The 57,671-nt window shown below is 59.8% G+C and carries 43 protein-coding genes and 5 pseudogenes (2 of these 48 cut by a window edge); 17 read left to right on the forward strand and 31 right to left on the reverse strand.

Translation table 11 applies throughout. The features are described from left to right. Nucleotides 1–2,214, forward strand: partial view of a CoA-binding protein gene (locus B0G80_RS23585; RefSeq protein WP_116123683.1) — the 3' portion only. 486 nt of this gene lie to the left of the window's left edge; only the last 2,214 of its 2,700 coding nucleotides appear in the window; its start codon lies beyond the left edge, outside the window; its stop codon occupies nucleotides 2,212–2,214. A gap of 87 nt (nucleotides 2,215–2,301) precedes the next feature. Here B0G80_RS23585 and B0G80_RS47105 read toward each other — a convergent pair. Beyond that, nucleotides 2,302–2,495, reverse strand: a pseudogene (locus B0G80_RS47105) (LysR family transcriptional regulator); the annotation flags it as partial. A 757-nt stretch (nucleotides 2,496–3,252) separates the two neighbouring features. On the opposite strand from B0G80_RS47105, the pseudogene B0G80_RS23595 reads away from it, so the two are divergent. Both B0G80_RS23595 and B0G80_RS23600 read left to right on the forward strand, forming a co-directional pair. Continuing rightward, nucleotides 3,253–3,513 (forward strand): annotated as a pseudogene (locus tag B0G80_RS23595) (integrase); the annotation flags it as partial. A 37-nt stretch (nucleotides 3,514–3,550) separates the two neighbouring features. Then, the gene (locus B0G80_RS23600) at nucleotides 3,551–4,819 is read left to right on the forward strand and encodes an IS256 family transposase (protein WP_220377484.1); all 1,269 of its coding nucleotides are present in this window, start codon (nucleotides 3,551–3,553) and stop codon (nucleotides 4,817–4,819) included. A 93-nt stretch (nucleotides 4,820–4,912) separates the two neighbouring features. Here the strand turns inward: B0G80_RS23600 and B0G80_RS23605 are convergent, their stop codons facing one another. The 8 genes from B0G80_RS23605 to B0G80_RS23640 form a co-directional block, all read right to left on the reverse strand. Beyond that, on the reverse strand, nucleotides 4,913–6,616 hold the full coding sequence (locus B0G80_RS23605; RefSeq protein WP_116120128.1) for a GMC family oxidoreductase: 1,704 nt from the start codon (nucleotides 6,614–6,616) through the stop codon (nucleotides 4,913–4,915). 88 nt (nucleotides 6,617–6,704) lie between these two features. After that, on the reverse strand, nucleotides 6,705–7,544 hold the full coding sequence (locus B0G80_RS23610) for an ABC transporter permease (RefSeq protein ID WP_116120130.1): 840 nt from the start codon (nucleotides 7,542–7,544) through the stop codon (nucleotides 6,705–6,707). 4 nt (nucleotides 7,545–7,548) lie between these two features. Continuing rightward, nucleotides 7,549–8,811 (reverse strand): ABC transporter permease, encoded by a 1,263-nt coding sequence (locus tag B0G80_RS23615; RefSeq protein ID WP_116120132.1) that lies wholly within the window; start codon nucleotides 8,809–8,811, stop codon nucleotides 7,549–7,551. A 16-nt stretch (nucleotides 8,812–8,827) separates the two neighbouring features. After that, nucleotides 8,828–9,847: an ABC transporter substrate-binding protein gene (locus B0G80_RS23620; RefSeq protein ID WP_258879214.1), complete on the reverse strand. Its 1,020-nt coding sequence runs from the start codon at nucleotides 9,845–9,847 to the stop codon at nucleotides 8,828–8,830. Between the two features lie 53 nt (nucleotides 9,848–9,900). Further along, the gene (locus B0G80_RS23625) at nucleotides 9,901–10,992 is read right to left on the reverse strand and encodes an ABC transporter ATP-binding protein (protein ID WP_116120136.1); all 1,092 of its coding nucleotides are present in this window, start codon (nucleotides 10,990–10,992) and stop codon (nucleotides 9,901–9,903) included. Between the two features lie 181 nt (nucleotides 10,993–11,173). Further along, nucleotides 11,174–13,672, reverse strand: a complete 2,499-nt coding sequence (locus tag B0G80_RS23630) for a CoA transferase (protein ID WP_116120138.1) — start codon at nucleotides 13,670–13,672, stop codon at nucleotides 11,174–11,176. A 272-nt stretch (nucleotides 13,673–13,944) separates the two neighbouring features. Continuing rightward, complete coding sequence (locus tag B0G80_RS23635; protein ID WP_116120140.1) at nucleotides 13,945–14,850, reverse strand: LysR substrate-binding domain-containing protein; 906 nt, start codon at nucleotides 14,848–14,850, stop codon at nucleotides 13,945–13,947. Between the two features lie 550 nt (nucleotides 14,851–15,400). Then, complete coding sequence (locus B0G80_RS23640; RefSeq protein WP_116120142.1) at nucleotides 15,401–16,921, reverse strand: CoA-acylating methylmalonate-semialdehyde dehydrogenase; 1,521 nt, start codon at nucleotides 16,919–16,921, stop codon at nucleotides 15,401–15,403. A gap of 64 nt (nucleotides 16,922–16,985) precedes the next feature. On the opposite strand from B0G80_RS23640, the gene B0G80_RS23645 reads away from it, so the two are divergent. Continuing rightward, entirely contained in the window at nucleotides 16,986–17,951 is a 966-nt protein-coding gene (locus B0G80_RS23645) for a LysR family transcriptional regulator (RefSeq protein ID WP_258879000.1), read from the forward strand. Between the two features lie 362 nt (nucleotides 17,952–18,313). Further along, nucleotides 18,314–19,510 (forward strand): tyrosine-type recombinase/integrase, encoded by a 1,197-nt coding sequence (locus B0G80_RS23650; protein ID WP_116120144.1) that lies wholly within the window; start codon nucleotides 18,314–18,316, stop codon nucleotides 19,508–19,510. Between the two features lie 359 nt (nucleotides 19,511–19,869). Here B0G80_RS23650 and B0G80_RS23660 read toward each other — a convergent pair whose 3' ends face one another. From B0G80_RS23660 to B0G80_RS23670, 3 genes are all read right to left on the reverse strand, one after another. Continuing rightward, nucleotides 19,870–23,160: a tetratricopeptide repeat protein gene (locus B0G80_RS23660; protein ID WP_181920041.1), complete on the reverse strand. Its 3,291-nt coding sequence runs from the start codon at nucleotides 23,158–23,160 to the stop codon at nucleotides 19,870–19,872. Between the two features lie 43 nt (nucleotides 23,161–23,203). After that, nucleotides 23,204–26,236 carry a FecR domain-containing protein gene (locus tag B0G80_RS23665; RefSeq protein ID WP_181920042.1) on the reverse strand — a complete coding sequence of 1,011 codons (3,033 nt, stop codon included), beginning with the start codon at nucleotides 26,234–26,236 and terminating at the stop codon, nucleotides 23,204–23,206. A 144-nt stretch (nucleotides 26,237–26,380) separates the two neighbouring features. Further along, the gene (locus B0G80_RS23670) at nucleotides 26,381–27,802 is read right to left on the reverse strand and encodes a tetratricopeptide repeat protein (protein WP_116120152.1); all 1,422 of its coding nucleotides are present in this window, start codon (nucleotides 27,800–27,802) and stop codon (nucleotides 26,381–26,383) included. 821 nt (nucleotides 27,803–28,623) lie between these two features. Between B0G80_RS23670 and B0G80_RS23675 the strand changes: the two genes are divergently transcribed. Then, on the forward strand, nucleotides 28,624–29,145 hold the full coding sequence (locus B0G80_RS23675) for a hypothetical protein (RefSeq protein WP_116120154.1): 522 nt from the start codon (nucleotides 28,624–28,626) through the stop codon (nucleotides 29,143–29,145). 847 nt (nucleotides 29,146–29,992) lie between these two features. On the opposite strand, the gene B0G80_RS23680 is transcribed toward B0G80_RS23675, so the two are convergent. Genes B0G80_RS23680 through B0G80_RS23695 form a run of 4 tightly spaced genes read right to left on the reverse strand, consistent with a single transcriptional unit; the run spans nucleotide 29,993 to nucleotide 31,806 of the window. Beyond that, entirely contained in the window at nucleotides 29,993–30,631 is a 639-nt protein-coding gene (locus tag B0G80_RS23680) for a hypothetical protein (RefSeq protein WP_147309896.1), read from the reverse strand. A 7-nt stretch (nucleotides 30,632–30,638) separates the two neighbouring features. Further along, nucleotides 30,639–31,199 (reverse strand): papain-like cysteine protease family protein, encoded by a 561-nt coding sequence (locus tag B0G80_RS23685; RefSeq protein WP_181920043.1) that lies wholly within the window; start codon nucleotides 31,197–31,199, stop codon nucleotides 30,639–30,641. 43 nt (nucleotides 31,200–31,242) lie between these two features. Then, nucleotides 31,243–31,470, reverse strand: a complete 228-nt coding sequence (locus B0G80_RS23690) for a hypothetical protein (protein ID WP_116120161.1) — start codon at nucleotides 31,468–31,470, stop codon at nucleotides 31,243–31,245. A 48-nt stretch (nucleotides 31,471–31,518) separates the two neighbouring features. Further along, complete coding sequence (locus B0G80_RS23695; RefSeq protein WP_116120162.1) at nucleotides 31,519–31,806, reverse strand: hypothetical protein; 288 nt, start codon at nucleotides 31,804–31,806, stop codon at nucleotides 31,519–31,521. 184 nt (nucleotides 31,807–31,990) lie between these two features. Between B0G80_RS23695 and B0G80_RS23700 the strand changes: the two are divergent. Both B0G80_RS23700 and B0G80_RS23705 read left to right on the forward strand, forming a co-directional pair. After that, nucleotides 31,991–32,497: pseudogene (locus B0G80_RS23700) on the forward strand (helix-turn-helix domain-containing protein); the annotation flags it as partial. Nucleotides 32,498–33,114: 617 nt separating this feature from the next. Beyond that, nucleotides 33,115–33,891: an SDR family NAD(P)-dependent oxidoreductase gene (locus B0G80_RS23705; RefSeq protein ID WP_116120164.1), complete on the forward strand. Its 777-nt coding sequence runs from the start codon at nucleotides 33,115–33,117 to the stop codon at nucleotides 33,889–33,891. 72 nt (nucleotides 33,892–33,963) lie between these two features. Here B0G80_RS23705 and B0G80_RS23710 read toward each other — a convergent pair. After that, nucleotides 33,964–34,275 (reverse strand): annotated as a pseudogene (locus tag B0G80_RS23710) (cysteine hydrolase family protein); the annotation flags it as partial. Nucleotides 34,276–34,384: 109 nt separating this feature from the next. After that, nucleotides 34,385–35,290 (reverse strand): LysR family transcriptional regulator, encoded by a 906-nt coding sequence (locus B0G80_RS23715; RefSeq protein WP_116120166.1) that lies wholly within the window; start codon nucleotides 35,288–35,290, stop codon nucleotides 34,385–34,387. A 173-nt stretch (nucleotides 35,291–35,463) separates the two neighbouring features. On the opposite strand from B0G80_RS23715, the gene B0G80_RS23720 reads away from it, so the two are divergent. From B0G80_RS23720 to B0G80_RS23735, 4 genes are all read left to right on the forward strand, one after another. Then, complete coding sequence (locus B0G80_RS23720; RefSeq protein ID WP_116120167.1) at nucleotides 35,464–36,654, forward strand: MFS transporter; 1,191 nt, start codon at nucleotides 35,464–35,466, stop codon at nucleotides 36,652–36,654. Beyond that, nucleotides 36,651–37,649: a zinc-binding dehydrogenase gene (locus B0G80_RS23725; protein WP_116120168.1), complete on the forward strand. Its 999-nt coding sequence runs from the start codon at nucleotides 36,651–36,653 to the stop codon at nucleotides 37,647–37,649. Before B0G80_RS23720 ends, B0G80_RS23725 begins: the two co-directional genes overlap by 4 nt. A gap of 93 nt (nucleotides 37,650–37,742) precedes the next feature. Beyond that, nucleotides 37,743–38,282, forward strand: coding sequence for a hypothetical protein (locus B0G80_RS23730; RefSeq protein ID WP_116120170.1), 540 nt, complete (start codon nucleotides 37,743–37,745; stop codon nucleotides 38,280–38,282). Nucleotides 38,283–38,663: 381 nt separating this feature from the next. Beyond that, a complete protein-coding gene (locus B0G80_RS23735; RefSeq protein WP_116120172.1) occupies nucleotides 38,664–39,233 on the forward strand; it encodes a TetR/AcrR family transcriptional regulator in 570 nt (189 codons plus the stop codon). 139 nt (nucleotides 39,234–39,372) lie between these two features. Here B0G80_RS23735 and B0G80_RS23740 read toward each other — a convergent pair whose 3' ends face one another. The 4 genes from B0G80_RS23740 to B0G80_RS23755 all read right to left on the reverse strand — a co-directional run bounded on the left by B0G80_RS23740 (nucleotide 39,373) and on the right by B0G80_RS23755 (nucleotide 46,367). Then, nucleotides 39,373–40,368 (reverse strand): LysR family transcriptional regulator, encoded by a 996-nt coding sequence (locus B0G80_RS23740; protein WP_116120174.1) that lies wholly within the window; start codon nucleotides 40,366–40,368, stop codon nucleotides 39,373–39,375. A 154-nt stretch (nucleotides 40,369–40,522) separates the two neighbouring features. Next, the gene (locus tag B0G80_RS23745; protein WP_116120176.1) at nucleotides 40,523–42,064 is read right to left on the reverse strand and encodes an efflux transporter outer membrane subunit; all 1,542 of its coding nucleotides are present in this window, start codon (nucleotides 42,062–42,064) and stop codon (nucleotides 40,523–40,525) included. Next, complete coding sequence (locus B0G80_RS23750) at nucleotides 42,061–45,198, reverse strand: efflux RND transporter permease subunit (RefSeq protein WP_116120177.1); 3,138 nt, start codon at nucleotides 45,196–45,198, stop codon at nucleotides 42,061–42,063. The genes B0G80_RS23745 and B0G80_RS23750 overlap by 4 nt, the downstream gene beginning before the upstream one ends. A gap of 14 nt (nucleotides 45,199–45,212) precedes the next feature. Then, nucleotides 45,213–46,367, reverse strand: a complete 1,155-nt coding sequence (locus tag B0G80_RS23755) for an efflux RND transporter periplasmic adaptor subunit (RefSeq protein WP_408968152.1) — start codon at nucleotides 46,365–46,367, stop codon at nucleotides 45,213–45,215. Between the two features lie 238 nt (nucleotides 46,368–46,605). On the opposite strand from B0G80_RS23755, the gene B0G80_RS23760 reads away from it, so the two are divergent. Both B0G80_RS23760 and B0G80_RS23765 read left to right on the forward strand, forming a co-directional pair. Then, a complete protein-coding gene (locus B0G80_RS23760; protein ID WP_147309897.1) occupies nucleotides 46,606–46,926 on the forward strand; it encodes a hypothetical protein in 321 nt (106 codons plus the stop codon). Further along, entirely contained in the window at nucleotides 46,923–47,888 is a 966-nt protein-coding gene (locus B0G80_RS23765; protein WP_116120181.1) for an AraC family transcriptional regulator, read from the forward strand. Before B0G80_RS23760 ends, B0G80_RS23765 begins: the two co-directional genes overlap by 4 nt. A 21-nt stretch (nucleotides 47,889–47,909) precedes the next feature. On the opposite strand, the gene B0G80_RS23770 is transcribed toward B0G80_RS23765, so the two are convergent. From B0G80_RS23770 to B0G80_RS23790, 5 genes are all read right to left on the reverse strand, one after another. After that, nucleotides 47,910–48,230 (reverse strand): glutathione S-transferase family protein, encoded by a 321-nt coding sequence (locus tag B0G80_RS23770; RefSeq protein WP_220377485.1) that lies wholly within the window; start codon nucleotides 48,228–48,230, stop codon nucleotides 47,910–47,912. Nucleotides 48,231–48,293: 63 nt separating this feature from the next. Beyond that, complete coding sequence (locus B0G80_RS23775; RefSeq protein ID WP_116120186.1) at nucleotides 48,294–48,530, reverse strand: glutathione S-transferase N-terminal domain-containing protein; 237 nt, start codon at nucleotides 48,528–48,530, stop codon at nucleotides 48,294–48,296. Nucleotides 48,531–48,532: 2 nt separating this feature from the next. Further along, complete coding sequence (locus B0G80_RS23780; RefSeq protein ID WP_116120188.1) at nucleotides 48,533–49,579, reverse strand: aldo/keto reductase; 1,047 nt, start codon at nucleotides 49,577–49,579, stop codon at nucleotides 48,533–48,535. Nucleotides 49,580–49,581: 2 nt separating this feature from the next. Next, nucleotides 49,582–50,130, reverse strand: a complete 549-nt coding sequence (locus tag B0G80_RS23785) for a nuclear transport factor 2 family protein (RefSeq protein WP_116120189.1) — start codon at nucleotides 50,128–50,130, stop codon at nucleotides 49,582–49,584. 79 nt (nucleotides 50,131–50,209) lie between these two features. Then, entirely contained in the window at nucleotides 50,210–50,572 is a 363-nt protein-coding gene (locus tag B0G80_RS23790; RefSeq protein WP_258879001.1) for a MarR family winged helix-turn-helix transcriptional regulator, read from the reverse strand. A gap of 399 nt (nucleotides 50,573–50,971) precedes the next feature. On the opposite strand from B0G80_RS23790, the gene B0G80_RS23795 reads away from it, so the two are divergent. Together B0G80_RS23795 and B0G80_RS23800 are read left to right on the forward strand one after the other, a co-directional pair. Next, the gene (locus B0G80_RS23795) at nucleotides 50,972–51,763 is read left to right on the forward strand and encodes an alpha/beta fold hydrolase (RefSeq protein ID WP_116120193.1); all 792 of its coding nucleotides are present in this window, start codon (nucleotides 50,972–50,974) and stop codon (nucleotides 51,761–51,763) included. A gap of 708 nt (nucleotides 51,764–52,471) precedes the next feature. Beyond that, nucleotides 52,472–53,005, forward strand: coding sequence for an EF-hand domain-containing protein (locus B0G80_RS23800; RefSeq protein WP_116120195.1), 534 nt, complete (start codon nucleotides 52,472–52,474; stop codon nucleotides 53,003–53,005). Nucleotides 53,006–53,472: 467 nt separating this feature from the next. On the opposite strand, the pseudogene B0G80_RS23805 reads toward B0G80_RS23800, so the two are convergent. From B0G80_RS23805 to B0G80_RS23815, 3 genes and pseudogenes are all read right to left on the reverse strand, one after another. Continuing rightward, nucleotides 53,473–54,159, reverse strand: a pseudogene (locus tag B0G80_RS23805) (dienelactone hydrolase family protein). 252 nt (nucleotides 54,160–54,411) lie between these two features. Then, entirely contained in the window at nucleotides 54,412–55,377 is a 966-nt protein-coding gene (locus B0G80_RS23810) for an alpha/beta fold hydrolase (RefSeq protein ID WP_258879002.1), read from the reverse strand. Nucleotides 55,378–55,458: 81 nt separating this feature from the next. Beyond that, the gene (locus tag B0G80_RS23815; protein WP_116120197.1) at nucleotides 55,459–56,103 is read right to left on the reverse strand and encodes a glutathione S-transferase; all 645 of its coding nucleotides are present in this window, start codon (nucleotides 56,101–56,103) and stop codon (nucleotides 55,459–55,461) included. A gap of 122 nt (nucleotides 56,104–56,225) precedes the next feature. Here B0G80_RS23815 and B0G80_RS23820 point away from each other — a divergent pair, with 122 nt between their 5' ends. Continuing rightward, nucleotides 56,226–56,789, forward strand: a complete 564-nt coding sequence (locus tag B0G80_RS23820) for a TetR/AcrR family transcriptional regulator (RefSeq protein ID WP_181920044.1) — start codon at nucleotides 56,226–56,228, stop codon at nucleotides 56,787–56,789. Nucleotides 56,790–57,319: 530 nt separating this feature from the next. Here the strand turns inward: B0G80_RS23820 and istB are convergent. Further along, on the reverse strand, nucleotides 57,320–57,671 hold the 3' portion of the coding sequence (gene istB / locus B0G80_RS23830; RefSeq protein WP_006397378.1) for an IS21-like element helper ATPase IstB. Its footprint extends 419 nt past the window's final position; only the last 352 of its 771 coding nucleotides appear in the window; its start codon lies off the right edge, out of view; it ends in the stop codon at nucleotides 57,320–57,322.

Below are 57,671 nucleotides of genomic sequence, written 5' to 3' on the forward strand. Positions count from 1 at the left end.
GGAGCGCTCGGCGGTGACAATCCTGACGATTCGTTGCGCAAGGGCTCGATCGCGATCTTCTCCAACTCCGGTGGCTTCAGCACGACGATTGCGCAGTACCTGCGCATGGGTGGCTGGGGCACGTCAACGGTCATCTCGAGCGGCAAGGACGTCTATATCCACTATGCCGCGCCGGAATTCGCGTTCGCGCTCGGCAACGATGCGCGCAGCAAGGCTGCTGTGCTTTACTGCGAACCGGGTGGCTACTACGAGGCCGATGCGGTCTTCACGAAGCCGGTCGTCGCGTGCGTCGTGGGACGGTGGAAGAGCCGCCTCACGCGGGCAGTCGGCCACGCCGGCGCGATGGCCGGCGGCAACGACGATGCGCAAGCCAAGGAACGCTGGTTCATGCAGAAGTTCGGCGTCGAGCGCCTCTTCACGCCGGATGATCCATGCTGCTCGACGAAGGGTGCCGTGGTGACGAACATCGCGCACATCCCGGCCGCGCTGAGCGCCGTGATGCGTGCCAACGCGACGATGCCCGATTTCGAGTCGGAGGGCAGTCTCGCACTCAAGCCGTGGTTCGGCTCCGATCAGGGCATCACGCTGCCGGACGGCCTCGCGATTCCGGTCGTGGAAGCTGTTGCGCCGTATAACGAGCAGGTCCATCAGGTCAATCGACAGATCGGCGTGATCGCTCCGCGCCAGGCGCTCAAGGACGCATCGGGCGCGTCGCAGATGGACGCGAAGACGCAGGTGAGCAGCCTGCACGGCGCGTCGATGCTGGAGGCGGCGACGCGTTCGCTCGAAGCGAACGTCGGCCTTGCCCTGCTGCACGAATTCGGCGGCGAGAATGACGAAAAACTCATCGATGTGGCGATCGCCGCATTCGTCAATCTGCACGGCAGGCCGGAACTCGCGGCGGCGCAGGCAGCACGCGAAGCGGAGAACGCCCCGAATGCAATTCTCGCGGCTGCGGCGTCGATCGTCGGGCCGAAACGTCAGCGCGCGGCGCGGGACGTCACCAGGTGGCTGATCGATCGTTTTGCGGCCGCTGGTCTTGCCGACGCGCTGAATGAAACCTTCGACGTCGCACGCATCGACGCAAGCGGCTGTGAACAGTTCTTCGCCGACTCTCACGATCCGCTCGCCGAAGCAATGCTCGCGGGACTCGCCGCGCGCGGCGCGAAATCGGCGTTCGTCCGCTGGCTGACGTCGCAGCCCGCTCACCCGACCGGCGACGCGGTGCTCGCCGCGATCACGACGACGCTGGCGTGGGGCCCGCTCATGCGCAAGCGTATCTCGCGCGTGACCGCCGAAAGCCTGCCCTGGTGGAGCATGCTATTTGGGACGCTCATCGGTGCATCGGCCGATGCGTCCCGGCATGGCCCGGACGGTTTCTGCGGCTTCTCCACCAACGAATTGCTGAACGAGCGCAGTCTCACCGAAATCAGCTTCGCCGCGCTGCTCAGCCTGAAGCCCGGCCCCGACGACCTGTTCGCCTTCAAAACGCTCGTCGGCCTGCTGCTCACCAACGGTCCGGGTGCGATCTCGGCGCAGGGGGCGAAGGGCGCGGTATCCGCCGACGGTCCGGAAGGCCCCGAGCGCGTGCAGCTCAACAAGGCGCTTGTCGGCTTTCTCTCGCATACCGGCTACACGCACGGCGGGAACGGGTACGAGGGCATCGCGTTCCTGATTGATGCTTTCAAGGAAACAGCGCTGGACAATCCGTCGAAGCCCGGCCACGGCGTGGACCTGCGCTCGCTCGCCGAGCGCTCCGTCGAGCGATACGCGCAGTACAAGGCGCGGCAGAAGCATGCGGGCAGCCTCGACAGCGCGAAGCTTCCGGGCGTGAATCATCCGGTGTTCAAGGACAGACCGGTCAACCACGACCCGCGCGAAGTGTTCATCGCCGACCTGAGCGAGAAGCGCGGTGAATACAACGTGTTCCATGCGTACTACCGCGAGCTGGTGCAGGCGTTGTTCGAGGCAGGCGTCTCGCGCAACGTCTATTGCGTCAATGTCGATGCGGTGATCGCCGCATTGCTGCTGAAGATGCTGTGGCAGCCGCTGCGACGCGGTGAATTCGGCGAGTCCGATCTGGAGACTGCCGCGTTCACGATCTTCCTTTATCCGCGCATGCTCGGCTGCGCGGCGGAAATCGACGATCACCTCAACCGCGGACGCAACATGGACACGCGCACGCCCGCGTCCCAGTGCCGCTTCGTGGCCTGAGCGCGAGTCTTACCGGCGCGGGGCAAGGCAAACACGTGGCTGCTGTGCTTTAGGGCAGTTGCGGGCTTTCTCCCGCGTCCATTAATAACCAGCGGACATCGATCGTTCCGAAAACGACGTTCGCTCGAAATGCCGCACGCGGATTGCCTGCTCGAGCTTGTCGATGGGGCGGCTCAGAGCCGACCACAAGATGTTGACCGCATCGGCGGCCTTCCGGAAGCCACCCAACTATACGACGGCTCGAAACGCCTGCAAATCATCCGGTCGAAGTTGACGCCCACAGGCCATCCTCTGCGTAGTACAGCGGCTATTGTGCATGGTGCAGGCCAAAGCGCCCATCGGACCGACGTTGGAGAGCGCCGACAATTGCTGCTGGACCGAATTGGGAACGTCCGTATTCGGCGCCTATGTATAGAATTCAGTATAGTTTGTTGGCTGCGGATTCGCGTAATGTAGGTGCAGCGCGGACGGCGGCGGGCTGGTTAGCGATCTTCTAGACATAGTTTCGGCATCGGAGTCCAGTGGTGGTCCTACTTCAGGAGACCGCCATGAAAAACGTCCGACTTCCTCAACGCTGCGTCACCAACTGGCTCAACGAGCGGCCCTTGGCGCCTCATGTCGATGCGTTCGTGCAGTACCTGGCGGACTGCGGTTACGCCAATAACAGCTTTGCCCCCTACATACGCAGCATCGATCATTTTGCGCAATGGATTCATCGCCGTCGTGTGGACGTTTGTCGCATCGACGAATCAGTGCTTGCCGAGTTTCTGAGCGAGCACCTTCCATCCTGCCGTTGCGACGGTGTCGTTCCACGCCATCGACCTAGTCTGAGCGCTGCACTAGCGAGGGGCCGATGTGGACCGTTCACGCGACCGTCGAGGTGCAAACGTCCGGAAAGGGGCGTATTGCCGCCTGACCAGAGCCGGTACCTGAATGACGGCAAAGGCCGACTTGGGCAAAGAGACTGCTCCGACCGGTGATGGCGAAAAAGAATGGTGGAAGACAATGTAACTCCCATCAACTCAATGGGAGTCTCTCATGGGAAGCAATCAAAGCCGGGAGCTCTGGAACAAAGGCAAGTTGGTTGGTCAGAAGCCGCCGCTGAAGCCGAAAGACGTCTGGGCAATCCGGATTCACCTCCAGCACGCGCACGCGGTTCGTGATCTAGCGCTATTCAACCTTGCGATCGAAAGCAAGCTGCGCGGGTGCGACCTCGTCAACCTGCATGTCCGCGACGTAACCCACGGCAATCAGATACTGCCGCGCGCGATGATAATGGAGCCTGTCAGATTTTCTGTGTGCCGAGGTCATGAGACGATAACGGAAATAACGTCCTATGACCGAAGCAACCGTGACAAAGAAGAACAGGACCCCGAAGGCACCGAAGCTGTTTCCCGATGAGTTGATCGACCAATTGCTTGCCCAGGTGCAGGGCAAGGATGCTGAGTCGGTCCTGGGCGAATCAGGTCTGGCCGGCCAGCTCAAGAAACGGCTGGCTGAGCGCATGCTCGCGGCCGAGTTGAGCCACCATCTGGAAGCCGAGACCGGGCAAGGCAAGTCCGGCAACCACCGCAACGGCACCAGCCCCAAGACGGTCATCACGCCCAATGGTGAACTGAATCTGGACATTCCGCGTGACCGGCAGGCGACATTCGAGCCGCAGTTGGTGGGCAAGTATCAGCGCCGGCTGCCGGGCTTTGACGATCACGTCATCAGCATGTACGCGCGCGGCATGAGCGTGCGCGAGATTCAGGGCCATTTGCTGGAGCTATATGGCCTACAGGTGTCGCCCGATCTGATTTCGACCGTCACCGACGAGGTGCTGGCCGAAGTCGAACAGTGGCAGCAACGCCCGCTCGAGGCGATGTATCCGATCGTGTATTTCGACGCACTTCGACTGAAGATCCGCGACGAAGGCACGGTCAGGAACAAGGCGGTGTACCTCGCGCTGGGCATTCGGGCCGACGGGCGCAAGGAAGTGCTGGGTTTGTGGATCGAGCAAACCGAAGGTGCCAAGTTCTGGCTGAAGGTCTTCAACGAACTGAAGAACCGCGGCTTGCATGACATTCTGATCGCCGTCGTCGACGGCCTGCGAGGCTTCCCCGAGGCGATCGAAGCGGTGTACCCGGTCGCCCAGATCCAGACCTGCATCGTGCATCTGATCCGCAACTCGCTGAATCTGGCGAACTGGAAGGACCGTAAGCCGTTGGCTGCGGCGCTCAAGCCGATCTATCAGGCCGCCACCGCCGAAGCCGCTGAGGCGGCCCTGCAAGCCTTCTCGCAAAGCGAATGGGGCAAGAAATTCCCAACGGTCGCCGCGATGTGGCAGCGCCAATGGGAACAGGTCATTCCGTTCTTCGCCTATCCGCCGGAGGTACGCAGAATCATATACACGACAAACGCGATCGAAAGCATGCACATGCAGCTTCGCAAGATCGTCAAGAACCGCGGTCACTTCCCCAGCGACGAAGCCGCCAGCAAATTGCTATACCTGGCCTTGCGCAACATCGAAAAGGACTGGAAGATGCCACCTATCACCTGGCGGCAAGCAGTCAATCAGTTCGCCATTCTGTTCGGCGAGCGGTTCACCAGCGCCATCAACTGAGATTTCTAACCGGCCTCAGCACACAAGATTTCTGACACGTCCCTTCTCTGACCAGCGCTCATCAATTGCGGCCCTGCAACCAGCCCGTGGACCTCATTGACAGGTCGAGGTCAGTCCCGGGACGCATCCCGCCTTAGCTTCCCGCTTTCTATCCATGCGAATCATTTCACTCGCTCGCTCTGCGATCATCAATGTTGGCGAGTTGGTGTTGCCCGATGTGATCGTCGGCATGATCGAAGCGTCGACCACCCGTAAGCCGTTCACACCATGCACGCGAAGACGGGAATCGACCACGGAGTCCGGATCGTCCGCCATACCCATTCGGCAGGTTCCGACCGGGTGAAAGATGGTTGTTCCCACGTCGCCGGCCGCATGCCGCAACTCATCTTCGGTCTGGAATTGGATTCCAGGGAGAATTTCCTGTGGCCGAAACCGCTCAAGCGCGGGCGCCGACACAATGCGCCGGGTCAGCCGCAGGGCGTTTGCCGCGACATGACGGTCCTCCTCGGTCGACAGGTAGTTGGGCGCAATTCTCGGTGCCATCGCCGGATCACTCGACGTGATGTGCACGCTGCCCCGTGAGGACGGCCGCAACTGACAAACGGACGCGGTGAACGCGTCGAACGGATGCAACGGTTCTCCAAACCGTTCGAGTGACAGCGGCTGTACATGGTACTGAACGTCAGGTCGCTGGAGCGTTCCATCATTCGGATCCGACTTTGCAAACACGCCGAGCTGCGACGGCGCCATCGCCATCGGCCCACTTCTGAACACTCCATATTCGAGGCCGATCTTGAGTTTGCCCCACCAGTGAGCGCTGAGGGTGTTCAATGTTCGGACGCCCTCCACCTTGAATGCCATGCGCAATTGCAAATGGTCCTGCAGATTCTCGCCGACACCCCGGAGATCCTTGATCACCTCGATGCCGTGCTTTGCCAGCCGATCGGAATTTCCGATTCCAGATAGTTCCAGCAATTGGGGAGAATTGACGGCCCCCGCACAGAGAATCACTTCACGTCGGGCCTTGGCCACGCGCTGCTCGTCTCCGAGACAGAACTCGATTCCTGTGCAGTGACTGTTCTCGAACGTCAGTCGCCGTGTCTGCGCATTCGTGAGAACCGTCAGGTTCCCGCGCTTTGCTGCAGGTCGAAGATAAGCTTTCGACGCATTCCACCGGATGCCGTGTTTTTGATTAACGTCGAAATACCCGACTCCTGTGTTGTCGCCTCTATTGAAATCGTCCGTCGCTGGTATACCTGTCTGTTGCGCGGCTTGGGAAAATGTTTCGAGAATGTCCCATTTCAATCGCTGCTTCTCCACACGCCACGGGCCGCCAGCACCGTGAGCACCACTTGCACCACCATGGAAGTCCTCGCTCTTCCTGAACGTCTCGAGGACAGACTCCCACCGCCATGACGAATCGCCGGCTATGCGCGCCCATTCGTCGTAATCCGCACTCTGACCGCGCATGTAGATCATGCCGTTAATCGACGAGCAGCCGCCAAGGACCCGGCCCCGCGGATAGGCTAACGCCCTGCCGTTCAGCCCTGCCTCAACGCACGTCTTGTAGCGCCAATCGGTCCGCGAATTTCCAATGCAGTAGAGATAGCCGACCGGGATATGAATCCAATGGTAGTCATCCTTTCCACCTGCCTCGATCAGCAGTACCGAGACGTCTCCATCTTCGCTCAAACGGCTTGCGACCACGCACCCCGCCGTACCTGCGCCAATCACGATATAGTCGAATTCACCCACTGACTGCTTCGAACTGGTTCCTTTAATTTTTGCTCCCGACATCTTGCCTCCTTGTATCTGTGCATATCGACCATTGGCCGTTTTGACACCCTGTCGCTCTGACAACTCCGATGCGCGGGTGCCGACAACGTCAGGACGACGCCTGCTTTGCTACGGATCTGGACCGCAACCATTCCATGGTGATAAGCAGCAGACTTGAAAAGACGATAAAAATCGATGCAAGCGCAGCGACCGTGGGCGTGATGTTTTCACGAATCCCGATGAACATCTGAAGCGGGAGCGTTCCCTGCGTCGGGCCGGCGATGAACATGGTGATCACGACGTCGTCCAGCGAGGTAGCAAACGCAAACAGCGCTCCGGAAATCACACCGGGCGCGATGATCGGCAAAGTAACCCGGAAGAACGTTCGGACCGGCGACGCGCCCAGACTCAGGCTGGCCCGTACGTAGTTCTGGTTGAAGCCGGCAAGCGTTGCGTTTACCGTGATCACGACAAACGGCGCGGCGATCACGACATGCCCGAAAATCAGGCCGGCATAGGTCCCGGCCAATCCCCAGCGAGCGAACAACAGATACATCCCCACTCCTGTGACGATCACCGGGACGATCATCGGCGAAATCAGGACGGCGACCAGCAACCCTTTGCCCTTGAAAGACGCCCTGTTCAATCCTAGCGCGGCCAGCGTTCCGAGTATGGTCGCGGCTATCGTAGCGATCGGCGTCACAATGAGGCTGTTGGCTCCGGCGCGTGCCCAGTCCGTCGACGTGAACAGGTCGTGATACCACCTGAACGAAAACCCATGGATCGGATAGACGAGAAACGAGTTCTCGTTAAGCGAAAGCGGGATGATCGCCAGAATAGGCAGAATCAGAAACACAAGAATCAGGACGTTCGCCGATCGCAAGGCGTAATGCCAAACGATTTCCGGCGTCGACACGTAGGGCGCGAAACGCGGCATGCTGGTTTTCATGATGCTAGGCCACCTTTATTTCTGTTCCGACGATCTTTCGATAGAGCGCAAAGAGAATCAGCGTCACGAGAAGGAGAACTGCACCGAGCGCGCACGCCATCCCCCAATTCAGCGCCACGTTGGTGAAATATGCGATGTAGTAGCTGACCATCTGATCACCTGCCCCGCCGAGCAGCGCGGGGGTGATGTAGTAGCCCAGTGCGGTAATGAACACCAGCAGACCACCCGCCCCCACGCCAGGAAGCGTCTGCGGCACGTAGATTTTCCAGAATGCTCCGAAGGGGTGACTCCCCAGCGAAATCGCGGCCTTTGTATAGCTTGCCGGGACAGATTTCATCACGCTGTAGAGCGGCAAAATCATGAATGGCAAGAGGATGTGGGTCATTGCGATCAGCACCCCCGTCCTGTTGAACAGGAGCGGCAACGGTTTCGAAATTACGTGCAACGCCATCAACGCCTTGTTGACGAGGCCCTCGCCCTGCAGAATCACGATCCATGCAGAAATGCGAACGAGGATCGATGTCCAGAACGGCAGAAGCACCAGGATCATCACGAGATTTGCCCTGCGAGCTGGCAGAATTGAGATCCAGTAGGCGAGCGGATAACCCAGCAAAAGCGCCGCGAGCGTCACGAATCCGCTGATCTCAAAGGTCCGCATGAACACGGAGCGATATGCCGATGCGCCGTTATCGACCGGCACGATCCGACCATCGGAACTTTCCCGATAGTCGATCGTGGCAAGGAGATACTGGCTTGTGTAACGGGACGACTCGCTGGCTATCGCCCGCCAGTAACTCGCGTCACCCCAGCGTGGATCGATTTCGATCAGGCGCTTCTTCATCTCCTGCTCGGAAATCGCTGCATCGTTATCGCCGAAGGGCAGCGCGCTGGTCGTCCTGTAAAACAACGAGCGGAAACCATCCTTCTGGCCGTTGAGGCGACCGGCCGCGGTGCCCGCATCGTTATTTCCTCCGTTGCTTTCCACGTCGAGCACCAACGCACGGTAAGCGTCATCGGGAACGGCCGACTTGCCATCCCAATGTCTCAATGCCGAGGTCGTTTTCGGCAATGCATCGACCACCTCGGGATTTTGAACCGATCGCGAGATCATCGACGCAACCGGCATCACAAACACCAGCAGAATAAAGATAGCAAGCGGGGCTACCAGCGCAAACGCTACAATTTCCTTGCGGAATTGCACGACTCGCAGCGACCTCTTGAGCTTACGCGTGTCCCAGCTCTGTTGCTGAGAAGTGATGGTACTCATACATCCTCCCTTTCCGTTACCTGGCGGCCCACGCAGTAAAGCGTTGCTCAAGCGCATCGCCATGGTCGGTCCAAAATTCGACGCTATTAGGAATAGCTGTGTTACCGTTCTGAGCTGAATTAGGGAGCGCTGCCAGAGTCGCGGCGTCAATCAGTTTAAGCGCCGCTTTGTTGGTTGGGCCATACGGGATTTGCTGCGCGAACGCGGCTTGCGGCTGAGGCTTCAGTACATACGAAATGTATTTTTGGGCCGTATCCTTGTTCTTCGAACCTTTCGGAATAACAAAAAAATCCAGTTCGTAGATACTTTGATCCCAGGCAATGGCGAGATTTTTATTCCCTTCACGTTCTGCTGCGTCGATGCGCCCGTTATAAGCAGTCGACATGGCAACATCTCCCGCAATCAGGAACTGCGGAGGCTGAGCGCCAGCTTCCCACCACTGAATATGGGGTTTGAGTTCGTCCATTTTCCTGAACGCCCGCTCGACGCCTGTGGGTGTGCTGAGTACGGTGTAGACATTCTTCGGTGCCACCCCATCCGCCATTAACGCGAACTCCAGGTTATAGCGGGCCTCCTTCTTCATTCCCCGCTTTCCCGGGAATTTCTTCACATCCCAGAAGTCCTTCCAGCCGTGCGGCGTGCTCCTGCTCAGCGCGGGGTTGTACGCGAGTACGGTCGACCAGACAAACGTTCCTGCTGCGCACGGTGTCGCAGCCCCGGCCATCAGGTCACCCTTGCTGGCGATCTTCGACCAGTCGAGCTTCTCGAAGAGACCATCCTGGCAACCACGACCGACGTCTGCCGACTCGACCTCTACGACATCCCACGTGACATTCCTGGCCTCGACCATTGCTTTTACCTTCGCCATCTCGCCCGTGTACTGAATGGCGTTAGTCGCAATGCCGCTCTCCTTCGAGAACGGGTCCACCCATGCCGCCTTTTGAGCATTACCGTCCGCCCCGCCGTAGTTGACGGTCGTGAGCGCTCCGGCAAAAGCCGCAGTTGACAAGCACGCCAGCACCGCGGTGCAGATCATTTTCGAGTTCGATTTCATTGTCTCCTCCAACTGTGTAATGGAAATTGAAAACTTCAGTTCAAGATCTTCAGGTGGTCTTCCCGGAACGAAAGGGAAATCCGGTTCCCCGAATGAACATAGGATTGCCAATCGTTCTCAAGCGGGACTTTCACAAAACACTCTGCTTCTCCGGGACCGCGGCAACGCAGGCGGACGTGGTCACCAAAATAGATTGCGTCGAGTGTTTCAATATGTATGGTATTCGCCCCAGGTGTCAGAGGAGATTCAACGGATAGCCGTTCCGGGCGGATAACTGCCGTCGCCAGGTGTCCGACGTCAGCACTCGCCACATTCAGAGCGCGCACCGTCGTCCCATCGGCGAGGCGCAGGTGGCAGTAGCCACCGTCCCTCGTGACGACAGTGCCCTTCATCCGATTGTTGTCGCCGATGAAATTCGCGACAAAGAGATTTCTGGGCGATTCGTACAGACGATCCACGGTATCGAGCTGCTGAATCACCCCCTGGTCGAACACGGCGACACGGTCGGACATCGTGAGTGCTTCGCTCTGGTCATGCGTGACGTAGACGAACGTCAGTCCGAGCGTCTCATGCAGCGCCTTCAACTCCAGTTGCATGTGTTCGCGCAACTGTTTGTCGAGCGCACCGAGAGGTTCATCCATCAGCACGAGCTGAGGATTGAAAACCAGCGCGCGCGCAAGGGCGACGCGCTGCTGCTGGCCACCTGAGAGCTGGCTGGGCATCCGTTTGCCCAGCTTCTCCATGCCCACCATTTCCAGCGCCCGCTTTACCTTTGCGCCTCTTTCGTCGGCCGGTATTTTCCGAACCTTGAGGGGATATTCCAGATTCTGTGCGACCGTGAGATGGGGAAAGAGTGCATAGTTCTGGAACACCATCCCGATATTGCGTTTATGTGGCGGGACCCGGTTCAGCAGCTGACCATCGAGCCAGATTTCGCCGCCGGTCGGGTACTCGAATCCTGCGAGCATCATCAGGCAAGTCGTTTTCCCCGATCCGGATGGGCCGAGCAAGGTCAGAAACTCGCCTTTCTGGATGTCGAGATTCAGATCTTTGACAACTAGCGTTTCACCATCGTAGGTTTTTTTAACGTGACGGAAGCTCACGAGAGCTTTGGTCTGATCCTGCATGGCTGTCTCCAATATAAAATATTTGTATCCCGCCAAAGCCTCGTACGCTGGGTGTGCTCGCATCGAACAACCCGACGAAACGTCGGCACAACCTTCTCATCACGTGTTGCACACGCTCCTCTGGCACCACGCTTCACGCCGGCATGCTCGGTTCGCCGCACTGCCCGACATAGAAGCCCGTCTAGCTGGGCAGGTACTCTTCAGACCAGCTATCGCCGACCGCATGTTGAGCCAAGAGCATCTCGATCTCCGCATCGCTATACCCGAACTCGCGCAGAACGGCGTGCGTCGACGCACCGAATTTCTCGGCCGGTGGCAATGCACGAATCCGCGCGTGACGTGGACGAATCGCAAAGGGATCGAGCTGCGTGACACATCGGCCACTCGGATGGTCCGCATAGACGCTGAACGAGTAGCTGCCGTTGTCGATACCGGAACGATCGTCGCAAGGCCTGCTGTGGTGCCGGCGCAGATTGACGATGTTGTCCGGGACCGCCGCGGCAATGTTGGCGGCCTGCAATCGGGTCTGCCATATCTCTGCGGAGGCGGTGTCGAGCGCACACGCGAGAAACGCAGCCGGATCCTCGGCGACGGCGATCCCGTTCAGACCGTCCACCCGATCCAGCTTATCCAGCTCACTTTCGCTGGTATCCACATAAACCCAGTTGTCCGCGGCGCGGAAGAAGCGGGACATCGCGCCAGAGCCGCGCACGTCACGACCGGATGGTTCGTCGAACGGGCCGCGGTCCGCATAGTCGTACGCGAACGGAATCTGCACCAGATTGCCAAGCGCAGCGAGAGAGGTTCTGGCTCGCCCGACTTCACCCGTTCTGGCCTTGCGATACAGCGCGGCCGCGACACCCAGTGCAGCCGCGAATCCGCACATGACGTCGATTGTTCCGACGTGAGCATGTTCCTCCGGTGTCTGCATGCCACCGCCAAATCGCACCATGATCCCGGTACATGCCTGGATCAGATCGTCGTAGCCGAGATAGTCGGTCCGCGGCCCGCGTTGCGGACCGCCAAAGCAGTCGAGTTGACAGAAGATCACGCCGGGATTGACGGAACGAAGGCTTGCTTCGTCCAGCCCAAGCGGTGCCAGTTGACGATCAGGAGCGTTCATCACGATCACGTCAACAGACCGCGCAACGCGATTGAACACCTCGCGTCCATCCGGGTGATTCAGATCGACGAGCACGCTGCGTTTTCCACGGGCCGAAGACATCCCGAAGACAACCGTATTCCACGGGTCGTAATTCGGCGCGACAGGGTCGAGTTTGATGACATCGGCGCCGAACCGGCCGAGAAACGATGTCGAATGCGGCCCTGCAATCACGTTGGTCAGATCGAGGACGCGCACCCCGTCGAGCCAGCCCTGCGCGCCTGTCTCCGACGGAGGCGGCAGTTCGGCGCCCTGCTGCTCATCGAGAATGGCCACCGCGTCCTGAAAAGTCACCGGACAGCGGGACTTCGGCGAAAGCATCGATTCGGCACAGTCTTCGAGCCACGAAACCGGTCCGGGTTGCTTCATCGTGCCGTACTCAAGGTCGTCGACATTCACGACCAGACCGGCAGCATTGGCATGAGCATCGTGCAGCCACTCCTGCATGGTACGGTGTGCTGCTCCGGGAAAGCCGCCTTCGCCAAAGATCTTTTCCCACTCGGCTGCGGTTTTCGTACGGAAGACTTCCGTCATGCGCGCCGAAATGCGCTTTGCCCAATGCTCGGGCAACGGATATACCCCTAACGACGCGTCCCCTTCCCATTCGGAAATCGGCAAGTACGGGTCATCAATCCTCGGCAAACCAGCCGCCAGCATTTCGTCATAGAGTCCCATCGCCTGCAGGCAACGCCGCGCGTGCGACCGATGCGATGGGCACACTGCGTAAAACCTCCGACCGTCAGCACACTCGTATGTCCGGTAGAACGGATCGAGATACTCCTGAAGAGCTTCGTACGACAGATCCATCGGAAGATCATTCGAACGACGTCGCTCAATTTCCTTTTCACGCAGAGTCTTGTAGCGCTCGGGATAGTTCTCAATATGAATCGAATTGTAGGAGAGCCCCTCCATCACCGCCGAAGCCAGAGGAACTTCAATTTCGTCCCCCACTCCGGTGTGCTGCCGCGCCTGCAATGCCAGCGCGACTGCCGAGACTGCCAGCATGGTGCCGTAGGCGGACGCAAGCGGCAAGGGCGAGAAACTTGGATTGATTCCCATCAGTACGCGGTTCTGCCCCATGTCCGAGAACACGCCCGAAGCGGAAGCGATAATCGGCTCGAAGGCCCGCCATTCGCGACGCAACTGGTCGTTACTGGCGAAACCCGGCATTGAAAGTGTGATCAACTGCGGGCGTTCTTCACGCAGCTTCGCGAAATCGAGGCCCAGCCGCGTCAGCACGCCAGGCCGGAAATTTTCAATAACGATGTCCGCACGTCGGACGAGACCCTTGGCTTCTTCCAGCCCCTTCCCGGCCTTCAGGTCGAGCCGCATGCAATACTTGTTGCGGTTCAGTACCGCATTCGCCGGGCTATCCCAGAGCGGCCCAGCAGGCGGGTCGACATGAATAACGGTGGCGCCAAGGTCCGCGAGGATCATCGCGACAGCGGGACCTGCAATGTACTGGCCGAAATCGATAACTTTCACGCCGCTAAACGGCAATTGCTTGTTCTTTCCCATAATCTAGCGAGTCGCCTCCAAACTGGTCGCATCGCGCGACCTTCCATCATCGTGTTGTGGGTAAACCCCGTGACTGCCAACCGTACGCGTTGAGATGCGTGTTGGACGGCGATCAGACTGGATGGAGGCAACTTTCTGCCAGAAGCAATAGTGGGTAAAGCAATAAAAATAATGATGGTGGGTCTATTTTTTTTATGGCTGATGCAATCGTGGAGGACGACTGCGGGCCGCGGCATCGCGCTCTGCCCCGGACACGCGAGGCCGCCCCGAAGTCAGTGTCGCGCGTGCGCTTCCTGCGCCTGTGCGCTTAACCATGCGACGAACGCAGCCGCGTGAGGGTTAACGATGCTGTGCTGGGAGTAGACCAGGTAGAACGCCTCACTGGTAGGAAGGCGGGGTTTTAGCGGCGCGATCAGTTGTCCGGAAACCAGCATGTGCTCAACGAGAGATGACCGGGCGAGTGCAACGCCCTGGCCGAGTTCAGCGAACTTGAGCGCAGAAATCAGCGTATCGAACTGCATCCCCTTCGACGAGTCGATTTTCGATGCACCGGCTCTCTTGAGCCAGTATCCCCACCCCTCCTCGTAGCCCAGCACGTGGAGAAGTTCGTGATGCGCGAGATCCTTCGGCGAGGAGAGAGGCGCTTTGGGAGAAGGTAACCCGGGAGCACACACGGGCAGCAGCGCGTCCCAGGTCAGTCGCTCGGCACGCAGGCCGGTCCATTTCCCATGGCCGTAGCGGATCTCCAGATCGGCCTCGACATCGGTGACACTGCTATCGCCTCCCCAGATATTGCTCGTGATGCGCAGATTGACATTCGGATACCGCTCGCGGAAATCCGGCAGTCGCCATGAGAGCCAGTGCGTGAAAAACACGAGGCTGACACGCACGGTCAATATTTTCAGGTGGCCTTGCCCGAAAATTTCGTCTGTGGCGGCAGCGAGGCGCTCGATCGCTTCGTGGACGACCGGCAGATATGCGAGTCCCGCCTCGGTCAATTCGATGCCGCGCGGCAGGCGCTTGAACAATGCCGTGCCAAGCTGGGATTCGAGTCCCTTCACCTGCTGGCTCACGGCCGCCTGGGTGAGATTCAACTCGGTCGCAGCGTGAGTGAAGCTTAGGTGTCGGGCCGACGACTCAAACGCACGCAGCCAATTGAGCGGTGGAAGTCGTTTCATCTTGCGAATCGCGATAGCGGAGCGAGAGGCGACCGGAAATGTCGGTATTCTATTGCGCCGGTGCTCTCCGGGTCGCGCGGTGGACGAACTTGCATGTGACAACATGAGTATCGATAGGTCACATACCTGCTGTACCTGCGGCCCCGATTATGGCACGTCCATGGCATGACACGGAGTTTGATATAACGAATGGTCGGGTCGATGGCGATCAAGATCTGTTTGCGCGAACGAAACGCGACCGATACAAATCCGATGCAGAGTTCGAGTGTGAACGGCAGAACCGGACCTCCAAATGGAAGCCAGACTCCAACCGCGGTCGTGTATGGCCGGCAGAGACCCAAACCATCTCCTTCAGCAAACTTGCAAAAGCAGGCTGTCTCATCGGCTGAAAAGAGCAGCCTGCTCCGAGCCCCAGGCCAATTTGATTCGGGGAGTGGCAGACCGTAGCGCTGCCACTCCCAACTCGCTCTGTTCGAGGCCGCAGAGCCCGGTAGTCGCTGCAGGGCGAGTACTTGCAACGACGTTCCGTGCGCCGGGACATGCACCTTGCTTATTTGGCGGTCGGCATCGCGAATTCAGCGCCCTTGTCAATGCTCGATGACCAGCGCTGCATGACCGACTTCTGCCGCGTATAGAAGCGCACACCTTCCTCGCCGTAAGCATGCATATCGCCAAACAGACTTTTCTTCCAGCCGCCGAAGCCGTGCCATGCCATAGGCACGGGAATCGGCACGTTAATGCCAACCATGCCGACCTGAATGCGTCGCGCGAATTCGCGGGCGATGCCGCCGTCGCTGGTGTAGCAGGACACGCCGTTCCCGAACTCATGCGCGTTTATAAGGCTCACCGCCTCACCAAAATCCTTCACACGAACGCACGCCAATACCGGTCCAAAAATTTCTTCCCTGTAGATACGCATGTCCGGCGTCACGTGGTCGAATAGTGTACCGCCGGTAAAAAAACCCTTCTCGCGGCCCGGCACGCGAATGCCGCGTCCGTCGACGACCAGTTGGGCGCCCTCCTGCACGCCCTGCTCGATGTACCCCTCGATGCGCTGCAGCGCCACGCCGGTGACGATCGGCCCCATTTCGACTTCAGGCGACATACCGTCGCCGATTACGAGGTTCCGCGCACGCTCAGCCAGTGCTGGCACGATGCGATCGGCGACGTCGCCGACCAGCATCGCGACGCTGATCGCCATGCAGCGCTCACCGGCTGATCCATAGGCAGCGCCGATCAGTGCGTCGACCGCCTGATCGAGATTGGCATCGGGCATCACGACGAGGTGATTCTTCGCGCCACCGAGCGCCTGAACGCGCTTGCCGTGCTGCACGCCGCGCTGCTGCACGTAAGCGGCGATGGGCGTCGAACCAACGAAGCTGACGGCCTGCACGTCCGGATGGTCGAGCAGCGCGTCGACCGCCAGCTTGCCGCCCTGAACGACGTTGAACACGCCGCGCGGCAAGCCAGCCCGGGTCAGCAGATCTGCGATGAACAACGCCGCCGACGGATCGCGCTCGCTCGGCTTCAGCACGAACGTATTGCCCGCCGCGATCGCGACGGGGAACATCCAGCACGGCACCATGCACGGGAAGTTGAACGGCGTGATGCCGGCCACGACGCCGAGCGGCTGACGCATCGTCCAGTTGTCCATGCCGGTGCTGACCTGATCGCTGTAGTCGCCCTTGAGCAGTTGCGGAATCCCGCATGCAAACTCGATGATGTCGATGCCGCGCGCGACTTCGCCGTGCGCGTCGGAGAACACCTTGCCATGCTCGGCGGTGATGATCGCCGCAAGCGTATCGTGATGCTCGTTCATCAGTTGCAGGAAACGGTGCATCACGCGGGCGCGTCGGATCGGCGGCGTGTTTGACCATGCAGGAAAGGCGGCTTGCGCTGCGGCAACCGCATGCTGCACTTCTTCCTCGTCGGCGAGCGCGACGCGACGTGCCGCCTGGCCGGCCGCGGGATTGAACACGTCCTGGAAGCGGCCGCTGCGGCCAGGCAGTCGTTCGCCATTGATGTAGTGGCCGACGTCGTCGGTCGAAGTGAAGGCGGGTACTGGATTCATCGTGTCGTCTCCTGATAGGGAAGGCCCCAGTCTAGGCAAACGACGCAGGCAGGAGAAGACCGGTATGATTGATTCACTGTTCAGAATACTGAATAATGGCCGGATGAATCCACAAAATATCCAGGCGCTTTGGCCGCACATCCATTCGCTGACGGTGCTCGCCATGACCGGGAGTTTCACGGCCGCCGCGCAGCGGCTAGGCATCAGTAAGGCTGCGATGAGCCAGCGCATCGCCGATCTCGAGGAGGCCGCCGGCGTGCCGCTCGTGCGTCGGACGACGCGCAGCGTGCGGCTCACAGAAGCAGGGCAGACGCTCGTCGACAGTACACGCGAGGCCTACGAGACGATCGAGGTAAACTTCGCGCGCGTGAAGGATCTGGCCGGCGAGCCGCGCGGCCTCGTGCGCGTCACAGCGCCCGTTGCGCTCGGCCGGCAGCAGATCGTGCCGTTGCTGCCGGCGTTCATCGAGCGATATCCCGGGGTGCGGATCGAGCTGGAGCTGTCGGACCGGCTGTTTTCGCTGTCCCAGGAGGGCTTCGACGTCGCGATTCGTCATACAACGACCGCGCCGCAGACGCACGTGGCCTGGACGTTGTGCGAGACGCGCTCGCTGCTCGTCGCGAGCCAGGAGTATCTGGCGCGGCGCGGTACGCCCGAACATCCGAACGCCCTCGTCAATCACGACTGCCTGTGCTATCTACGCGGCAACGAGCCGACAGCATGGAGCTTCGAGCCGCGCGACCGGCGGAAAAGCCGGGTCAGCGTGCCGGTGCACGGCTGCTTCGCGGCGAACAACAGCGAGGCGATGCGGGAAGCTGCGCTCGGCGGGCTCGGGATCGCGCTGCTGCCTGATTTCAGCGCGCAGCGCGACATCGACGCCGGCAATCTCGTGCCGCTGCTCGGCGCGTGGCATCCGTCGGGCGCATTCGGCGATCGTATCTTCGCGATCCGGCCATACAGCCCGATCGTGCCGAGCGCGGTGCGCGCACTGGTGGAGTATCTACGCGAGCGATTATCCGGAGGATTTTAATTGCCTTGGACAGCCAACCATTTGCCAGCACTACGTCGAAGTCGGGGCAGGAACTCATGACGACTCGAATCCGCGCCCCGTCATCACAGGCCGAGCGCAAAGAACTGACACACGCTTCTGGAATTTCGCGGTCCACTACCTGCGCACAGGAACGTCTGGCGCCAAACTGCGAAAGTCGAACGGCGCCGTGAACCCTTGGTGCCGGTGGCGCTGCTCGTCCCGATCGCGAGGCGAAAAAGCCGTCCCAGCGAAGCGATACGTCTGAATTTGGACATTATGCCTGTAATGTTGAAATTCGATGGCGGCAATACGACAATCACCCCACGACACCCCGCATTCCGTCCCGAGTCCACCTATCGCCCATGAAGACTGCGCTCCTCGCCCCACGCCGTCTGGACGCGCTGGACCTGCCGCCGGATCTGGACGGCCGTGACGGCACCAACCGGGCCCGCGGTCACGCGCAGATCGCGGCCCGTGACGACCTCGCCGCAGTGCGCGCGTGGCTCGCCCGCGTCGCCGACAAAAAGACCACCTTCGAGAATTACCGCAAGGAAGCCGAACGGCTGCTGCTATGGGCGATCGTGCAACTGGGCAAACCGCTGTCGTCGCTCACGCACGAAGACCTGCTGCTGTTCCGCGAATTCCTCAGGGATCCGCAGCCGCGCGCGCGCTGGGTCGCCGACGGCGGGCGCAAGTACCCGCGCCATGATCCGCGGTGGCGGCCGTTCTACCGGACGCTGCGGCCGAGCAGCCAGTACCAGGCGATGGTGATCATCAACGCGCTCTTCGCGTGGCTCGTCGAAGCCGGCTATCTGGCGGGCAACCCGCTGTCGCTGTCCCGGCAGCGCACCCGCCGCTCAAAGCCACGCATCACGCGCTACCTCGACCGCGAACTGTGGAACGAAGTGAAGCTCCATATCGACAGCCTGCCGAAGGACACCCCGCGCGAGCGCGAGTGCTACCTGCGCGCACGGTGGCTGTTCACGCTGTTCTATCTCGGCGGCCTGCGTATCTCGGAGGTCGGCGGCAATACGATGGGCGGTTTCTTCTGCCGGCGCGATGCCGTCGGCCACGAGCGCTGGTGGCTCGACGTGCTGGGCAAGGGCGACAAGGAGGGGCTGGTGCCCGCCTCCGCGGAAATGATGGTCGAGCTCGGGCGCTACCGGCGCGAACGCGGCCTGTCCGCCCTGCCCTCCCGGCATGAGGACACGCCGCTCGTGCTGCCGCTGGGCAGATCGATGAAGCCGCTGACGCGCGCCGCGCTGCATACCATCGTCAAGGGCATTTTTGCCGGTGCAGCCGGGCGGCTCCGGCTGCGCGGCGACAGCTTCACGGGCCAGGCGGATCTCCTCGAACAGGCCTCGGCACACTGGTTGCGCCATACCGCAGGCTCACACATGGCCGACGGCGGCGCTGATCTACGAACCGTGCGCGACAATCTCCGCCATGCATCACTGACGAGCACGAACCCCTACCTGCATACACCCGAGGACGAGCGTCATCGGGAAACAGAAGAAAAGCACCGGATAGGCTGGCGGGTCCCGACTGACAGCCCATGACGGGTGGCTGGAAACGTAATGCGCCAACTTTGGGACGCGCGTCAGCGTCGCATCGTCAGCGAACGCGTGCTCTCGACCCACTCGCGCCGGTCGCGCTGTCTGGGGCTCAACAGCAGGTAACTGTGCGGTCCGGTCATCCAAGCCGGCTTCTCGCGGACGGCGGTTCTTGAGGTTTGTTCGTTCTTGAGGTTTATCAACGCCTGCCCGCACGCGCCGTCGCGCGTCCCCGAGCCCGCGGACATGGGCAGACGTCGAACAAACCTCAAGAGTATCAGACATGGCGTCTTCAATGAATGGCATAAAAGGTGGCATATACGACCTTGGAAACATGCCTTTCCCGGGCTTTTGGACGCGACGACCTATTGCATTCGCCCGCCTTCGCCAACATTAAAAAATGGCGCCCAGAATATCGGATGCGCGAATTTTGGGTTGCGCTCGTCATCGAGCAGGGAAAGCATCGCGCGGCGCAGCGCTTCGGCGCGTCCGATCTCGGGTCTCGCGACAAGTGTCTGCATTGCACGCGTCATCAATTCGACCGTCGCTGCCGAATTGACGGACCAGTGGCTGACCAGCAATGCACGGCTGCCAGCATAGAGAAATGCCTTAGCGAGCCCCGACAAGCCCTCGGCCCCTACAGGGCCTTCCGGCGCGGCCGTGTTGCAGGCCGATAGCAGAACCCAGTCGGCGTCGAGTTTGAGTGTGGCGACATCGCTCGCGCTCAACAAGCCATTGTCCTTTGGCGCTGCCACTCGCGGCGGCGTGAGGACCAGTGCCGGTTCGGCCTGTCCTTCGAAATTGCCGGCGACGAGCGCGTGTGTCGCGAACGAGACGATACGAAACTGCGCAAGATCGGTCTGCATGACGACCGGTTTCGTCGCACGAGCGCCGAAATAGAGATCCGCCGTGCTCGCGTGCAGTGCTTTCGCAATCGCCGTGAGCTCGGTACGGGTATCCGGAAGTGGCTTGAGCGTCGTGCGCAACATCGACGGATCGACGTTCGTGACGAGTGCATCGTTCAGCACGCCACGCGCTGTCGTACCCGTGCCCGTCAGAACCGGATCGCCGAAGCCGACGAAGGGTTTGTGCGCTTGCGAACGGCGCGCCACCGAACGCAGCGAGACGAACGAACTGACCGATGGTTCGATCGAAAATGCGAAACGGCGCACAAAAAAGTTTAGTGAGCGATAGTCGGCGCTCACGTTAGGCGGATTGGTCGCGGGTTCTGTGAGAAGCAAGGAAAGCGGCAGGCTTTGCATGCGCTTGTCGACAACGGCGACGATGTGCCGGACGGTTTTTAGCTCGCTTTCGAATGGTAGAAAAAGACTCCTGTAAAGCAGGTATGCGTTAGCAACGTCGAATACAGGCGGCGCTGCGCCCGCCCGAATACGGGAGAAATCGAGCCCTGCCCTGATCGAGTCAACCGCCTCGCCCAATTGATGCGCCGTCATGTCGGTGCGCGCGAAGTCGAGCGCATCGCGTGTGACCAGAAACACATAGGTCGCCTTGCTGGATGTCACCTGCAAGAACAGCGCCTCATCCTCGGCCAGCAAGGACTGCACCGCGCTTGCCGGCACGGCGCCTGGATTGGTCAACTCCGCGTAGCCTGGATACTGATTGCGAAGCTGATCGTCCAGTTGCTCGATCTTCATATTCAATCGCGCGAGCGCCGCGCGATCCTGCTGTTCTTTCGCAGGACTCGATTCTACGATGCGCGCCTGACTGAGGCTATCGACGACGGTGCGATCCAGCGCGCGCCATTGCTCGACTGCGTCCTGCCGTTCGCGGACGACGCTCTTGAGTTCGCTATCGCCGGCGCTGACGCGCACCGCCATCTGGCTCACCGCGCCCGACGTGCCACTCACGTGCGGCAATTGCGCGACTTCGAACATCTCTCTCAACAACGCATCGTTGGCAAGCGGCCCGTTTGCCACGCCGACTTCGAGAAACGCTTCAAACAGCCCCCGTCCGCGCCGCTCTTCGCCGATCGCCGCAGCCGATAGCGATTGCCGGGCGACATCGAGTCGACGCCTGGCGATGCCGACCGCTTCGCGCGAAGCCGCAAGCGCTTCCTGCGGCCGGCCCTGCGCGAGGCGCAGCCTCGCCAGCTCCGAGAGGCTTTCCGCGAGGCCGGCCGGCGTCGAAGCGTTGTCCTTGCGGCGAATCCCAATGGCTTGATTCAGGGCGCGGTCTGCATCGTCGAGACGACTTTGCTGTCGAAAGATACTGGCGAGGTCCGTCAAGCCGGGCGGCAAGTCGGAAGACTGCGCGCCTCGAACGCGCGTCATCAAGGCCAACGCCTCGCCGTATGTCCTTTCTGCGCCGGTCAGATCGCCGGCACGATGCTGCGCGAGCGCGAGGTCCGCACTGGCATAACCACGCGTCAGATCCCACTGACCGTGCAAGCTGTCGTAGATCGCAAGCGCCGCGTGTGCCTGTTCGATCGCTTCATCGGTGCGGCGTCCTTCGCTGAGCAGCGACGAGTACTCAAGGCGCGTGGCCGCAACCTGGGGATCATTCGCTCCGAGACGGGTCGTGAAGATATCGATCGCGCGTCCGTAGTAGCGCTCGGACTGTTCGAATTGGCCAAGATCCTGATACACGATCGCAAGACAATGCGCGACGCGCCCCACCATCGGACTATCGTCACCCAGCGTGCGCCGGTAAATGGCCAACGTCTCCGTGTAAATACGCTCGGCCTCGACGGCTTGCCGGCGCAACAGAGCAACCCAGCCGAGCTTGTAGAGAATCAACGCACGTATCGGCGAATCCGTGGATCCCGTCGAGTCGGCGAGGAGCAATGCCTTGTCGAGCCGTTTTTTTGCAGCATCGAGCCGCGAGTTTGAGATATCGATTTGCGCAAGCGTGTAATCCGCCTGCGCGAGCTTCGAGGCATCGACGGCTTGTTGACTCGCCAGTATCCGCTGTGCGGTCAGCGCCTCGTTCGTCGCCTGCGGCAGCAATTCCGCGCTGACGTGCGCCTGCGCGAGGTCCAGATAAGCGAGCGCCGTCTCGACACTGTTCTCGCCGTGCATCACGCGATTTGCACGCAACGCTTCCGCGAACCAGGTCGCAGCCTTGTCGAATTGTGACAACTCGAGGTACGACAAGCCGACGTCCCGCGCGAGTTGCGCACTGAATTCAGCGTCGCGTCCATTGCGTTTGGCGACGATCGCATAAGCGGTCTCGAAGAGCGGTGTCGCTTGCCGATAGTCGCCTTTGTGAGCGTCGATGGACGCCATCCTTCTCAACATCGTCGCGTAGTCGATCGAATCGCGGCCTCTGGCGTCCGCCATGATGTCAACTGCCTCACGTGAAAGGCCCGTCGCTGCCTCGAACCGCTGCAGACGATCGTTCAATGCTGCGAGGTCGTCGAGGATAAACCCGACATACGCATGACTCGGACCGTATTGCGCGCGTGCCAGTATAAGCGCACGCTCGTCGAGTTCAATGGCCTGCTCATATTGGCCTCTCGCGGCTAGCTCGCCCGAGCGCTTTTTGAGGTCGAGCGCCCTTTCCTTTTCAGCTGCGACTGTCGATAGCTCCGTCGTGCCGTTGCGATCGGCTTGCGCGTGAACCTGAGCGGCGCACACGCAAAGGACGCACGCCAATGCGCGCGTATAACAGAGAAAGGCGCGGCGCGAACCGATCATGATTGTCACTCGTGCCGAGGTCTGTTGCCCGGCTCTGATCGACTTAGTGCCGCTGGGCGCCAAACACGCCTGCTGCGCGATAAGACGCACCGGACGTTTCCTGCAACACGAAGCGCCCCGCCATCGCGGGCGGCGGACCGCCGGCTGGCGTGCTGCCGTCAGCAGCCTGAACGAAGTTGCCGACCATGCTGCCCGCGCGATTGGCGCCAACGTTCGACAGCGGGCCATCGAAGACAACGCCGCCGCGCATGCGGGACAGTCCACTGTATCGGACGCCGTCGAAGTTCATGTTCGTGACGCCCGCGCGTTGAGCGAAATTCCATGTGTTGTCAAACGAACCGACCGCAATACTGACGCTTTTTCCGACCGTCACCTGGCCCATCGCGAACCCGCTATATGTTGCGGAGCCAGAATTGGGCAATTGGCCTGGATCCGCTTCGCGTCCGGCGACCCAGACGCCCAAATGAAGATGTTCGAGATCGGTGCCCGCCGTGCCGCCTGTATCGCCGAAAAAGAAACCCCATTGCAGATAGCTGTAGTTCGGAATCGGCTGGCCGTTCGGCATGTTCAGCGATGCAGGAAGACTTCCGCTGCTGTCGCGCAGCAGGTTTGCGTTGACCATTGCGACCGATCCGTTTGCCGCGGCGAAACGGCTGTCGTCGATAAAAGCGGACTGGCCGGTGGAAGCGCCAAGCGTCATCGCTGGGTGACCGCTGAGTTGCAGATTCACGTGTAGTCTGTTGTTGGCGGTGTCGGTGGTGATGGCGAAGTTGCTGGGATCGATGCCGGTGCCGACGGGAATAAGCGTGAGTGGATTGCCCAGGCCATTCTCTTTTTCGGCTATGCCTCCCGCCCATCCCGTCAATGTCGCGTTGCTGCGGCTGCCGACAGATGCCTGGCCGGTCCCCGTCGCGAGTCGCAGTATCGCGTAGTTCACGTCGGACGTGTTCGCGCCGCCGAGCGCGTGTTCGGTGCCGCCTGGCATCGACGGCGCGTTGTCTACGTTGTTGACGGCAGGTGTGTAGTTCTCGAGGACGAAATAGCCTGCGTAGCCGGGACGATTGATTTGCGGATTGCCGCCACCGAACGAAGTGCTCATCAATGGACTGGATATCGCCACGGTACCCGGCTGGCCCGACGCGGCGTTGCCGTGCGACGATGCGATCGTATTGCCCTGCGCGATGGCGTCGTATGAGTGCTGGATGCCGCATACAAGGCATTGCTTGGGTACGTATTGCACGTCGCCGATCGTGACGGAGATCGTCGATTGCTGGGCTTCACCGGTTCCCTGCATGCCGAAGTCTGTATGCAGGAAGGCGGTTTGTGCAGGCGGAGTGTTGGAGCCGGTGTTGATGACGTAGAGGCCTGAATCGGTGAGCGGCAGGCCTAGCGCGGTTGGGGTTCTGAGAAAGGCACGGATGCCCGAAGCGACGGTGGCGCCCTGGTCTTTCTGGCTAAAGTTCTCAAGGCCGGCAGAGATGAAGAAGCGGTCGACGGCGAAGGTGTTGGTGAAGTTGGGGTTGGGAGCGCCGGGATTTCCGTCCATCCCGGGAAGAAGTCTTCCGCCATCGACGTTGCCGGTGGCAAAGATAAAACGTGCAGTACTAGTGGGGTCCTCTTCTGCGATGCCATTGACCCACTTTGCTGGTGTTATTTCAAACAGGATAAAGTTATCAGCGCGGCGACTGACAATGTCGTGCAAACTTCCGCGACTATCTGGTCGCAAGCCTGGGGTGAATCCAGCTTGTAGTATTTCCCAGTGCGTCGGGTTATTGTAAATAGAGCCGTCAAGGAGTCCTGGAATGAATCTTGAATTGTTCGCTGGTGGCGAAAAAGTACTCGCAACATTCCCGTCTCCTGGCCAATGGTCGACCCCTTGGATCATAAACGGTGCTTTGGTGTCGAACGAGCCGCCTGAAGAGAGAACGTTAGGGGTCAATCGGTACGGGACGCACGAGGTACATAGTCCCTGGTTGCTGACGCTCAGCAACTCGATGCCCGGGTAACGCGGGGCCGGACCTGGTTCTGTCCAGAATACGTACTGAAGTCTCGCATCGGCCGGACCCGGATACGTGTCCACGATTGCTTTCGGCGCACCGGTTTCTGTTGCGGTTGAGAACGCATCCACGGAATTGAAGAAGCGATTGGTTGTAGGCGCATCGGTCCGGCGCGTAGGCTCAACGAACGTTGCACTGTATACATTGCCCGTGTACTGCAAAATCGACCGATGCGCCCCATTCGATTCCGAAGGCTGCCCCTGCGCCAACAGCGGCGCCCCCGCCGTCAACCCACTACCAAACCCACCGGTCCCGTCCCCACCGGCAACCGGCCCAATCTCCTGAAACCCGCTATAACTGTAATACCCCGTGGGCTTGTCCTCAGTCGCAAGCGCAAGCGTACTCGCCCCTGCCGCCGTAATTCCGGAGAGCCCCGACCGCCCAAGTTCATCCTCCGCAGGCTGCGTTAAACCGGCCAGCTGCGCAGTCCCCAACTCGAACGCATCCCTGGCCGCCTCGCCCTGTTCCTGACGCACTGTCTCACTCGCCGTACCCTGCTGGCACGCGGACACCACCTCATATCCGGGCCGCCGCACGTCCTGCGTCTGCCCGCCGACCACCATGTCCACTTCGCGCCCAACGAGCAGACTGGCGCGCGTGCAATTCGCGCCGCTAACCGCAATCACCGCCGAAGCCGCCTCTAGATGAACATCGCCCGAAGCTGTCTTGACCACAATCGGCGTCTTTTCATTAAGCGCTCCGCCCGCGATGCGAATGAGGCCCTTGTCCATTCGCATTGTCAGGCGATCGTCGCTACCGCCTTGATAATCGAACGCATCGATCGACACTTCGCTATTTGGCGCGACAGTCACCGACGTACCGTCCGGAAACAGGACCTCACGCAGTTCAGCCGCGCCGGTCGCAATGCGTCGCCCAGACTCGATCTCGTCGCGCACCGTTTGCACCGTCGGCTTGATACCTTTCCCCGGAGAGTATGTGAATATCACCGTATCGGCCTTCGCCCCCGCCTGCGGCACATTTCCAAAAACGCCGGCAGCCAGTGCCAGCACCAGACCCATTTGTGCGCTCACTCTGCTCATGATTGCGCCCTCGCAAGACTGTGATTGCCAGCGCATCGCTCATCTCGCGCCGACTGCCGCCCTCACGTCGATCGCGTTGCCGAAGCCAGGCTTCAAAGACGCTGCACAAACGATCGAGCAACACTAAAAGCTCCACGCGAGCCCAAGGCCCACGCTGGTGTCGTGATACTTGAAGTTGGGTAGTGTCGAATTGTTGTTCGTGTACTGGACCGTCGCCGTCAACGTCAACGACTGCGTTAGGCGAACATATTGCGAAAGCACGATATCGAAGCGATTGTCCTGTCTCTTCACCAACGGATCGACTACGGGGTCCGCAGCGTCATAGATGCTTCGATGAAAGGCGGCATAAAGCGACGTTGTCCAGCCATAGTCGGTCAAATGAAACGGCGCCGGATAGACCTGCGTGAGGCCCACCCAACCTCCAATCTCCTTGAACGACTCAAAGTCGGCATCCGAATTGCGCTGCGCCAGACTCATGCCGCCAAAGAGCCGCGTCGCCGGCAGCACCTGATAGCTGACGCTGCCGCGCAATTCCGTATAGCGTCCCGACCGATCCGAATTCGTCGGAAACGCGCTCTGGTCCTGGAAGTGCTGGTCGCTGGTTTCCAGCGTCATATCGACATACGACGCTGCCGCAATGAGCTTCTGCACATTCACGCCGCCGCCATATTGGCCGAGATAGCCATGGTTGTTCAGCAGCAGATAGGTCGCCGACACGTACGGCCTGATCGACCAACTCGGATCGAGCACACCGCCCAGATAGAAGCGCGGCCCCACGTCCGCCTGAAAGCTGTTGAGATCGAGTAGATGCGTATCGCGATACTTCCGGTTGTACGTCGTGAAGTTGGCTTCCAGATCGTTGCCCGCCTGACTGTCGAACGCATAGGTGTAGTTCAGCGTGCCGCCCACTTCGCCGGACCAGTCGCTATGCCCAAGCGCTGCGTTATCGAGCAGCGCCTGCTGGCCAAGCAGCCTGACCTCTCGCGACGACGGACCTGCGTTCGCATTGGTGTCGTAGCGTCCACCGGCGAAGAGCGAACCCGTGAAGAAGTTCTTGCGACGCCCGCGATCGGCTTGCCCAAGTAGCGACTGCGCGCGCTGCATCAAAGGCGGCGGCATATCCGGCGCGATCAGCGCCTGTCGCAAATAGGTCGCCGCAAGATCCGATGCGCCGACCCGCAAATACAGTTCGCCCAGCAACAGACGAATATTCGAGAGCCCGGGATTGAGCTTCAGAATGCGTTCCAGCGCCGCTATCGCGCCGCGTAAGTCGCCCTGATCGGCAGCAAGCTGCGCGAATTCGAACAAGCGCCCCGCATTGGTGGGGTCGTCGATCATTGATTGCAACGCATCGTGATAGCGCCGGGTCGCGTCGCTGTCCTGCGCTCCAGGTACGATCGTCGCTGAATCGGGTGCCGCCTCGACTGCATCCGCCGGCAACGCCGTCATCGCCACAAGCGCGAGCGCCACCGCGCAACCCGACGAGACGCCCACTCCGCAGGGTCGGCAGTGTAGCAGGCAAGCGGCAAAGCTCATCGAGCGCATCGCAGCCTTCCTTGTTTCCGGTTATGCGGCGATCCGGTCACCCACGCCCAAAAACTTCCTGCCCGACGCGGCAACTTGCAAGCGTCAAACCGCGAGAGACCGTTAAAACCAGGACGAGCAACACAGCAGATTTTGAAAGCGGCTTTGCGGCCGCTTCCCTCGAAACGTCAGTGTTCGATTCAGGCCGCGCTTGGGAACCGGTCCCCGACATGCAAGCGGCCACTTCATTTTCTGGCGAATGAGCTTCTTCACCCAGCGGCTTCGCACGCGTTTCCAGGCGGTCAAAGCAGAATGCGCAGCGCACTGGAAGGGAGTGTCGTGATTCTTTCTTCCGGCTGTTCTGGAAGTGATAGATCACAGAAGCAACTTGTGCAAGGCACGATCCGCGGGAGAGGCGGCGCACCGCACACGCCATCAGAATGGTGCATGTCTACCGCGCCGCCTTTTTGGCGCTCACGTATCGTCATCACGCAAAAAGCAGCCATCTGGCACGTCTATTCAACAGGCGCGCGTGCCGCATGCGATCAGTCTCCATGAGGCCAGGGGCCCGGCGGTTGGACCATCGTCCCGCCACGGGTGTCCGATGAATCCGGCGGAGCCGGAGGGGTTGGCGCGCTGCGGGCCGGTGGCTCGGACGTCACCGGCGGTGCACTCGCCGCCGTCGGTGCGTTCGGCCGCGCCGTGGCCTCTGTGCGATTGGGCGTCGATTGAGCAAAAGCGAGCGCTTCCGGCAACATCAAAAGCGCAATGACAAAGCTGAACCGCTTTCTCCAGGACGTGACTATCATTGTTAAGCTCCGCAACGCGTGATGAGGTGCTTCATGAATCGCGAACAACATCCCGTCTGGGCAGTATACGACAGGCTTCGCACGGCGCGCCTCAATGTCAAATACTATTGCGAACGCCTGCGCCAGGTTGAACTATTGAACCGCGCGTGCGAAATCATCTTGCTGATCGCGGCGCCGACGTCCGCAATTGCGGGCTTGTGGTTCTGGAAAACCGATATCGGGAAAGCGGTGTGGCAGAGCCTTGGCATTGTCTCGGCAATCATCGCCACGGTACGGCCAGCATTCCAGCTCACGAAGAAGATCAAGGACTACGAGGCAGCGATTTCGGGCTATCAGACGCTCGAATACGATCTCGAAATAATCCGGCAGAAAATTGAGCAACGCGGAACTTATGACGATAAGCTCAAGGCCGAGTTTATGAAGGCGGTCGAACGGCATCGAAACGTTGAGCTAGCCAGTCCGGACAAGGTACCGAACCGCAAGCTGCTGCAAAACTGCACCAACGCGGTGCTCGCGGAGATGCCGGCTAATTCGTTCTTCGTCCCGGAGACTTGACATACGCGCCCACGTGGGGTCCTGCCGGCGTCGCCCTGAGGACCCGGCTTTACCGCCGAGCCCCATTCCATCTCACCGCGAGCCACCGCAGATAACGTCGAGCCGCCCGAGCCCTGGCCGCGCAACGAGTCGTAGCGATACACCGCGCCGCTCCGGCGCCTCCTGCAGACTGCGGCAAGCTGCGGGGTTACCACATGCGAACACTGCATGACGACAAACGGTATCGTTGCCCACGAAGCGCACTCACGAATGGCCGCTTTGGCGCGTGCTGAATGACGCTTTCGGGTTGATAGCACCAATCCGCGACGCGCAGAACCGGACAATCGAGAAAGCTCGTATCAGGTGCAGCACGAAGATTGGCTTTGACCAGACGCTGAAACCCTTCTCGGCCCGCGCCGGAAGGCGGCAACGAGTCGAGCGTGCAGGTTCGCCGACTGTCGGCGATGACGAACGGTCTGACCGACGCGGGCCATAGCAGGCGTGCCTCGATTCTCCATAAAAAGTGCGCCTGATCTTTCGTCTATACAGCAAGCACAGCGAGGGGGCGCCCTGGCCGACGAAGCCTAGCTGGCCGCAGGTGCTAGATCGAAACTGGCTTCGAGGCGACCAAAGGCGAATGCGGGCTCGCATTCGGCGGCAGAAAATGTCGATAACGGTCGCGCCCCGTCACAGGAGACGGACTGACGCGCTTTCCGCCGGCGCACTGCAAACATTCGCCCTTCCCATGCTGCCCAGGTGGTGTCGAATCGATTGGCGACCCACTGTGGTTCAAGTTGCTTCACACGACGGCAGCGAGAATGCGGTTTGCGCGGCTGCCCCGTTGCCGCGCGATACTATTCATCATCGCTCAGAGCGGCAAACCGTTATACGCACGCGCGATCGGCGCTAGTGCGTCGAACACCTGTTCAGCCGGCAACACGTGCTGCCGGTCGCCTTGTCCGTCGTTCTCATCGGTGATCGACAGAAGCATCAACTTGCCGGCTACGTGCCACCCGACATACTGGCGCGCGAGCGCCGGCACCTGAACCGCGAACACGGCGTTTTCCGAGACGCCGGCGCTACGCACGCCGACGTCTCGACCTTCCGCCAGACGCCGGATCAGTAAAGGGGCTCCGAAGCCCACTGCATTCCAGCCTTTGGGTCCCTTTTCCATCGTCACCGACGAGCGCACCTTACCGTCCACGAGCACCGGATAGATCAGCCTGTCTAGCGGCTTGAGCAGCGTATCTGGGCTGGCGCCCGAGCGCCACGCGCGCAGTTCGTCCAGCCGCACCAGATAAGCGGGAAACGGCTGCCCGAGCGTCGCCGTCGCGGCCTGCCGGGGCGAGTCGAAGCCGAGTTGCTGCGCGTTCTGCTCCGTGACCAATTCGCCGAGCACGGACAGCGACTGGCGCGCGCTCGCTGGGGCGTCGTTGTCGGTCGAACTGGACTGCGCGTGCGCCAGTAGCGTGACGCCAAGGAGCATCGCTCCGAGTAATGTTTTCACGTCGACCTCACTGCTTTTGGATGTTGTAGTAGTCGTTCCAGTGCGTGTGATCGGCACCGCTCACGTATACGTCGTAGGTGATGATGCTCGCATCGCCGACATTGGGCGGCCACGGATTGTTGATCGCGACATAGTTAGTGCCGCGCACGGTTGTGTAGCCGGTCGCCACCATCATGTGGCCGCCGCCTCCGGTCCAATGCCAGGTGAACGCGAACGGCGTACGACGGCAGTAGATCTGACGCTTCACGTCGTCCCAACTAAGCGCTGCGTCCGACGTCGTGGCCGCGTTGAAGCCGTATTTGCCGTACTCGGGCCAGCCTCCCTGCACGCACGCGCCTGGCTTCGGGTTATTGCAGCAATCGGTCGAACCAAATTCCTTGTTGGCTTCGTCGCATTGGCTCACCACAGTGCCGAGATAGCCCATCGTCATCTGGCCACTTGCGGCCCAGCACCACATGCTCGTTTGCTGCGGATTGAGCGCGACGGTCAGCGACGAACTGACGGGCGGCGTGCAGCATCCTCCGAGCCACACAAGACCGGCGGCTCCAGCGATTCGTCTTATATCCATGAGTGGTCCCCTTCGTTTAGGAAACGCCGGAGGTCGCGGTCGATTATTTCTCCGCGAGATGATGGCCGCTCGCATGCGCCTCGACGCGATAGCGCTGCCGAATTTCCCTCAGATGATCGAGATCTCCCGGGTGCTTGCCGTCGGGGAATTCGACTTCGGCGATGCTATGGCCGGCGCTCGCCTTAAGCATTCCACGTTTCTGGCCGCCGGCGGCCGGGACAGCAATCGATTTGATATTGCCGTGCTGATCATGCTCGATATGAACCTTCATGGTGGACTCCTCGTCACGTTCCATGGATAGTGGGCGGATGCTCAGCGTCTAACTCGGGATCGCGTCGGTCCAAGCAATGAAGAGTCCGTACGAAGCGAAATCGGTGGAGCTTTTGTTATGCACTTCCAGCAGCACAACGCGATTGCCTTCAGCGTCGCAATCGTTGGAAACGTTGCGGACTTCGACGTTCTTGTCCCACGGCGGTCCCGACAGGGGGATCGCTGCGGCCCACAGGATTTCTCCGTAGTTCATCGGACTGACCCACCAAAACGCGGAGTCGCCCGCGTTCAGATCGATCCCACTGCCGACCAGCTGGCCATTTACATTGATACCCATCGCTGTCTCCCGGTTGAGAACGGGCACGGCGACGCGGAATTGCCCGTGTGCCCGTAGCGGTCGTTGTACCGATGATTACAGGACGACACTGTTAGACGGATTTTGAAAGAGCGCGTGGTGAGAACGCTGGCCTTCCGCGGTAAGGTGTGTGATTCACACAGATCGTTTCAACTAAAATGAGGCGATGGACCGCGAAATTGCGACTCGATTGCGTTGGGTATTGATGTATCACGGGACCGACAACGCCGGCCTCGTCTGCGCACGTTGTGGCATCTCAAGGCCGACACTTCGAAAATGGTTACAACGTTACCAGGATGCTAGAGAAGAAGGTCTTCGCTCTCAAAGTCGCCGCCCTCTCAACAGTCCAAACCGGAAGGTCTCCGAAGCTGATCGGGCGACGATTCTGCGGCTGCGCGCCGAGCATAAGGGCGCACGGCGGATCCAGAACGAGTTGCGGCTTCACGAACAAAGAGAGCTGTCCCTCGCGACCATTCACAAGGTTCTGACCGAGGCGTCTGTGAAGCCGCTAGTGCGCTCGAGGCGGCCGGCACATCCCACACGCTATAGTCGCCCGGTTCCGGGAGATCGGGTCCAGATGGACACAATGAAGATCGCGCGAGGCGTCTATCAGTACACGGCCATCGACGACTGCTCGCGCTTCCGCGTACTGGCTGTGTACCCTCGCAGAAATCCCCCCATCGTAGACCGCAGGAAATGTGTCACAGCTTCGCTATGAAATGTGTCAATCGGAGGCGCTCCCTCCGTCGAATGAGAAGATGTCTCGAAGTTTCAGGTAGTTAGCGCATGCGAAGGAATAGTGACACGCTCTCGTCCGACGACGCCGCGACGAGCTGTTCGCCACGTTGCGCGACGGCACCCTCTACCGCCCGAAATCTGATCCTAATGCTTGACGAGTGGCATGGCGGCACGTTATTTTCCATGGCAACGCGTGCAATTGCACATGATCTCCAGCTCCGCCCGAACAGGACAGATGACGATGTTAATCCTCTGTCGAGCAAACCGGGCCAGACGGCGGACGTTTGACCACCCTTCATATCGAGGTCTTGTTGCCCATATTCAAGGATAAAGAGATTGTTATTTCTACACCGGTCCGAACCCCCATCGGGGAGCTTTAGGGGCTCTCCACAGCATTCCAGCAGCAGAAGTCGGCGCGACGGTCGTTCGGAAGTGGTTAGTCGCTCTGGACTGGACCCAACCAAAGTCGACTCAGTCGTGATGGGCAAAGGATGCCTTGAGATACATCCATGATTTTGATCGTCGCAATTTTCCGTTTTAAGGTGAAACAAAATGAATATAGATCTCTCCGGCAAGGTTGCCCTCGTCACAGGCTCCACGGAAGGCATTGGCCTTGCAATCGCGCAGGCGCTTCGAAACGCCGGCGCCGAAGTTGTGATAAATGGGCGCACCAGATCCAAGGTGGACGCTGCTATTGCGCGGCTTGACGGTTCCGTGAGGGGGCATGCCTGCGACCTTTCCACGGCTGAAGGTTGTCATGTTCTGATCGAAGCCGAGCCAGAACCCGACATCGTCGTGAGTAATCTCGGAATTTTCCAGCCGCTGGATTTCTTTGAAACCGACGATGCCATCTGGGACCGGCACTGGCAGATAAACGTCATGGCCGGTATGCGCCTCGCCCGCGCATATTTGCCAACGATGGCAGCTAAGGCATGGGGCCGTTTCGTGTTCCTGGGCTCAGAGTCCGCGTTCAACATTCCGGCTGAAATGATCCACTACGGCGTGAGCAAGACGGCGGACGTGGCTCTCGCCCGCGGTCTCGCGAAGCGCATGGCGGGCACAGGCGTGACGGTGAACTCGGTCCTGCCCGGCCCGACCTTTACCGAAGGAGCGTCTGCAATGCTCAAGGACCAGATTACCGGAGGGAAGACCTTTGAAGAAGTCGGCATTGATTTCGTGAAGACACATCGTCCGACCTCTATCATTCAACGGCCCGCAACTGTCGAGGAAGTCGCCAATATGGTGGTCTACGCGGCATCAAAACAGGCGTCAGCGACGACAGGCGCTGCACTTAGGGTCGATGGAGGCGTCGTCGACTTCATCGTTTGATACTCATCGCGATTAGCCGCGCCTTTCGCATTCAGGCGATAGGTGCGGCCTTAATCCGTTCAGCAAGATGTGCTATTCGAGTGGCGTAAGCTCCCTTAGGGTTTCGTCCGTGCTCCATAAAGCGTGCGCGAGATACCGGAAATTAATCACTGCTGCGAGGTAGCCGTCTCCCTCGGGCAAACGCGGACCCGCCGTGTCGTCTCTAACGACGACTACCTCAAATCCCTGTTCAACGAGTTCGCGCGGATGTGATTCGACGCAAAGGTTCGCCGCCATTCCTGCAAGAACCACCTGAGATACACCTCTCTTTCGAAGTTGCAGGGTAAGGTCATTGGTTTCCGGGCCGTGAACCTTGTGATGCGGTGCAATAATTGTCTTCCCATCAGGGTCCCTCGGTGATTGCGTCCCAGACGATCTGGAGCAGGAATGCAGTCGCCTGCCCAGGCTAAGCCTAACGACCTGTGCGGCGAGTTGCATTACCCCAGCCGTATAGTTACTTGCTGGCAACCTCCCCCAGTGCGTGCACGGCGGTCTCTTGCTCGACACGAGGGAAATCACTGGCTAACTTTTTCGCGATGTACTCCATCACGATGCGCACAGCCACATGCCGTCGGATGTCCATATGCACGACAAGGTAGACATCACGCGATAGCTCTGCTTGCTCCATAGGCAGCGCGGTCACCCCTTTGTCTGCCGCCGCTAAAAACCGGGGCAGCGCGGCAATCCCAAGTCCCTCACGCACTGCAGCAAGCTGACTTAGCAGATCATTGCTCCTGAATCCGATGCGACGGCCGTTAGCAAAATCGAGCAGCCAGAGCTGCTCAGGTACGTGATCCAGTGCGGAGTGATACGCAATGAATCGCCATTCTTCAGGCGGCCGGCTGACATAGCCTGGGCGCGCATACAGCCCGTACGAAATGCTTCCAATTCTGCGTGAAACGTAGCTTGGTTCGGTAGGACGCGTCAGGCGAATCGCAATATCAGCTTCCTGTCGACTGAGCGAAATCATCGGCTGGGCGCCGAGCAGGGTCAGTTCAATCTCACGATGTTGCAAGGTCAGTTCGGCAACACGCGGTGCGAGGAAAGCGCTCGCGAAAGCAGGCGGTGCGCTCACAGTAACTTTCGCCAACGCTCCCGCCTTACGGCTTCGCACCGCCCTCTCCAATGCATGGGCTTGCGCCTGCATCCCGTCAGCGACGCGTGCAACGTGCCGGCCGGCATCTGTCAGTTGCCAACGTCTGCCCAGACGATCCACCAATATTTCTCCCAGCGAATGCTCGAGCGCTGCTATATGGCGCGCGACCGTCACGTGGTCCACACGCAGCTTGCGCGCCGCTCCTGACAAGGTGCCAGCCTCTGCCAGGGCGACGAAATGCCTCATGTCATTCCAGTCGAACATTGTGCGAATTCTCACAAGTAATGTGAATTCCTTCCGGGTTCCCGGCGTGGGATATCAATGCTATTTTTGCATGTCGATTGACATCTTATCGTGCCCGAGGCGTCGGGTGCATCGGCGCGTTGCCGTTCTCCCACTGACAACGGTAAGAGAGTCTTATTTTTCAAGGAACCGCGTTGATCAGGATTCTTCCCCTTTGTCTCGGTACATTTGCGCTCGGCATCGACGCCTACATCATGGCGGGCCTGCTCCCCGGCATCGCATCCAGCTTCGATGTACCTGCCGCCGTGGCTGGGCAAACGGTGACAGTTTTCACCGCGTGTTACGCAATTGCAGCGCCGGTATTCGGCACGCTGACAGCAGGCAAGCCCGTACGCCGCGTGCTGGGCGCAGCGCTGATTCTTTTTACGTTGGCCAACACGCTAAGCGCAATCGCCACCAGCTTCCCACTTCTGCTGCTGTCGCGCGCGCTGGCTGGGGTTGGCGCGGGTCTCTATAGCCCTACCGCCTTTGCGACGGCTGCTAGTATGGTGTCTCAGGACCGGCGCGGCCGAGCGCTTGGCCTGGTTGTGGGCGGACTAGCGCTGGGCACGGCCGTGGGCGTACCGAGCGGTCTGGTTGTCGCCGTCCACTTTGGCTGGAGAAGCGCACTATGGCTGATCGTGGTGCTGGGCGGGGTCGCACTTGCGGGCGTCATTTCCCGCATGCCCGAAACCACCGCCTCCACACCGCCGTCGCTTCGCCAACGCGTTTCCGTGCTGGCCGATCCGCGCGTTGCCGCAACTATTGCTGTTTCCCTGGTCACGTCTGCCGCGTCGATAGGGCTCTACACCTTTGCAGCCCCGTTGTTGCGGTCAACCAGCGGCGTCACTGACCCGCTGCCCTACCTGTGGGTGTGGAGCCTCGGCGGAATGGGCGGCATCTACCTGTGCGGCACGCTGATCGACGCTACCGGCCGCCCAGAATCGATGATGTCGCTCGTGCTTGTTCTCATGCTCGCCGTCTTCACACTACTGGGAGCGGTGGTGGTACGTCAACCGCTGGCTCTCATCCTGTTCGGCGCGTGGGGCGCCGCTGCATGGTCTTCGCAGGCTCCTCAGCAACATCGATTGCTCTCACTGCATCCGGATAAGGGAGGCATCGTGGTCGCTTTACAGAGTTCCGCTCACTACCTCGGTAGCGCTGCTGGCGCCGCACTTGGTGGAATCGCTCTCGCCGCTGGCATGCGCCTTACTCAACTACCTTTGTTATCCACGGGCCTCATCGTACTGGCCCTGTCAGGACAACTCTGTGTCGCCGCATGGGCGAGATCGGACCTTGCTCGGGCCGCGCGAAATGTTTCCCTCATTGGAAGAGATCTGTCATGAAAGCCATTCAATACCGGACGTTCGGAGGCCCCGAAGTTCTTGAATACGTCGATTTGCCGGAACCCGAGCCGCGCCCCGGCGAAGTGTTGATCGAGACCAGTGCCATTGGCGTCAACTTTCCGGATATCCGGGAGCGCCAAGGCGTTTATAACCGGGCAGAGACGCGCGTCGGCGGTGTGACGCTACCTCAGGTTGGTGGCCTGCAGGTGGTCGGCCGGGTACTGCGCACCGGCACAGAAACGGACGGTCACTTGACCGGACGCAAGGTGATGGCGTTGATGCCAAAAGGGGCATACGCGCAAACAACAGTGGCCCGCGCGGACCTGATAGTCGAACTTGACGAAGATGCCGACGACATCGCTATGGCGAGCCTGCCTTGTCAGGGGGTAACAGCGTTTCTCGCTTTGCAGGTGTGCACCGTGCTGCGGCCGGGTGAAAGTCTGCTGGTCCACGGTGCGAGCGGTGGCGTCGGCAGCCTCGCGGTTCAGATCGCAAGAGTGCTGGGTGCCCGCACGGTAATCGGCACAGCCAGTACGGATGCCCGCCGCTCCTTCGTGCGCGGTCTTGGTGCCGACCATGCTATTGCCTACGACTCGCCGCACTGGCCGGAATCCGTTCTGAGCCTTACCGGCGGAAAGGGCGTCGATGTCATCCTCGAAACAATTGGAGGCGACGTGTTCGATCAAAACTTCGCATGCCTCGGCATGCTAGGTCGATGCGTGGTAATTGGCTCCACGCGCGGCCCCGGCGAACCGCTGGCGCCCCGCCGGTTAATGGCAAGGGCACAGACGCTGACCGGAGTCTACCTGCCTTCGTTTTTTCAGCGTCCCGATCTTGTCCAGCGTGGTTTGCGCTTCCTCAAAGACGGCGTTGATAACGGCCTGATTCGACCCAGCGTCGGGGCAACGCTTCCGCTCAGTCGCACCGCAGACGCGCACGGCATGCTCGAACGTCGGGAAGCCCAAGGCGTCATCGTCCTCGATCCAAGATATTGAAAGTTCCACCGCGGCGCCGGTTTCAAAAAATCGCTTCATCGTCATCCGTCGTTAAACGTGACGGGTGAAAAATTCTTGATCTCGGAATTCCCCATGAAACGTACTTATATCGTTGCAGCTGCGCTTGCTGGCTTGTTGATCTGCACCGGCCCGTCCCAAGGTGCAGAGAAGGACACATCGGCTGCAAGCATTGCTTCTGCGCTTCCCCTGTCCGAAAGATCTCTTGAAGATGTAAAGGACCGCTTCCGCCAGTTGACGACGGCGGCGAACCGACACGACGCTCAAGCAATTGAACAGATGTTCTGGGACTCGCCGTCAGCGCTGCTAGTCGCTAAAAGCGTCGACGCGGCCGAGGGAAACTGGGCAGGGTTCTGGGGCCCGGTCGCGGTTGCCCGGAAGCTTCAAGGCATATACGCTGCCGGCACACTCACCCTGTATCCTGACTGGGCGAAAGTAAGGGTCGTCGGCATCTCTTCAACAGTTGCCCAGAGCTATGCTCCGATGAAAATTGCCGTTAGCTACGGTGGTCAGGATCCATCTCCACGTCCGTTCATCATGATCATCGAATGGCTGAATGTAGACAGTCAGTGGAGAATCGCGTCGGAGATCATCCTGCCAGTGCCCTCCCCCTAACCGGCTCTCCCTATACCTGTGCGCAGACGTGCGGTGTTACGACGGTTAGAACACAAAAGATCGGTGATAAGGAAAGACCTCAACGGCTGAGAACGAGAGCGACCGACGCGACAACGCGCGCAGAGAAAGCTGTGCCAGACGCGAACGATCTCGTCACGCTAGCGATCCGGTGTGTGCCGGCAAGGCGGAACCGTCGATCCCGAAACCGTTGTGCATGCTCGTCGAGAACAGCCGCATTCAACGCGGCGGTCTCCCATTGGACTCGCAACGCCCCTTCCGCTACCCTGCCGCTTCGTCCCCGATGCCATCAGTGTCTTTCCGACTTGCGACCGAAATCCAGATGTTGTATAAAATCTAAAATTTCGGTACATCATCGACCCCATGAGAAAGTCCAGACAGGAGACGGCCGAAACCCGGCAACGCATTCTCGAAGCTGCGTCCAGCCGCTTCAGGGAAAGCGGCATTGAGGGCACCGCACTCGCCGATCTGATGGCGCAGGCTGGTCTCACGCACGGCGGTTTCTACAAGCATTTTGCTTCGAAGGAACAGGTGGTGCTTGAGTCGTTGCAACTGGCCGCCGACTCGCTGCGCGAAACCGTGGAGTCTTCCCTGTCGCGCTCGGCCGGCACGCCCGGTCTGAATGCGGCAATCAGCAACTATCTTTCTGCGGAACACCGGGACGATCCGGGCGGCGGCTGCCCGTTCGTTGCGCTCGCGAGCGAACTGGCTCGCGCCAGCGACGAGGTTCGCGACGCGACGACAGAGGGCATCCTGAAGCTGGTCGACTTGATCGCGAACCGTCTTCCCGAACTTCCACGTGCCGCTGCAAAAAAGAAGGCGCTCGTCATACTGTCGACCATGATGGGCGCACTGACCATGTCGCGTATGGTCAACGACGAGCAGCTCTCAGCGGCGATTCTGCGTGAAGCCAAGAAAGCAGTGCTGCAATGACTCCTGCTTCACCTCAGGTGTTCTTCTCCGTTGCCAGACCATCGTGCGAAACGTCATCGGTAGGCAGCCGCAGGCGTGCAATCGAGTTCGCCGTCGATGACAGGAACTACTCTGTCCCGCCCTTACAGATCTGCTGCCGTTACCCGCATGCTATAAGCCGCTCAGCGGTAACCTCCGAGTTGACGCGATTGCCGGTGGAGGGCTGATCCTTCGACTCGGGGTCACTCGCACTCGACAACAGCGGACATTTTTCGAACAGCTCGGCAACCCACTCGACAAAGACGCGGGCTCTAAGCGAAACGTGTCGATTGCGCGGATAAACGGCTATAACCGGAATCGGCCGCGGTCGCCATTTTGAGAGCACTTCGACGAGTTCGCCTGACTCCATGTACTTTGTGAGTACGAACCGGGGAGCCTGCACCAACCCCGCGCCACGAGCACTGCACATCGCACAGGCCTCTTCATCGCTGATAGCAAGCGTTGCAGACATCCCGACATCAACTGCATCGCCGTTGATGTCGAACATGAAGTTCATGACCTTTTTGGAACGTCTCGAGAAGCATTGCACCGAACGATGCTGCTGGAGATCCTCGACCCGTTGAGGTTCGCCGTACCGGCGAAGATAGTCGGGACTGCATGCCGTAAGCAGCGGCACGTCGCCAAGTTTGCGCCTCACACCATTCCCGTCGTCAGGTTCCTCGAAACGGATCGCGCACTCCACGGACTCGTGAGTCGGGTGATGCTGTCCATCATCCAGCGCGATCACCAGTTCGATATCGGGGAACTGTTCGCGGAAATCATCCAGGCGAGGCACAACGACAAGTCTCCCGAGCGTCGTCGGCATCTGCAGGTGGAGCCTCCCTCGTGGTCTGTTTGGTGCGCTCGAAAACAGATCTTCCGCCTCGTTCATCTCGGCCAGAATCCGGATGCAGTCCCGATAGTAGTCCGCGCCTTCCGGAGTCAGGCTGAGGCGCCGGGTCGTCCGCTGCATCAGGCGAATCCGAAGATATGCTTCAAGCTTTCCGACGATGATCGACACCGTCGAGCGCGGAAGTCGAAGGGCGTCCGCCGCTTTGGCGAAGCTGTTCAGCTCAACCACCTTGGCAAAGACCTGCATTGACTGAAACCGGTCCATATCGTCTCACTTGCTGCATTGCGCCGTCCTGGAACCGGCACAAGGCAGACCTCAACAACAAATCGTTCTCAGCGGTGCTGAGACAAACGTTCTGAAGATCTCGGATCAATTGAAGCGGAGAGCCGATCCCGCCAAAATCAAAGAGCCAGGAGTCTTAGCTCGCCGGACCGGCCGCTGGCGACTCATTCTGTGTCACATTAGCGTCGGAGCGGACATCCCAGCCACCACCCAGCGCACGGAATGCACCCACGGCAGCGCGCGCTGTATCCGCACGGGAGCCGTCCAGATCGTCGCGCGCGACGAGGAGTTGACGGTCCGCGTCCAATACGTCCGTGAGGGTTATGGCGCCCGCCCTGTAGGCGCGTTCGGAGAGATCCCGGGCGCGCGTCAGCGATGTCACTTCAGCTTGTAATTCCTGTCGCCGGGCCTCTGTCTGCGTAAGCACTGTGAACGCATTCTCAACGTCCTCAGCTGCCTTGAGGACCGCCTGGCGATATATAGCAAGCGCCTCCGCGTTACCGCCCCTCGCCTGCTTGACTTCTGCATCCACCTTCCCGAAGTCGAACAGACGCCACCGTAGCGCCCCTGTACCGATGGGCTGAAACGCCCCCGCGGTAAAGAGGTGGTTGGTGCTCACGCTGTCAAAGCCCAGAGCACCGGACAGCGAGATCTTCGGGTAATAGTCCGAGATCGCCGCGCCAATTCGCTCACTCGAAGCGGCCACTCGTCGCTCTGCCGCGATGACGTCGGGTCGACGTCTCAGCACGTCCAGTGGACCGACGTTATCGTCGATCCTGGGGATCGTGGGTATGCTAAAGGGGACGGCCAGCTCCTGCGCGTATGTTCCCGGTTGTGCGCCCATGAGCACGTCCAGCCGGTTCAGTTGGCCCTCCAGTGCCGTGCGCAGCGTGGGCACGGTAGACCTTGCCTGCTTGAGCAGTGCGTCCGCCTGTGCAATCTCGCGCTCGTCCGCCGCACCCGCGCGACGCCGGACCTGGACCAGTTCAAGCAGACGCGCGTCCGTCTCGATCTGGTCTTGCGCCACCGCGAGCCGGGCCTGAAATCCCCTGATCTGCAGGTAGGCGTCGGCTGCGTCGGCGGCCACGGTAATGCGCGTGCCAAGTTGCTCAGCCTGGGCCGCTTCCGCCTCGTCTCGGGCCGCTGTCGCACTGCGCCGCAAGCCGCCAGCGAGATCAATCTCCCAGCTGGCGGCGGCACCGACGTTGTACTCGCGCTGGTCGCGGCTATAGCCCGGGAACGTTTTCGCGATCGAACCGACCGGACTTTGCAGGCTCTGGTGCTCAGCGGTGACGCTTGCGTCGAAATCGAACGTTGGCAGAAGCTGAGCACCAGCGCTTGCTGCGATCGCTCTCGCCTGCTGGACGCGGGCAAATGCGGCCGCAAGGTCGAGGTTCTGCGCGAGCGCACGCTGAACCACCGTGACGAGCATCGGGTCGTTAAAGCCCGTCCACCATGTGTCCATCTGCGCTGCGGCTGTTGTCGCGTGCTGGCTACTGGTCGCAATGCGGTTGTGGAACGAGCTCAGATGTGCTGTTGGCGCCACGTAGTTGGGCCCAACCGCGCAACCGGATACGGCTGTCGCCAAGGCAAGACCGGCGGCAGTGACACGGAGGATCTTTCCCGGCCTTTTGCGTACGGCAAACACGCTGCGTTCAGCGGCAATAGAAGAAGTCATGTGCGCTCCTTGCGGCCGACCCTGCGAATAAAGACATAGAAGACAGGAGTAAACAGCAGCCCGAAACAGGTCACGCCCAGCATGCCGAACAGCACTGCCGTACCCAGCGACTGCCTCATTTCCGCGCCAGCGCCCGTCGCCACAGCAAGCGGCGCGACGCCCAGGATGAAAGCGAAAGATGTCATCAGGATGGGACGTAGCCGCGTACGTGCAGCGTGCACGGCGCCATCGATCGGGCCGGAGCCTTCGTCCTCCTTCTGACGTGCGAACTCGACGATCAGAATTGCGTTTTTCGCAGCGAGACCGACCAGAACGACAAAGCCTATCTGCGCGAGGATATCGATGGGCATGCCGCGGGCGATCAGGCCGGTAACCGAGGCGAGAATGCACATCGGTACGATGAGGACGATCGCAAGGGGCAGCTTCCAGCTCTCATACTGCGCGACGAGAATGAGAAACACGAAGAGAGCCGCCGCACCGAAGACCAGAAGCGTCGGGGTGCCATGTTGCTGCTGCTGGTACGCCAGGTCCGTCCATTCGAAACCGATGCCTTGTGGCAGAACCTCGCGGGCGAGCTCTTCCATGCGATGCAGTGCCGTGCCGGTGGCAACACCCGGCGCCGCGACGCCCTGGACTTCGGCCGCCGGGTACAGGTTGTAGCGCGGTACGCGATAGGGAATCGTACGGTTTTCCATTTGCGCCACCGTGCCGATCGGGACCATTTCACCCGACTGGTTTCGCGCCTTCAGTCGGGTAATGTCCTGCGGTGCATGCCGGAACTGTCCGTCAGCCTGAACGATGACCTGATAGGTTCTGCCCAGATAGTTGAAGTCGTTCACATACTGCGAACCCAGATAGACCTGCAGGGTGGAAAACACATCCGTGGGTGTCAGCCCAACCTTTTCTGCTTTCACACGGTCAATATTCGCGAAAACCGATGGCGACCCCGCGTTGAACAGGGTGAAGACCCCAGCAAAACTCGGATCCCTGTTCGCCGCGGCAACAAGGGCATTCGCCGCATGCACGAGCGCCTCCGAGCCGAGCCCTGCGCGGTCTTCCAGCATCATCTTGAATCCGCCTGAATTGCCGAGCCCCTGTACAGGTGGCGGCGGAATCGTCAGTACGTACGCGTCCTTGATGACAGACAGGCGTTTGCGCAGGTCGGCCAATACCGTGGTCGCTGTCACCCCCGGAAGCTCGTGGTTATAGAGCGACGGCAGCCCTGAAAAGATCGTTCCCGAGTTCGATGCAACGGTCAACGTTGTCGCGTCCAGCCCCACGAACGGAGCAACGTGTTCAATACCGCGCGTGGTCAGGATAATGTCAATTGCATTCCGGACGACTTTCTCGGTACGGTCCAGTGACGCTCCGGGAGGAAGCTGAACCACGGTAATCAGATAGCCTTGATCCTGCTCTGGAATAAAGCCGGTTGGCGTGCGCGAGAACTCGAAACCCGTAACCCCGATCAGTACGACGTAGATCGCAAGAACAACGGTCAGGCCACGAACGAGACGACGTGTGACGTTTCCATACCCAAACGACAGCTTGTCGAAACCCCGGTTGAAGCGATCAAAGCCTGCGTGCAGCAGACGCTGTCCAAATCCCGCATGCGACGCGTCGTGTGGCTCATGTGACTTGAAGAGCACCGCGCAAAGGGCTGGACTGAGAGTAAGCGACACAAAACAGGAGATCACCGTTGACGCGGCGATTGTCACCGCAAACTGGCGAAAGAACAGCCCCGAGATACCGCTCAGGAAGGCAGACGGCACAAAGACTGCACATAGTGTCAGCGCAATGGATAGGAGTGCGCCGCCCACTTCGTCCATCGTCCGGTGCGCGGCCTCGGCTGGCGACATCCCCGAGCGCATATTGCGTTCCACATTCTCGACCACAACGATCGCATCATCGACTACAATTCCGACCGCTAACACGAGGCCAAATAGAGACAGGTTATTGAGCGATATCCCGAACGTCGCGAGCACGATGAAAGACCCGAGCAGTGAGACGGGAATTGCAACGACCGGGATAATCGTGGCCCGCCAGTTCTGCAAAAACAGGAAGACGACACCAACAACCAGCAGGATGGCGACGAAGATCGTGACAATCACCTCGTCGACAGACTTGCCGATGAAGATGGTCGGATCGTAGATGATCTTGTAATCCATTCCCGGCGGGAAGTCGTTCTTCAACCCGCGCATGGCGGACAGAACCTGCTGTTCAACCGCAAGCGAGTTAGCGCCCGGCTCCGCATAGATGAGCAATGTCGACGCATTGTCGCGATCCATGAACGCTGTCGAGCCATAGTCCGCGGCCCCAACTTCGACACGACCGATATCGCGTATGCGAGTCACTCGTCCCTGGGTGTCGGACTTGACAACCACATCCGAGAATTCCTGCGGTGTTGACAGCCGGCCCAGCGCCTCGACGTTGATCTGATAGGCATCGTTCCCCGCCGTCGGCGGCTGGTTCAGGATACCGGCGGAAACCTGCAGGTTCTGCGCGCGCAGTGCCGTGAGCACTTCGCTGGCGTTCATGTTGTTTGCGGCAACCTTGTCCGGATCGATCCAGACACGCATTGCATACTCCCGCGCGCCCTGGAACTGCACATCGCCGACCCCCTGCAACCGCGCCAACGTATCCTTCACGTGAAGCGTTGCGTAGTTCGAGAGATAAAGCGTGTCACGCGATTTATCCGGCGAGTAAAGGTGAACGGCCAGAAGAATGCTAGGCGTCGACTTCCGGACCTGAACACCAAGGCGCTGGACATCTTCCGGAAGACGGGGCAATGCATCCTGAACGCGGTTCTGCGTGAGCATCTGTGCAACATTCAGGTCTGTGCCGATACGAAACGTCACGGTGACCGTCAGCCTCCCGTCGCCCGTCGACTGACTGCTCATATAGAGCATGTTTTCGACGCCGTTGATCTGTTGTTCCAGCGGAGTGGCCACGGTGCGTGCGATCGTTTCCGCGGACGCGCCTGGATATGACGTGGTCACCTGCACGGTGGGCGGAACGATCTCCGGGTACTGGGCGACAGGCAGCACGAACATCGCGCCCAGGCCGATCAGCGTGAGAAATGCGCTGACCACCGTCGCGAAGCGCGGCCTGTCGATAAAGAAATGGGCAATACGCATGGCTTCCGTGTCCGCTAGTTCTGTTGAGGCTCATAGCGGATCGCACCAGCGCGCGTCGCCACTTTGGTACCGGGAGCTGCATAAGGCAGGCCGTCGACAATTACGCGATCGTCGCGGGACAGGCCCGAGCGGATCACGCGCAATCCGCCGCGTATATCGCCGATCTCGACATGCTTCGGCGCCACCGTTCCGTCATCGGCAACCGTCATCACGACATGTTCCGACTGGTCTGGCAACACAGACGCATCGGGGACGAGCAATGTCGGCGTGGGATGTGCCACCGCAAGCCGCACGCGCGAGAACTCGCCGGGCGTAAAGCGCAGGTCGGCATTGGGAACCGTTGCTCGAGCGTGGATTGTTCCACTCGAGCGGTCCAGCACGTTGTCCACGAAATCGAGCGTGCCCTGCCGGGTGTATGTGGACGAATCGCCCGATGCCAGTTCGACGCGATTCGCGGGCAGTCCTTTCGTGTCGCCGCGATAGCGCGAAAACGACTGGAAATCCGCCTCGCTCATATCGAAGTCAAGGTAGACCGGATCGAGCGAGACGAGCGTCGCGAGCAATGTCGTCGGACTCGTCGCGGCGCGACTGCCTGCGATCAGATTGCCAACGGAAACGAGATGCCTGCCAATGCGCCCGCTGAACGGTGCGGTGACGCGACAATGATCGAGATCGAAACGGGCGTCCCGGATCTGCGCCGAGGCGTCGCCCAGCGCGGCCTGTGCCGCATTCAGTTCAGATGTACGCTGCTCGACGTTCTGCTTCGTGCCGGCGTCATTGCGCTCCAGGTCCTGTGCACGCGCCAGCTCCTGCTTCGCGAGGGTCAGGCGCGCCTCGGCGGTTTCGCGCTGGGCAGTCGCCTGCGCAAGCCGGATTTCATACGGCACCGGATCAATGGTGAACAGAAGATCGCCTTTGTGAACGATGTCGCCGTCCCGGAAGTGAACGCCCGTGAGCGTCCCGCCCACCTGCGCGCGGAGTTCCACCTGATCGACTGCCGAAAACTGCCCCAGAAACCCAAGTCGCGTGTCGAGATCTCGCAAGAGCGGCTTGCTGACTGACACCTCGTGAGGAGGCACCGGCCGCGCATTGGCGACGCTGCCGCCCCCACCATGCGGGTAGAAAAACCACGCGCCCCCACCCGCAATGATCACAACTGCCGCTGCCACCCACGTTCTCGTGCGAAGCCCCTTTGGCGCATGCCGAGGGCGGCGAACCGTTTCACCGTCCTCCACTCTTGTTTTCGTATCCACCTTCAATCACCTTGAAAAGTGTTGCCGTTCGCCCTTTCATGAAATGGCGCCTTCATTGGCCGGCGCAGGACCTGATCGCGCCATGCGGACAACAACACGGTTATTTAGATTTCGTACGTACTCTAAGTCGCGTTAGATTATCAGCGCAATCCATTTGGTCAAGCGTTTTCAAAAGAGGTTTACACGCCTCATTGAACAAGCATCGATGCATTACAGGCCCAGCGGTGCTTCGGCGGATTATTCGCGCCTGCCGGTAAGTGTGTTCGTCGTCAACAGATATATATGGAGAGCCTCATGCGGTACGCTGCACAAGCTGATCGCCCGTGCGATGCATGGCATCGACGGGAAGAAGAGGCAACACCGGTCGGTTGCGTTTGTACTTTGCGGCGCGAAGGAGCGCTCCTCCATACCGATCCTTCCTTTGTCGCAGCGCACGTTCTCGGACGTGCGTTTTTTTATTGGGCTTAAAGCATGATTGTCGACGAGGCAACGAGCGTACTCGCGCGTCAGCGGGCATTGCGCGGCTATAGGCTGCCCCGGCAGGATGTGCTTTCCGACGTTCTGGATCTGATACGGCTAAGGGGTGAATCGATCGAGGTGTACGAGATGGGCGAGGCTCAATCTAAAGCGTTCGACGCCGGACGCGCCCGCTTTCACTTTGTCGAACACGGCGCGTTAAGACTTGATACCGCGACTAATGACGCTGTATCCCTAGCCGCCGGTGATCTCGTCCTTCTACCGAGAGGATGCGCGCATGTCCTGACGACGGTCGACACACCGGAGTCTGGGTTCGGTTCACTCCCGGCGCCAGTTAATTTACACCGTTTCGCCAGCGGGGCCTTTCGGGTCTTGACCGGCTCATTTCAGTTCGAATCGGTTTCAGTCGCCCCCCTGGTTGCTGGTCTTCCGAATGTCATGCATCTTCGCGCCGAGGCATCAGGCGCGCCCGAATGGCAACACGCGATCCTACGGTTCGTGCGGCTGGAGGCGAGCGAGCCGGCGCCTGGCGCTGCCTTGATGATTTCACGCCTGATTGATCTGCTCGTGATACGGAGCTTGCGCGAGTGGGCAACCACTCGTCCGGCCCACAGTGGATGGCTCCGGGGTCTCGGCGATGTCCGACTTGGGCGTGCGCTGGCGGCAATGCACGGCGAACCTGCGCGGGAATGGAAGCTGGGCGAACTCGCGAAAATCGCGGCCATGTCACGGTCACACTTTGCAGAGCGGTTCACCAAGGTTGTCGGCGAGCCACCGCTCCGGTATCTCGCTCGGTGGCGACTGACTCTCGCTGCGGACCTGCTGCGCAACGGCCGTGTGCGGATCAGCGAGGCAGCGTCCGTCGCCGGCTACGGGTCGGACGCCTCGTTCTCACGTGCGTTCAAGGCATGTTTCGGATATTCGCCCCGCGCCGCGCGCCATGGCGGCGATTCGAAATAACGCATGCCTTGGAGCTGAGCGTCAGTCGAAAGCGGTCATGCCACGTTTCACGCCCGGGCGCGCCATGACACACGCGAACCACCGACGAAGTCGCGGATGCTCCGTCCAGTCGATCGACGACGATAACGCGGCTACGATAGTGGCGGCAGCAATGTCCGCCAGTGTGAACGACTCCCCCGCCATGAATCGTGCGTTTTCCAGAAACCCCTCGCTCGCAAGAAGCGCGTCGAGGCTGCGTTGTTCCATCAATCGACGCCCCTCGTCGCATCCTTCGCTTCGCAGAAAGAAGGAAGCGTGGTTAGGCGCAATCACGTCAGTCACGAAAAACAGGAAGCGTTCCAACGCAAGCGGGGAATACACATCCTCCTCGAGCGACAACAGCGTTCCACCTGCCCGCTTTGCAAGCTATAGAAGAATCGCGTTGGACTGCGCAATGACGAGTGATGTGCTCCCCGGCGAGCGAACCTGCAAGACCGATACTTTCCCAAGCGGATTCAGCGAGAGAAAAGCAGGGGTGCCTTGTTCGCCCGCCCGAAGATCGAGCGCAGCCGTACGATACGCAATGCCGAGTTCCTCCAATGCAATCGCCACACGCAGGCAGTTACCGGTCCTCGCGCCATACAGGATAACATCGTCGGGCATCGTCAGGGAGCCGGCGTTTCCGGCATGACTACGCGCTCGTACTGGCCTCCAGCCGCAGCTTGCCGGTACGCTGGCGCATCGATCATGGACTGCGGAAAGATCGGCGACAATGCGCTGGCGCGATCCAGCAGCTCGACGTGATGCGGAGCGAGCCTGAGCTTTGAGGCGCCAAGGTATGCTGTTAACTGTTCGCTCGTCCGAGGTCCGATAATCGGCAGCGAACCCTTCTGCAAGACCCACGCCACTGCTACCTCGGACGGCGAGACTCCAAGCTCGGTCGCAACCCCAAGGGTGGCATCGACGATGGCAGTACGCTGACTGGAATTTTCCTGCTGGAATACCGCACCGCCCAGCGCTTCGAGCCGGCCTTTCTCGCCCCGACGGTACTTGCCCGAAAGCAATCCACCACCGAGCGGCGACCATGCCACCATCCCCAGTCCGAGGGCCTTCCCCGCCGGCATCAGTTCGTGCTCGCTCGTCCGCTCGACCAGGCTGTGCTCAAACTGCAACCCGGCGACTCGCGCCCAGCCGCGCAATTCGGCGATCGTTGCGGCCCGCGCGACGCGCCACGCAGGGAAGTCCGACAGTCCGATATACAGCACCTTGCCGCTGCGCACGAGGTCGTCGGGGCCTCGCATGATCTCGTCCACCGGCGTGATGCCATCGGAAAAGTGCACCCAGTAGAGATCGATGCGATCCGTCTTGAGACGCCTGAGGCTCGCCTCAACAGACAGGCGCATCGCGAGCCGGCTGTTGCCCGTCGCCAGAGTGCCCGCGTTGGGCGCAGCTGCCTGAGTGTACTTGGTCGCGATCACGAAGTTATCCCGACGGTCTGTGAGCAGCTTACCGAGAAACTCCTCCGATTCACCAAACTGATACACGTCGGCGCAATCCAGAAAGTTACCGCCCGCGTCCGCGTAGCGGTCGACAATCTCACGCGCGGCGTCGAGATCTGCTCCGTACCCCCACCGGCCGCCGAAATTGGCTGTGCCGAGAACCAGCTCAGATACCCGCAGGCCAGTATGTTGACCAAAGAGACGATATCGCACGATTACACTCCTTGAGGTTTCGGGAGGTACGGAGCCGCCGCAGCTGCCGACGTGTCAGTAGGCGTCAGCGCACGGTTGGTGGTCGAGCCACCGATATAGCGTTCGTAAATTCTCCATCCCGTTGCCGTCTTGCGGAGACGATCACGCATCGGAGAATACAGCCAGATCGCGGGCAGTCCGCTATCGCTGTGCATCACCTGACCGGCACCCAGTTTGGTCGCATCCTCGGGCGCTGCATGGCGGACCAGCAGATTCTGGTAACGCACGACCACGCCGTCTTCGTCAGCGTCGACGATATGGTTTGTGGCGTGACGCCCCACGCCGGGTATCAGGTACGGATAGTCGTGCTCGAAGAAGCGTCGGATTTCTGCGTGTCCACTGATCGTTCCGTGAAAGTGGTACGCGACGGCGTCGGGCAGGAACGCCTCGATCATGGCTTCGACATCCCACGTCTCGAAGAACCAGTTGACGCGATTGACGAAATCGACGGCGCTGGCGCGGTCGTCGGCGCTGACTGCGCTCGTATGTGGAACGGAGGGAAAGGCTGTCATGCAAGATCCTTCAAAGAAAGTGCCTATCGGAACGAGGGCGTTCAATATGTGCAATTACACACGTACTCACAAAAAATTTTTAACCTTCAAAAACGACACCCAACAGACCTGCTCGGAGTGCAACCGCCTGTTTGCGACCGACGCCGGCTTCGAACTCCGCCTGCGCTGCTCGCCAGCACGGCTCGGCTTCCAACAGCTTTGCTTTGCCCGCGGCGGACAGCGTGAACGCCAGCGCCGCTTTCGGTCCCTCGGCGGCGCTCGTCAACCACTTTGCCTCCCTGAGAGGCCTGAGTGCACGTACTAACGTTGTCCGCTCCATGACCATCAGATCGGCGAGATCGGCAACCGCGATGCCAGGATGTTCTTCAACAAGCGCAAGTATCGAAAACTGCGAGATGGAGATACCGACGCCCGAAAGATGGCTATCGAAGATACGCGACACATACCGCGCAGCGCGACGCGCAGCCAGACAGTGACACAGATCGGGACCAGTGAGCGGATTCATGTATCGTATTTTCATGTGCAGTTGCACATTTGTCAACGATGTAGTCGCTCCACGCCGTCGGAGGACTCCTTTGTGAAGGATCTCCAAAAATCAGCCGACTTTTCCGTCGCCACACTGCGCCGGCCGGCGCTGCAACATGCTTCGTCCATACAGCATATCGTCCGTGCAGATCCCCCAAGCTTTCGGACGCAATGTCATTGAAACCGGACGATGCGCAATAGGCGGCGTCCCCGAGACAGGTTACGGTTTGCGTTGGCGTCGCGCTCGCCCTCGATACATCCCGTCGATAGGCGGGTGCGATATTCCAACCTCCTTCGCGTTTCTCACGTTCCTATCATGAAGTCCTACATTCTGCGGCTCTTTGCCGCTTTTGTCGCATCGCTCTGTCTCGTCACTCTTGCATCCGTCGCAGCATGCGGGAGCTCTTCAGCGAGCACCACGGGCACAGTCGTGCTAGTACACGGGGCCTGGGCGGACGGCTCTAGCTGGTCGTCGGTCACCCGCGTACTGCAGGCACGTGGTCTGAAAGTAGTCGCCGTGCAGCTTCCCCGCACGTCGTTAGCAGACGACGCCGCAACCGTCACCCGCACCATCGATGCCCAACAGGGGCCCGTCCTTCTGGTCGGACACTCTTACGGCGGAGCCGTCATTACGCAAGCCGGTATCAATAACAAGGTTGCGGGTCTCGTTTATGTATCTGCGTTCGCTCCCGGAGACAACCAGTCGATCTCCGACCTGACGAGCCCGTTCCCGAGACCGGCCTGGCAGGCAGGTCTGAAAGCAGACGAAGCTGGATTCCTCACACTGAACACCGACACTTACCTGAGCAGTTTTGCGCCGGATCTTCCGAAAGACACGTCGAGTGTGCTCGCCACCGCCCAGGCGCCGCTCAATGCGCGCTGTCTTACCGATAAGGTGTCTCAGGCCGCCTGGAAGTCCAAACCATCGTGGTGGGTTTACGGCGACCAGGACCAGATCATTCCAGCGGCGCTCCAGCAGGCCGAGGCAAAAGCGGTCGGCGCCAAGATTACCTCGATTGCTGGCGCGAGCCATGTAGCCCTGATGTCTCAACCTGACGCAGTGGCCGCGGTGATTCTCGACGCGGCACGAGCCACGGGCGTGCTCTGACTGGTCGCAAGAAGACGGGTGCAGCGAACTGAGGTTCACCGCACCCGTCTTCTTGCGCCAGAGCCTCGTCCAGTGCGATCAGAGATATCAATTCCCGGACAACCTGAAAAAATGATCATACGCAAAATTACCGCGGTAGGTACGCTGCTTCTGTCCTCATTGTTACTTGCCGCCTGCATAACAACTACATCCAGCCGCCCTGCTACGCCACAAACCTCATCGATCAGCGCTTCGCGTGAAGGCATTAGCATGAGCAGGACCGACGTAGATACCCAGCAGGACCAACATGCCGACGACACAGAAAAGCATAACCTGGAGATTCTTCGCTTTGTGCGGGGATTTTAGGAAGCCAAGAATGCATAAGCGTATGCGGGGAACGCCGTAAAGACAATCGGGTAACCTTTGGCCGCCAGAGCCTCAGTTCCCCTAGTTCGTCATCGAGTATCGGATTAGCGATGTCCTCTTCGAGAGGTGTCCCTCTCGTTCCTTCCAAACCTTGAAGTTAAAGGTATGGCCGAGAAAAACACCGGACGGGAGACCAAATGGCTAAAGTTTTTTGGCGTTTGAACGTAATCCAAATGGTAGGTGTCGTCCGCGCTCAGGAGGCGGCTGTTCCGGCTCTACGACGTGCCCTTGAAGCAATGGCGCAATGCGCGCGGCCAATAAACGTCCCGGTCATTTCGGATAAACGCTAGAAGGAGTTTAGGTATGTCAATCGGTTCCGTCGGAAGCTCACTCACAATCCTCTTGCAAACGAACCCGGAGGCTAAGCGAAGCCCACGCGCTCCACTCGGGTCGCCCAGCGCCGATGAACTTGCCAACAAGAGCACACATCAATCCGTTGTCGTCACTCTTAGCGATGGGGCGAAAAAATCGGATTCTTTGACTGCGACACCTCTCGCCGTCGCCTGGGCCCCTCAGATGTTCGTGCAAGGCGACTCAAGCGGTGATAGACAACTTTCGAAAGACGAGTTTGAAACGCAGATGAAACGCGCTGGTCTTGCGACAGGCGCTGCCGACAAGCTCTTCAAAACGTTTGACTCATCAGACGATGGTCAGCTCACCGTTTCGGAATACGTTGATGGCGTCAACGACAGCATCCGCGCGGGGAACGAGTCGTTCGATAGACTGATGCATTCCTACATCCAGGACGCAAATGGAGGCGTGCAGAAATCAGCGATTGATCAGTTTCTGAAGGAGGGTGAGGAAGTAGCTTCCGCATACTGGAAGAACGCTCGCTAAACCGAATGGCCAATGGGCGCTCTTCAAGGCGCTATCACGTTGGCGAGGTGGCGACGCGACCAGCCAGAGGGCATGCCGACCTTGAGAAGAAGACGGAACTTGTGTGGCCTCAGTGAATCGGCGCCACTCTGTTCTTCGATCCCGCTCAGGTCGAGCTGGAACCATTAGTGCCACCGGACTGCCTGGCTGACGACCACTGCCGGGAACTGGCGACAGCGATAGCCCGGGAGCAGGTTCGCTGAACCCGGTCCATTCCAAGTAAGAGCAAACAACGGGGCCCGTCGGGGCTTTGCGGTCGTGGCACTTCCGCAGCCTGCGTTATATCGTAGACACCGGAAGGCGTCGGTGGTCACGGCGCCGCCGCGGCACTTTCCGAACAGCACACGAGCACAAAGCAAGATTGTCGCGTCGCCTAGCGCCACGAAGAAAACCAAATTTCTCTTCACGAACGTCTCACCGCGACCAGCTCACTTCCACAGCGTGCGGCCAAAAAAAGTCAGTGTGCGGTCCCACGCCAGCTGCGCCCAGACCGGATCGTATTGCGTACCCGGTATGCGCCCATCGCCTACTGCTGTTTCATTGGCAAAGGCATGATGTGCCAGATAGCGATGGAATTCCGCAGAGCCCCCACTGCCGGCAAACTTCGTATCAAGCACGTCCACGCTTGCAGCAGGAAAGAACGCATCCTGAGTGGCCCAGTGCGCCTAAACCGGCGCTTTGATGGCTGACGCATCGAAATGGTCCAGAGGCGGGAATCCATACCATACGACGCCAGCCGCAAATTCAGGGACAGCACTGAGGGCGACGAGCGCCAAGGCGCCGCCCATGCAGAACCCGGTTACCCCGATAATTTCCGTGTACATATTCAGGTATTGAACCGCGCCACGAACGTCCTGAGAGATCGCGTCAGCAAAGTCCAGACTATCCATGTAGTGGTGGGCCTCTTCTTCCTCGACCGTAGACTTTCCTCGATACAGGTCGGGGATCAGCGCGATGTAGCCTGCCTGAGACAAACGGTCCGCCACGCCCCGGATCTGCGCGTTTAGCCCCCACCATTCCTGGATCACAAGGATTGCCCGCGCGCCTTCCAGCTTCGCCGGTTTAGCAGGATAGCCCTCAACGGCTTGACCGTCCGGACGGTGAAAGCTGACCATAGTGCCCGCGTTGCGCATCTAGTTTCCTCCTACACTTATCGACAGTTGAAGTTAAGCCCGACTGCACCAACCCGTTGCGTAGGCGACCGGCTCTCGGCGTCGCGTCAGAGACGGCATGCACGCACCGCCTGCGACCAGGAAGCCCGCGCGCTGAGAGATGTCAAACTCGTCTCTCAGCGCTGCGAGACCTGTCAGTTGCAAACAGCTATGAGCCGGTGAACAGCAGCTCCCATCGGCTGTTTCACGAAGGTTTCAGTCTTCGCGATTGAGAAAGGCCGTCACGTCGGCCACAAAGCGCTTGGGATATTGATACTGCGCCCCGTGGCTCGAGTCAGGGTACAGAATCAACTGAGCGTTCGGCAGGTTCTCCTCCAAAGTAAACGAATTCACCGGATAATGGACGATGTCGTGATTGCCGCCAACGATGAGCACAGGCTGCTTGATGTTTTTCAGGTACGCATTCGCATTAGCATGAGGAGCGCCCCATGCCGCGAACGCCGCTACCTGGGCCGGTGCGACCTTATCATTGACGTTTGGGTCACGGTCTCTCGATCGAGCATGAAGGCGATCGAGGAATTCATGTCCAGCAGCGCGACTCGCGGCCGATTGCGTGAAGAACACGTCGAGCAGGAGCTGATCGCTGTTACCGCTGTCCTTCTTGATCATTTCCTGGAACTCTGGGGTCAGCGTGGCCATTCCAGCGCCGCCACGGGGTCCACTTCCAACCAATACGAGATGTCGGACCAGCTCTGGGCGCTCAGCGGTAACTTCCTGCGCAACAAGACTTCCCAGAGAGAATCCAAGAAGGTCAGCCTTTTTGATGTCGAGTGCGTTGAGCAAGTCGATCGCATGCCCTGCCATCCCTTCCACGGTGTTGGGGACGTCCCCCTCCGAACTGGCGACGCCAGCGTTGTCGAAGAGGATCACCTCCCGGTTCCTGGCGAAACCGTCAATGACCGCCGGGTCCCAATTGTCCATGTTGCCAACAAAATGCTGGAAGAAGACCAGCGGCACGCCGCCGGATTTTCCGAAACGGCGATAGGCGAGCCTCGTACCATTGGCATCAATAAACCTCGTCGGCACCGTCTGATGTGTGTAGACGGCGCGCAGGTTTTGTCCGGCCTCTGCGGCATGCGATGGCGTAGTTGTGAAAGCGGCAGCAGTAGCAAGCGCAAGCATTCCAGCTCTGACCATCGAGATTGGCATTGTTTTTAACACTTTAGTATTCCTGAATTCGACAAATATATAAATGTTCCTCTCCGTCTCCCAAAGCTGGAATTGCTTCGGGATCGAACGCTTCTATGCCGGACTCTTGACGGAAGAACGCTCGTCAACGGTCCGCCGCCAATTGAGTAGCGCGGTGCAATCCTCCGGGACCGGAATGTTTGCAAAACCAGCGAAAAGAAGTCCCGCCCAAACTGTGATATCCGCCATTGAAAAGAATTCGCCCGCAACGTACGGTTGCGTCGCGAGTACTTTGTCAAAGTAGCGCATACCGGCGACGGCCTTGACGCGTGACCGTTCGCCCCATTCTCTTCGGCCCTCCCAATCGGGGCTCTTGTACGCCTGAAGCGCCGGTCCAAGACCGGGTGTCGCATGGTGAAAGTAGATCCCTACCGCGTCAATGAGCTCTGACTCAGCCCGCTTTTGCATCATGTGAACCAATGCCTTCTCTTTTGGCGATTTGCCCGTCAGCACGGGATTGCCGTCGAGATTGTCGAGATATTCGGTGATGGCGGTGCACTCCGAGATGTACGTTCCATCATCCAGCTGCAGGACAGGCACAGTCCCGGTAGGGTTGATGCTGAGGAAGGCGTCTTGCTTGTGTTCTGCCGCGGGAAGGTCGACTTTGATGAACTCGACCTGCGGCGCAAGACTCTTCTCCGCTAATACGATTCGGATGCGAAGCGGGTTAGGGAACCCGGGAATGTCGAAAATTTTCATGGCTAGCCTAAAAAAAGTGGCGGGGTCGTTACCTATCGATAGGTAAGTTGGCGAACTTTATCGGCAAGCGCTGCACGTGTCAACACTTACTTATCGATAGGTAGCGTGGTATAGTCTTATCCATGACAACGGACACCAAACAGCGCATCCTCTCCACGGCTCGACGTATGGTTCAGGCGCGTGGCTACAACGCGCTCAGTTTCCGGGAGATCGCCAAAGAGGTGGGCATCAAAAGCGCTGGCGTGCATCACCACTTTCCTACCAAGGGCGATCTCGGCGCGGCCTTAGCCCGCCAGTACACGGAAGAAGCGGTCGCATTACTGGATGACTTACTCGAGACGTTTGAGAACGAGCAGCAGACGTTGGAGCGCTACGCAAGCGTCTTCCGTTCAGCTCTCGTGCAAGACAATCGAATGTGTCTTTGCGGCATCATGGCGGCCGAGCACCACGATCTTCCCGACGAAGTTCGGCTAGAAGTCGATCGCTTCACAGAGGTGAACGTGGGCTGGCTTTGTAAGGTTCTGTCCTTTAGGGACGACGCGAGGGATGCCCAGTCGATCAAGCGCCAGGCACTTGCAATTTTCGCGTCTATTGAAGGCGCTCAGCTGGTCGCTCGTGGACGCGGCGATGTATCGGTCTTCGACGATACGGTCCGCGCATATCGAAGCGCGGGACTTTTCGCATGAACTGTGCAGACAGGCCGATTACATGACGCCGTATCCGGGTTCACGACGACGTTCGCGGATGGCTGAGCGTTAAAAGTCCTGAGTAGCGACCTGGATGCCTTCGGAATTATTCGAGAGGCACAACCAAGTCGATGGCGATTTCTCTCAGGCCTCGCCTGGAAGCGGCGGTCAGCCGCTTCCCTGCAGTCTCACACAATCCTGCCTGATCGCGCTACTGTCGGACACGGGCGCTGTTATGTCGCACTTCCGTGGCGCCCGTGCCGTTCTGTACCGTTGCAGGATCGGCCAGCTGTCGCTGGTTAGGGAGCCAGACATTCACTACTTCGTCGATCAACTTCTCGGCGTCGTCCCCCAACCGACGCGACTATTAACGAATTCTGTGAGCGGTGGTTTGCTAGACCCTACCGGGCTGGATACCAGTGCGGTGACCTAAGGCACGTCCTTGCTTCCTCCCCCGGACGGTCAGTTGAAACTCCCCCACTTATGGTCGCGCAAATTCCCCCACCCTGTGAAGCAGGACTAAGGGTTATTTAGCTGGTTTTCGATTTCCGTGCAAGCGTTTCAGCGGCTTCCTTGAGGCGGTAGCTGCGGCCATCGAATTCAAGCAGGTGGCAGTGATGCATGAGCCGGTCGAGGATCGTGGTGCTCATCGTGTTGTCGCCCAGGTATGCGCCCCAATCCTGCACAACGCGGTTGGACGTGACGACAACGCTTCGATGCAGTTTGTAGCGTTGATGGATCAGCGTTTGCAGCAGTGCGCCAGCGGCGTCGGGGATCGTACGCGACAGGAACAGGTCATCCAGCACGAGCAGATCGCTCTCGAGGATGGCTCGCAGCCGGGCTTCGCGCTGGGCAGTCGGGCTCAGCGCGTAACGGTTAAAG

Origin of the sequence: Paraburkholderia sp. BL6669N2, assembly GCF_003387275.1 — a bacterium.
In the GTDB taxonomy this organism is placed as follows: domain Bacteria; phylum Pseudomonadota; class Gammaproteobacteria; order Burkholderiales; family Burkholderiaceae; genus Paraburkholderia.

Coding starts and splice junctions, on each gene's coding strand:
- B0G80_RS23800 (WP_116120195.1), top strand. CDS start 52,472: ATGTCAATCGGTTCCGTCGGAAGCTCACTCACAATCCTCTTGCAAACG.
- B0G80_RS23795 (WP_116120193.1), top strand. CDS start 50,972: ATGAAGTCCTACATTCTGCGGCTCTTTGCCGCTTTTGTCGCATCGCTC.
- B0G80_RS23715 (WP_116120166.1), bottom strand. CDS start 35,290: ATGTTCGACTGGAATGACATGAGGCATTTCGTCGCCCTGGCAGAGGCT.
- B0G80_RS23690 (WP_116120161.1), bottom strand. CDS start 31,470: ATGAAGGTTCATATCGAGCATGATCAGCACGGCAATATCAAATCGATT.
- B0G80_RS23665 (WP_181920042.1), bottom strand. CDS start 26,236: ATGGGTCTGGTGCTGGCACTGGCTGCCGGCGTTTTTGGAAATGTGCCG.
- B0G80_RS23815 (WP_116120197.1), bottom strand. CDS start 56,103: ATGAAAATTTTCGACATTCCCGGGTTCCCTAACCCGCTTCGCATCCGA.
- B0G80_RS23605 (WP_116120128.1), bottom strand. CDS start 6,616: ATGTCGGGAGCAAAAATTAAAGGAACCAGTTCGAAGCAGTCAGTGGGT.
- B0G80_RS23615 (WP_116120132.1), bottom strand. CDS start 8,811: ATGAGTACCATCACTTCTCAGCAACAGAGCTGGGACACGCGTAAGCTC.
- B0G80_RS23725 (WP_116120168.1), top strand. CDS start 36,651: ATGAAAGCCATTCAATACCGGACGTTCGGAGGCCCCGAAGTTCTTGAA.
- B0G80_RS23705 (WP_116120164.1), top strand. CDS start 33,115: ATGAATATAGATCTCTCCGGCAAGGTTGCCCTCGTCACAGGCTCCACG.
- B0G80_RS23740 (WP_116120174.1), bottom strand. CDS start 40,368: ATGGACCGGTTTCAGTCAATGCAGGTCTTTGCCAAGGTGGTTGAGCTG.
- B0G80_RS23785 (WP_116120189.1), bottom strand. CDS start 50,130: ATGACAGCCTTTCCCTCCGTTCCACATACGAGCGCAGTCAGCGCCGAC.
- B0G80_RS23600 (WP_220377484.1), top strand. CDS start 3,551: ATGACCGAAGCAACCGTGACAAAGAAGAACAGGACCCCGAAGGCACCG.
- B0G80_RS23640 (WP_116120142.1), bottom strand. CDS start 16,921: ATGAATCCAGTACCCGCCTTCACTTCGACCGACGACGTCGGCCACTAC.
- B0G80_RS23735 (WP_116120172.1), top strand. CDS start 38,664: ATGAGAAAGTCCAGACAGGAGACGGCCGAAACCCGGCAACGCATTCTC.
- B0G80_RS23745 (WP_116120176.1), bottom strand. CDS start 42,064: ATGACTTCTTCTATTGCCGCTGAACGCAGCGTGTTTGCCGTACGCAAA.
- B0G80_RS23670 (WP_116120152.1), bottom strand. CDS start 27,802: ATGCGCTCGATGAGCTTTGCCGCTTGCCTGCTACACTGCCGACCCTGC.
- B0G80_RS23765 (WP_116120181.1), top strand. CDS start 46,923: ATGATTGTCGACGAGGCAACGAGCGTACTCGCGCGTCAGCGGGCATTG.
- B0G80_RS23625 (WP_116120136.1), bottom strand. CDS start 10,992: ATGCAGGATCAGACCAAAGCTCTCGTGAGCTTCCGTCACGTTAAAAAA.
- B0G80_RS23635 (WP_116120140.1), bottom strand. CDS start 14,850: ATGAAACGACTTCCACCGCTCAATTGGCTGCGTGCGTTTGAGTCGTCG.
- B0G80_RS23675 (WP_116120154.1), top strand. CDS start 28,624: ATGAATCGCGAACAACATCCCGTCTGGGCAGTATACGACAGGCTTCGC.
- B0G80_RS23750 (WP_116120177.1), bottom strand. CDS start 45,198: ATGCGTATTGCCCATTTCTTTATCGACAGGCCGCGCTTCGCGACGGTG.
- B0G80_RS23650 (WP_116120144.1), top strand. CDS start 18,314: ATGAAGACTGCGCTCCTCGCCCCACGCCGTCTGGACGCGCTGGACCTG.
- B0G80_RS23645 (WP_258879000.1), top strand. CDS start 16,986: ATGATTGATTCACTGTTCAGAATACTGAATAATGGCCGGATGAATCCA.
- B0G80_RS23685 (WP_181920043.1), bottom strand. CDS start 31,199: ATGGATATAAGACGAATCGCTGGAGCCGCCGGTCTTGTGTGGCTCGGA.
- B0G80_RS23610 (WP_116120130.1), bottom strand. CDS start 7,544: ATGAAAACCAGCATGCCGCGTTTCGCGCCCTACGTGTCGACGCCGGAA.
- B0G80_RS23630 (WP_116120138.1), bottom strand. CDS start 13,672: ATGGGAAAGAACAAGCAATTGCCGTTTAGCGGCGTGAAAGTTATCGAT.
- B0G80_RS23820 (WP_181920044.1), top strand. CDS start 56,226: ATGACAACGGACACCAAACAGCGCATCCTCTCCACGGCTCGACGTATG.
- B0G80_RS23660 (WP_181920041.1), bottom strand. CDS start 23,160: ATGATCGGTTCGCGCCGCGCCTTTCTCTGTTATACGCGCGCATTGGCG.
- B0G80_RS23730 (WP_116120170.1), top strand. CDS start 37,743: ATGAAACGTACTTATATCGTTGCAGCTGCGCTTGCTGGCTTGTTGATC.
- B0G80_RS23775 (WP_116120186.1), bottom strand. CDS start 48,530: ATGCCCGACGATGTTATCCTGTATGGCGCGAGGACCGGTAACTGCCTG.
- B0G80_RS23620 (WP_258879214.1), bottom strand. CDS start 9,847: ATGATCTGCACCGCGGTGCTGGCGTGCTTGTCAACTGCGGCTTTTGCC.
- B0G80_RS23695 (WP_116120162.1), bottom strand. CDS start 31,806: ATGGGTATCAATGTAAATGGCCAGCTGGTCGGCAGTGGGATCGATCTG.